Below are 56,082 nucleotides of genomic sequence, written 5' to 3' on the forward strand. Positions count from 1 at the left end.
AGGCGTAGGCGGTGTAATAGCCCAGCGTGCCGAGCGCGGCCAGCAGCGTGCCCCAGAACGCGCGGCGCCGTGCCAGTGCGCGGTTGGCCAGGAACAGCGCCACCGACAGGCGCCGGTAGCGCTCCACCAGGAAGCGGTGCAGGTTGTAGATCTTCACTTCCTTGGCCGTTTCCACGCTGGCACCCAACTGGCGCAGGTAGTCGAGCTGGCGGCGCTCGGGCGTCCACTGGAAGTTGAGGCTGTAGCCGGCCGCATTGAAGTGCGATTCGCCGATGAAGGCCGGCACCAGTGCCAGCGCCAGCAGCAGGATCAGCCACGGCGCATAGACCAGCAGGCCGATGGCGAGGCTGGCCACGGTGATCGCATCCTGCACCTGGCCGAACAGCTGGCTCATCAGGTTCATCCGGCCCATGGTCTGGCGCCGTGCACGGTCCAGCTTGTCCTGCAGGTCCGGGTCCTCGAAGTCCTCCAGATCCAGCGTCGCGGCGTGTTCCATCAGGCGGATGCTGGTGGCGTTGGCGAACAGTTCCGAGAGCAGCGCATCGGCATAGCTGACCAGCCGGCCGAGCAGGTCCGAGGCGATGGCCAGGCCGAATTCCAGCGCCAGCAGGCCCAGCAGTGGATTGAGCAGTCCGCTGGGCAGCGCCTCGCCCAGTGGCGGGAAGCCGGCACCGTGCTGGCTCAGGTGCAGGGCGCTGTCGATGATCAGCTTGCCGACGTACAGCATCGCCACCGGCAGCAGCGCGCGGATCAGGCGCAGCCCGAGGCTGGCCAGGGTGAGCGCGGGACTGGTCTTCCAGACCATGCTCAGGAACGGCGGCAGGTTGCGCATCGCCCTGAAGCGCTGGCGCAGGCTGGGTTTCTTCGCGGCGGCAGCGCCAGCGGTGGGGGTAGCAGGCATGCGCGTATTGTGCGCGCCTGATACGTGCAGAGGGGGTCAGTGCAGGCGTGTGGCCGGCACCGGGGTCAGATCCCTTTGCGCGGCAAAGGGCTCTGACCCCAGCGACCCACAGCGGGTCGGATCCCTTCGCGAAGCGAAGGGATCCGACTCTCCCGCATCCACGCGTAGCGTGGATCTACCGTGTCGACCAAGGTCGACACCTACCAGCAGCACCGATGAACTGTCGAAGGCGGGGTGGGTCAGGCCGGCAGCGGCGGCAGCAACCCCGCACCGAGGCGGTTCCAGGCATTGATCACCGCGATGCCCATGCTCAGGTCACTGATGCCCTTCTCATCGAAGTGCGGTGCCAGTGCATCGAACGCCGCCTGCGACGGTGCGCCGTCGGTCAGCCGGGTCAGCGCCTCGGCCCAGCCCAGTGCCGCGCCCTCTCGCGCATCGAAGAAGCGGCTTTCGTGCCAGGCCGGCAGGGTGTCCAGCTTGCGCGGCTCGATGCCGCCCTTGCGCAGGGCCGTGCCGTGCATGTCCATGCAGTAGCCGCAGCCGTTGAGCTGCGACACGCGCAGGAACACCAGTTCCATCAGGGTCGGATCGATCGAGCTGTCATGCACGGCCTGGCTGGCGGCCAGCAGGCCCTTGAAGGCCTGGGCGGCCAGGCGGGTGTAGGGAACTCGGGGCGAGGTGTGGTTGGACATCGTGGGCTCCAGGGCGGCCACGATGGCCGCCTTTCACTCCCAGGACGCCGCAGCACCATCGCGCGTGACAACCCTCGGCAGCTTTTCCGGATTCAGCACGCTGTAGACATTGGCGATGCGGCCGTCGACCACTTCGATGGTGGTGACCGAGTGCAGGCGCTCGCCGTGGAAACGCAGGATCGCCGGCTCGCCGTTGACATAGCCGAGCTGCGCCGGATGCGCCGCGCCGCGGCGGGCGATGGCCCAGAACAGGCGGCCGATGCGCTCGGCGCCCCGCAGCGGGCGGATCGCGGCGGTGACCACGCCGCCACCGTCGGAGACCAGCAGCGCGTTGGCGTGCAGCAGGGCCTGGATCGCGTCGCTGTCGCCGCGCTGCGAGGCATCCATGAAGCGCGCCAGCAGCTGCCGGTGCTGGCTGGCGTCGGCATTGAAGCGCGGCCGCCCGGCGTGCAGGCGCTGCCGGGCACGGTGTACCAACTGCCGGCAGTTGGCTTCGCTGTGGCCGATCAGGTCGGCGATTTCGCGGTAGTCGTGGTCGAAGGCCTCCTTCAGCAGGAACGCGGCGCGTTCCTCGGGGCCGAGCTGTTCGAGCAGGGTCAGGAAGGCGACCGAGACGTCGTCGGCCAGCGCATGCAGCTGCGCCGGGCCGGGTGCCGGATCGGGCTCCAGCGTGACCGCCAGCGGCTCGGCCAGCCACGGGCCGACGTAGTGCACGCGCTCGCGCTTGGCCGCGCGCAGCCGGTCCAGGCCGAGCCGGGTGGTGGTGGTGACCAGCCAGGCTTCGGGGTCGCGGACGGCCGCCGGGTCGGCGCCGGACCAGCGCAGCCAGGCATCCTGGACCACGTCTTCGGCGTCGGCGCGGCTGCCGAGCAGGCGATAGGCCAGGGCCATCAGGCGCGGGCGGTGGGTCTGGAAAGCGGTTTCGGCGTTCATGTGGGCAAGGACGCCGCAGTGGCGCGTGGCGTGACAGAGCTTCGGGGGAATCTTGCCGGCCAGCGGCCGGCACTACCACCCCGGGGCCGGGGGAGGGGGTAAAATGGGCGGATTACCCCCGCCAGCCTCGAGCAAGCGAGCAAGCCGTGACATCGATCAAGCAGGAAGACCTCATCCAGTCCATCGCCGACGCGCTGCAGTACATCTCGTACTACCACCCGGTCGACTACATCAAGAACCTCGCCGCTGCCTACGAGCGCGAGGAGTCGCCGGCCGCGAAGGAAGCGATGGCCCAGATCCTGATCAATTCGCGCATGTGCGCCGAGGGCCACCGCCCGATCTGCCAGGACACCGGCATCGTCACCGTGTTCCTGGAAATCGGCATGGACGTGCGCTGGGACGACGCCACCATGGGCGTGGAAGAGATGGCCAATGAGGGCGTCCGCCGTGCCTACATGCACCCGGACAACAAGCTGCGCGCTTCGGTGCTGGCTGATCCGGCCGGCAAGCGCATCAACACCAAGGACAACACCCCGGGCGTGGTCAACGTCAAGGTGGTGCCGGGCAACAAGGTCGACGTGATCGTCGCCGCCAAGGGCGGTGGTTCGGAAGCGAAGACCAAGTTCGCCATGCTCAACCCGTCCGACTCGATCGTCGACTGGGTGCTGAAGACCGTGCCGACCATGGGCGCCGGCTGGTGCCCGCCGGGCATGCTCGGCATCGGCATCGGTGGCACCGCCGAGAAGGCGATGCTGCTGGCCAAGGAAGCGCTGATGGAGCCGATCGACATCACCGAGCTGCAGGCCCGTGGTGCGTCCAACCGCATCGAAGAGCTGCGCCTGGAGCTGTACGAGAAGGTCAACGCGCTGGGCATCGGTGCGCAGGGCCTGGGTGGCCTGACCACCGTGCTCGACATCAAGATCAACGACTACCCGACCCACGCGGCCAACCTGCCGGTGGCGATGATCCCGAACTGCGCGGCCACCCGCCATGCGCACTTCACCCTCGATGGCAGCGGCCCGGTGATGCTGGACCCGCCGTCGCTGGAAGACTGGCCGAAGCTGACCTACGACGCGTCCAAGGGCACCCGCGTGGACCTGGACACGATCACGCCGGAAGACGTGGCCAGCTGGAAGCCGGGCCAGACCCTGCTGCTCAACGGCAAGCTGCTGACCGGCCGCGATGCCGCGCACAAGCGCATGGTCGACATGCTCAACAAGGGCGAGGAACTGCCGGTCGATCTGAAGGGCCGCTTCATCTACTACGTCGGCCCGGTCGATCCGGTGCGCGACGAAGTGGTGGGCCCGGCCGGCCCAACCACCGCCACCCGCATGGACAAGTTCACCGAGCAGGTGCTGGCACAGACCGGCCTGCTGGGCATGGTCGGCAAGGCCGAGCGCGGCCCGGCCGCGATCGAGGCGATCAAGAAGCACAAGTCGGCCTACCTGATGGCCGTTGGTGGTTCGGCCTACCTGGTGTCCAAGGCGATCAAGGCGGCCAAGGTGGTCGGTTTCGCCGACCTGGGCATGGAAGCGATCTACGAGTTCACCGTGCAGGACATGCCCGTGACCGTGGCCGTCGATTCCACCGGCGAATCGGTGCACAAGACCGGCCCGCGCGAATGGCAGGCCCGTATTGGCAAGATTCCGGTGGTGGTGGAGTAATCCTTCCACCCAGTGTTCAGACAACGGCGCCCGTGTGGCGCCGTTGTTGTGTGCAGCCTGCCTGCGCGTGGCCTGCTCTGCTAACGTACTGGCTGGCGTTCTGGAAGGGAGTCCATCGTGCTGCAGTGGCCGCGTGTTTTCGTGTTGCTGGTCGCTGCGCTGGCGTGCAGCGCCTGCGGGCCACGTTACTTCGTCGAGCCTCCCACCCACGAAGCGGGGAAGATCTGCGCGTCGGTCTGCGAGAGCCGGAAGGCAACGTGCGACTTCCACAACCGCGCCCTTGCCGAGTCGGATCAGCGCAGCTGCGAAAGCGAGAAGAGCCGGGTCATCAGCCGTTGCAGTGATATCGCCGATGACAAGCAGCGGCACAACTGCGAAGGGGGCAACGGTGCCGGCAACTACTGCGGTCCCCCGGTGCTTCCTTCATGCGGCGCTCCGTACGCCCAATGCCTGCTCTCCTGCGGCGGCACCGTGAATGACGTTCGCACCGACACCGGTGTTCCCGTGTACTGATCGGGGTGCGCGTCGGGCCTGCACGAGTAACCGTAGTCTGCTAGGGTCGGCACATCCCTGCACTGGATGTGCCCATGCGCCTGCATCGATCCGTCGCGACTGTGTTCCTGCTGGTCCTGGCCGGCTGCAGCACAACGTCCTCCTATGAAGGTGCGGATTTCTCCGCCTCCTCGCAGTGCCGCGTGCAATGCCAGGCCGATTATCGGAGCTGCATGGCGCGGGGGAGTATCGGCAGCAACGACTTCAGCTGCGAACAACAGATGGTGCCGGCGCCGGACAAACGCTGCAAGGACGTTGCCAATCCCGAACTACGCCGTTCCTGTGAACTGAAGACACACGACTGCGCGATACGCACGCCGATCATGTCCTGTAGCGAAGGCCGCGATACCTGCATGAGCCGCTGCGGCTGAGCAACGATTGCCCGTGCAGGGCATAATCGGCCGATTCATCCACCCGGGACTTGCGCATGAGCACCACGCTGTATGGTTCGACCAGCACCGCAGCCCTGGTGGTGCACTGGCTGCTGATCGAGCTGGGCATCGAGCATGAACTGGTGCTGCTGGATTTCGACGCACGCGAGCACAAGTCGGCGGCGTACCTGGCACTGAATCCGGCCGGCGTGGTGCCGACGTTGCTGATCGATGGCCTGGTATTGACCGAAGCGGCGGCCATTGCACTGTACCTGGCTGATCGCCATCCGGACGCCAACCTGCTGCCCGCGCTGGGCACACCGCAGCGCGCCGATGCCTACCGTTGGATGTTCTGGTGTGCCAATACGCTGCAGCCGGCCTATCGAGCATGGTTCTATCCACACGAAATGGCGGGCGAGGCGAATATCGAGGCCAGCCGCGGGATGGCACGGCAGCGCCTGGAAGCGGCTTGGCAGCATGTGGCCGCGCACCTGCATGCACATGGCCCCTACCTGCTGGGCGCCACGCCCTGCGTGGCCGATTACATGCTGGTGATGCTGATGCGCTGGTCGCGCAACATGCCGAGGCCCAGCGACACCTGGCCGGCGCTGAAGGCGCATGCCACGTCGATGAAGGCGCGCCCGGCGTTCGCCGAGGTGTATCGCCGCGAGGGCATCACCGACTGGCAGTAGCCCGTTCTGCAGCGCCGAGCCACGCTCGGCTGCATTCACGGGTGGCACGCGAGCAGCAGCCGGGCAGCAGCCGGGCAGGGCTCGGCTCTGGCAGTGCGGGTTACAAGGATCTCCAGCACCGTTTCCGGCGGCCGGCACAGCCGTGTGCCCTTGGGCGTGCGCACCACGGGGCGGTTGATCAGCCGCGGGTGTTCGGCCATCGCGGCCAGCAGCGTGGCCTCGTCCGCATCCTCCAGGCCAAGTTCGGTGAACTGCGCCTCCTTGTTGCGCACCAGCGCCCGCGCGTCCAGTCCGGATTCGGCCAGCACCTGGCGCAGCGTGGCCGCATCGGGTGGGTTGCCCAGGTATTCGATCACCTCCGGATCGAAGCCTGCATCGCGGATCAGCTTCAGTGCGCCGCGCGAGTTGCTGCAGGCCGGGTTGTGCCAGATCGTCACGTCCATCAGAACCACTCCAGCAGGGACACACCCACGCCCACGTAGGTGGCCTTGTGGTTGTAATCGATCAGGCTTTCGCCGTAGCCGTCGAAGACCTGCACATGGCCGCGCAGCAGGTTGCTGATCGGGAAGCCGTAATCCAGCTGCAGGGCGCCGTGCGAGCGGCTGCCGGTGCGCAGCGAATGGCGTGCCATCAACGAGACTTCGTGGCCGTTGCGGTTCCAGGTCAGGGTCGCGTCACCGCGGCCCATGTAATCCTCGATGTCCGGGTTGTTGTCATCGCTGCGGGTTTCCGGGATGCGGTACCAGGGGCGCAGCACCAGCGCCCAGTTCTCGCGGTCCAGGCCGATGTTGAGCATGACCCGGTTCCAGCTGCGCGACAGTGGGTCGGCCCGGCCATTGGACTGGTGGTTCAGCGCGATGCCGGTCATCCGCCCGCGCCAGCCACCGATCGAGTAGCCGTTGCGGAAGACCATCATCACTTCCGGTTCGTAATTGGTTTCGCGGAAGGGGCGCGAATCCTCGCTGTTGTAGGCCTGCCAGCGCGAGCTCTGGGTGTAGCCGGCCCAGATGTCGCCGTTGTCGCCGAACAGGTTCTCGGCGATCTTGGTCTTGAAACTGATCTGGAACTTCAGCTCGGCACTGTCCAGCACCTGCGGCGTGGTGACCGTGTTGGCCGGATTCGGCGAATGCGGTGTGGTGTTGCGGTCGCTGGTCCAGAACGCAGGCAGCAGGTACACCGGCTTGTAGGCGCGCAGCTGGAACGGGCCGAGCTTGGAGTCCTCGGCCAGTTCCCAGCGGCTGTCCAGCAGTGAGCCCCGGCCAGCGTTTGCCAGCGCGCTGTCGGGCTCTGCTGGGCGGAGCAGATCACTGACCCGCTCGCGCAGTTTCTCTTCGCCCTGGCTTACGCGTGCAGTCTGTCGTTCTTCGCGACGGGCCTGTGCTGCTGCCTCGGCGGCAGCGTCGGCCTCGGCGGTGGACTGCGCGGAGCGCCCGAACTGCCGGTCATAACAGGCCAGGCGGGCAGCGTCTGTGGTAATCGCCGCACATGCGGCCGGCGAGGCTTCGGCGCTGGGCGCGAACTCCTGCGCGGCCAGCGGCGCACTGGCCAGGGCCAGCGCCAGCGGCGCGAGACGGGGAAGCAGCGGGGGAGGGTCATTGCAGCAGGCCCTTAGGTGAATACGGAAATCGCACAGTGTGGCGGCTGCACCGGTTCACGGCCAGCCCCCACGGTTTATGCACGGGCACCGCGTGCGCGCGGCGTGAAGGCAGTGCGGGTTACAGGAACCAAGCGAAGGCGAACAGGCCGAGCATCGCGATCACCACGGCCAGTTTCAGCGCCAGGCCGAGCAGGATACCGAGCCAGGTGGCCAGGCCTACCTTGGTCGAGCGCCCCAGTTCGCGCGTGTGCCAGTACTCGCCGGCCAGGGCGCCGATCAGGGGGCCTGCAAAGAGGCCGATCGGCATGAAGAACAGGCCGACGATGCTGCCGACGAACGTACCCCACAGTGCCTTGCGGCTGGCACCGACCCGCTGCGCACCCACCACCGTGGCCAGCACGTCCACCAGCAGCGAGAGGACGGTCAGTACGCCCAGCGCGACCAGGGTCGGCCAGCCGACGTGGGTGAAGCCGTCCGCCCAGGCCGCCAGCAGCAGTCCGATGAACACCAGCGGGATGCCGGGCAGGGCCGGCAGGATGATTCCGGCGATGCCGACAAGGACAAAAATGACCGCTAGCAGATATAAGATGAATGAGAGGCCCATGCTGTACCGTATGGTCGCCGTTTTGGGGTTGACAGTGAAAGATTTTGCCAGTTGCTTTTTCGTTTTGGGCGGGTTAAGTTGCAGTCGCTGAGCTTGGCAAGGTCACCGTGGATCGTGGCCTGATGAAGCAAGATCTTCCCGATCCGCTGCATCGATGCACCTCGCTTCCCCCTTGCTTGTCAGCCGCCCACCAGGCGTTTCCAACAACAAGAGAGAGTCACCAGGGAGTTAGTGAGATGTCTGATCGCGAGACCGGTACCGTCAAGTGGTTCAACGATGCAAAGGGCTTCGGCTTCATCAGCCGTGAAAACGGCGAAGACGTGTTCGTGCACTTCCGTGCCATCCAGACCCAGGGCTTCAAGAGCCTGAAGGAAGGCCAGAAGGTCACCTTCACCGTCGTGCAGGGCCAGAAGGGCCTGCAGGCCGACGCCGTGCAGCCGACCTGATCGCGCTGCAAGCCGTCACATGAAAAAGGCCCGCGCAAGCGGGCCTTTTTCTTTGCCGCCGGCCCGGCGCAGGTCAGCGCAGGATGACCTTGCCGTTGACCACGCGCACGTAGGTGTTTTCGCGGATGCCACCGAGGTCGCGCTGATTGACCACGATGGTGCGGCCATCATCCATGCGCACGCTGATGTCGTAGGTATCGCTGGTCACGTTCTTCTGGATCTGGTTGCCGGCCAGCGCGCCGCCGACCGCGCCTGCGGCCGCAGCGATGTTCTTGTTGCCACGGCTGCCACCGGTGTGATCGGAGATCTCATGGCCGGCCACGGCACCGACGATGCCGCCGAGGATGGCGCCGGTCGCGCTGGGCGCGGTGCGGCCAGACGGCACGGTGTTGATGCGGGTGACGATGCCACAGTCGGCACAACGGCCCTGGTTGTAACCGCCGTTGTTGCCGTAGCCACCATTGTTGTAGCCGTTGTTGTAACCACCGCCACCGTAGCCGGGCGAGGTGGCACAGCCAGCCAGGGCGAGGGTAGCGATGGCGCTGGCGGCAATGAGCTGGATCTTCATGGAGCGTCTCCTGGCCGTGAAGGCGGGTGTGTTGGGTGGTACTGCGTCATGCAGCAGGGTGGACGAATCCTCTCCTTTCGAACGTGAACAAGGTGCCAACCAGGCGTGCCTTGCCCGGCTACAGGATGAATGCGCGTCAGCGGAAGTCCTGGTGGCAGGCGCGGCAGTCGGCCTGCACGGTTTCCACGACCTTGGCCAAGGCGGTGCAGTCACTGGGCGGAGCCGCCAATGCGGCGTTGAGGTTGCCGCGCAGCTGGCTGGCGTGCTGCTGGAACCGGCCGTTGTCCTTCAGCCCGGGAAAGGCCAGGTCGAGGTCGTTGGACAGAAGGCGCAGGGCCTGCAGCCGCGGCACGCTGTCGGCCAGACTGCAGCGGTTTTGCTGCTGGGCCTGCAGCAGCAGCTGCGACTGCCGTTGCATCACCTGCATCAGGCTGTCGGGGAACGGGTCGCGGCGGGACTGCAGGGCACGGCCGACCATCACCGTGGCGACCAGCCCGATCAGCAGGCCCAGGCCGAGCACGAACAGGTAACGGTAGGCAGTGGACGGGCGGCGGGGCGGGCTGGCGTTCATGGCGGGCTCTGCGGGCGTGCAACGGTGGGTTCGATGCCGGCGCGCTGTAGGCACTGGCGCCTGCACGTTAAAATAGCCGCATGAACGAACAGGTCAAACAACGCTTCGCCGGCATCGAACGGCTGTATGGCGTAGGTGCGCTCGAGCGCCTGCAGGGCAGCCGCGTGGCGGTGGTGGGCATGGGCGGGGTCGGCTCGTGGGTGGTGGAAGCGCTGGCGCGTTCGGCGGTCGGCCACCTGACCCTGATCGACGCCGATGACATCTGCGTGTCCAACACCAACCGGCAGCTGCCGGCGATGGAAGGCAACTACGGCCGCAACAAGGCCGAGGCGATGGCCGAGCGTTGCCGTGCGATCAACCCGGACATCGAGGTCGATGCCGTGCAGGCATTCCTGACCGTGTCGAACATGGCCGAGTTGCTGGACCATGGCTTCGACCTGGTGATCGATGCCTGCGACAGCTTCCGGGTGAAGGTCGAGACGATCGCCTGGTGCCGCCGCCGCAAGCTGCCGCTGCTGACCGTGGGGGCTGCCGGTGGTCGCACCGATCCGACCCTGGTGCGCATCCGCGATGTCTCGCGCACCGAGCACGACGCCATGCTGGCGCTGATCCGCAAGAAGCTGCGCAGCGAGTTCAACTTCCCTAGGAATGCCAAGCGCTACTTTGGCGTGCCGGCGGTGTATTCGCTGGAGAACGTGAAGTACCCGCAGGCCGATGGCAGTGTCTGCGGCATCCGGCCGAACCTGGGCGCCGATGCGGCATTGAAGCTCGATTGTGGTGCAGGCCTGGGGGCGGCGACCCACATCACCGGTGCGTTCGCCTTCGCGGCGGTCGGCAAGGCGCTTGAAATGCTGCTGGAGCCGAAGAAGGTGAAGGCCGAAGTGGTCGAGTCCAGCGAGGTGTGATGGATCGTGCCGGCCAGCGGCCGGCACTTACCCGTTACATTGCCGGCAGCGCGAACAGGCGCCGCGCATTCTCCGTCGTGGCCTGGGCCACCGCGTCCAGCTCCATCCCGCGCAGTGCGGCCACGTGGTGGGCGATGACTGCCAGTCGCGCTGGTTCGTTGCGCTGGCCGCGGATGCCGGCGTCAGGCTGGTCGGGCGCGTCGGTCTCCAGCAGCAGCTGTTCCAGCGGCATCCCGCGCACCAGGCGCTGCAGCCGTTGCGCGCGTTCGTAGGTCAGCGGACCGCCGAGACCGAGCAGGAAGCCTTGCCGATGCAGTTGCGCGGCCTGTTCCGGGCTGCCGGAAAAGCTGTGCACCACGCCGCGCAGGCCGCCGACGCGACGGATCGCGGCAATGACCGCATCCACCGCGCGTCGCGCATGCACGATCACCGGCAGCTCGAACTCGCGGGCCAGTTGCAGCTGGCCGATGAAGTACGCCAGTTGCGTCTCTGCATCCAGTCCCTCGACGAAGAAGTCCAGCCCGCATTCGCCGATCGCGCACGGGCGTTCGCGAACGATCCATTCGCGCAGCAGCGGCAGATGGTCGGGCCGGTGCTCGGCCAGGAACATCGGATGCAGGCCGTAGGCCGGGTACAGCCCCGGTGCCTGCCGGCAGACCTCGCGCAGCTTCGGCCAGCTGGCCGCGGTCACCGCCGGCACCACCTGCAGGCGCACGCCAGCGGCCTGCGCGCGCGCGATCACGGCGCTGCGGTCACTGTCGAACTCGCCGGCATCGAGGTGGCAGTGGCTGTCGACCAGCGGGCTCAACGCTGTTCCAGCGACGGCGCAACCGTGGCAGCGTGGCGGCTTTTCCAGTTGGCCAGCAGCAGGGTGCCGAAGCCGAGGACCAGCTCATCGACGAACGGGATCGGGTCCGGGATGAACAGCGTCAGCACGAACAGGCCCGCTGTAAGCTTGAACAGGGTGGGGTAGCGCAGCCGGCGGGCCCATTGCAGTACCGGCAGCAGCATCGGGTTGGCCATGGCGGAAATCCTCGTGGGGAATATGCAAACGCTACCACGGGCCCAGCATTTCCCGATGCTGAATGGGTTACAGGAATGAGCAGGAAATGTGGAGATTCCGTTCAGGCAGCGCATGCTGCAATCTGGGCCGAGAACGTTGCGGATGGTCCGCAAGGAGCAGGTCATGAAAAGCACAACTACAACTGTCCTGGTCGCAGCGGGCGCGCTGCTGGTCGGTGGCATCGCCACCGCCGCCTTCATGAAGAGTGGCGACAAATCGCCCGATTCCATCAGCGCCACCACCCCCAATGGCGAGTCGCGCCTGGTCGACGGCAGTGCCACCGACGATGGCGCACGTGGTGACAGGCTCGACCCGTCTGCGCCGCGTGGGCTGGAATACGCCGACGTGCTGAAGGTCGACCCGATCACCGAGAAGCAGAAGGCCTACGCCACCGTGATCGGCACCGATCCGGTGCGCGAGACTTCCACCACCCAGACCCCGCACGAGGTGTGCCAGGACGTGACCGTGCAGGAACGCCTGCCGGAGCGTGATGGCAACGTCGGTGGCACCGTGGTCGGCGCCGTGGTCGGCGGCCTGCTCGGCAACCAGGTCGGCGGTGGCAACGGCAAGAAGGCCGCGACCGCAGCCGGTGCCGTGGCCGGTGGCTTCATCGGCAACCAGATCGACAAGCGCCACGTGGGTGGCCGCGTGGTCAACCGCACCGAGCGCCAGTGCCACACCGAGACCGCCACTTCCGAGTCGAGCCGTGTTACCGGCTACAACGTGACCTACCGCAACGAGGACGGCACCACCGGCACCATGCGCATGGCCAGCAAGCCGGGCAACCGCATCGCCATGGGCACCAATGACGTGGTGAAGGGCTACAACGTGACCTACCGCTACGACGGCGCCGAGAAGACCGTGCGCATGGACAACAAGCCGGCCAGCGATCGCCTGCCGGTGGTCGATGGCCAGCTGGTCACGCAGACCGCTGCTGCCGGCGCCACTGCGGCCACGCGCCAGTAATCCAGAATACGTGCTGTACCCGACGGGCCGGCGCATGCCGGCCCGTTTCGTTGTGAGCGCGGGCATTCATCCGTGTCGAGGCGGAATCCACCATCATGGTGGCCCCTTCGACATGGAGTCGGCATGAGCATCTTCGACCTGCGCCTGGAAACCGAGCGCCTGATCCTGCGTCCGCTGCTGCGCGAGGACTACGAACCCTATCTGGCGTTCTGCGCCGACGAGGAAACGATGCGCACCCTCGGTGGCGTGCAGCCGCCTTCGGTAGCCTGGCGCGGCTTCTGCAGCCTGGCTGGCGCCTGGCAGCTGTTCGGCTTCTCGATGTTCAGCGTGATCGAAAAATCCAGCGGGGACTGGATCGGGCGGATGGGCCCCTGGCAACCGCAGGACTGGCCGGGTACCGAGGTCGGCTGGGGCATCCGCCGCGCCAGCTGGGGCCGGGGTTATGCGCCGGAAGCGGCGGTCGCGGCGATCGACTGGGCCTTCGACACGCTGGGTTGGCACGAGGTGATCCACACCATCGCCGAGAACAACGACAACTCGCGGGCGGTCGCGCGCAAGCTGGGCAGCACGTTGCTGCGGATGGGCGAACTGCCGCCGCCGTACAACGACAAACCGATGCAGATCTGGGGCCAGTCGCGCGAACAGTGGCGGCAGCGTGCACGCTGAATGTGGCCCGGTAGTGCCGGCCGCTGGCCGGCAACCTCGTTGCAGCAGGATTCGTGCGATTGCCGGCCAGCGGCCGGCACTACCGGGGTGCCATGCTGCATCCGCGCTTGGCATTCCCTGGCGCACTTGCCAGACTGCACGCAGCCGGCCGCCGGCCGGATCCGATGGAGCAGGCAATGGTGGAAGAGCGCGTCCCGCTGACGGTGCATGGCATGTCGGTCTCGGGCAATTGCCACAAGGTCCGGCTGCTGCTTGAGCAGCTCGGCAGCCGTTACCGCTGGGTGGAAGTGGACAGTGCCCATGGCCAGACCCACACGCCCGAATTCCTGGCGCTCAACCCGAATGCCAAGGTGCCGCTGATCGTCCGCGACGACGGCCGCGTGCTGACCGAGTCCAACGCGATCCTGTTCTGGCTGGCCGAAGGCACGCCCTACCTGCCCAGCGATGGCTGGGAGCGTGCGCAGGCGTTGAGCTGGATGTTCTTCGAGCAGTACACGCACGAGCCGTGCGTGGCGGTAGCGCGCTTCATCCGGGGCTGGACGGCGCCCGACTCGCCACGCCGTGTCGAACTGCCACGCCTGCACGAGCGTGCCGCCACCGCGTTGGCGGTGATGGAGCAGCACCTGCGCGAAGCGCAGTGGTTCACCGGCAGCGGATACGGCATTGCCGATATCGCCCTGTTTGCCTATACCGATGTGGCGGGCGAGGGCGGCATCAGCCTGGAGCCGTTCCCGGAAGTTCGCGCCTGGCTGCAGCGCGTGCGTGCGCAGCCGCGCTTCCTGCCGATGCCGGCGGTGACCGCCGAGGTGCGCTCGCGTTTCGAGGCGGCTTGATGCCCACAGGGTAGCGCCCGGTATTGCCGGGCGGAACGCAACAACGACACGGAGGGTGTTCGATGTTCGCTGTGGTTCCGGATCCGATTCCCGCGCGCATGCGGGGGCTCAACCGCGCCGAGGTGTGCGACGTCAATTTCCTTGAGGCGGTGCGCGGGTGGCGCGGGACGCCGCGCCCGCGACCCGCGGCAGATGCTCCGATCCTGCCCGGCAGTACGCTCACCGCTGCCGCCTTCGATGAACTGTTCGACTCGCAGCTGGCCAGCCGCCAGCTGGACCTGATGGCGCGCGTGCTGCGCGTGCAGAACAAGGTCTTCTACACCATTGGTTCGTCCGGTCATGAAGGCAACGCGCTGCTGGCGCGGGCCTGCCGGCACTCCGATCCTGCCTTCCTGCACTATCGTTCCGGCGCCTTCATGGCCGAGCGTTCGCGGCAGGTGCCGGGCATCGACCCGCTGCGCGATGCGGCACTGTCCTTCGCCGCCAGCGCGGATGATCCGGCCAGCGGTGGCCGCCACAAGGTGTGGGGCAGCAAGCCGCTGTGGGTGCTGCCACAGACCTCGACGATTGCGTCGCACCTGCCCAAAGCGCTGGGCACCGCACTGGCCATCGAGAGTGGCAAGCGGCTGGGGCAGGCGCTGCCCATTCCCACCGACAGCATCGTGCTGTGCTCGTTCGGCGATGCGTCGGCCAACCACGCCACCGCGCAGACCGCCTTCAATACCGCGATGTGGTCGGCCTACCAGAAACTACCGGCGCCGATCCTGTTCGTCTGCGAGGACAACGGCCTGGGCATCTCGGTGAAGACCCCCGATGGCTGGATCGCCGAGCGCTTCAGCCACCAGCCGGGGCTGGACTATTTCTTTGCCGATGGTCTCGACCTGGCCACCGGGCACGCCCAGGTGCAGGCGGCGGTGGAACACTGCCGGCGCACGCGGCGGCCGACCTTCCTGCATCTGCGCACCACGCGCCTGATGGGCCATGCCGGCACCGATTTTGAAGTGGAATGGCGCGCGCTGCCGGAACTGTGCGCGGCCGAGGCGCAGGATCCGCTGCTGCGCTCGGCGCAGATCGCGCTGGAATCAGGCTGGATGGATGCGGCCGCCATCGAAGTGGCCTACGAAACGATGCGCGCGCGCTGCATGGCCGCTGCCGCCGATGCCGAAGGCAGTGCGAAGCTGCAGTCGCTGCGGGAGGTGATGGCGCCGCTGGCACCGTACACCCCTGCAGCGGTGCAGGCCGAAGCGCAGCGCGAGGTCGCTGCCGAAGCACGCGAGGCACTCTATGGCGGTGCCGAGGCATTGCCGGAACGACAGGCGCCGCGGCATCTCGCGATCCAGATCAATCATGGTCTGCAGGAGCTGCTGGCCAAGTATCCGCAGAGCCTGCTGTTCGGCGAGGACGTGGCGCAGAAGGGCGGTGTCTACACCGTCACCAAGGATCTGCTGCGCCGCTTCGGGCCGCGCCGGGTGTTCAACACCCTGCTGGACGAGACCATGATCCTGGGCATGGCGCAAGGCCTGGCCAACATGGGCATGCTGCCGATCCCGGAAATCCAGTACCTGGCCTATCTGCACAACGCCATCGACCAGCTGCGTGGCGAAGCCTGTTCGCTGCAGTTCTTCTCCAACGACCAGTACCGCAACCCGATGCTGGTGCGGGTGGCCGGGCTGGGCTACCAGAAGGGTTTCGGCGGCCATTTCCACAACGACAACTCGGTCACCGCCCTGCGCGACATCCCCGGGCTGGTGGTCGGCTGCCCATCGCGCGGCGACGATGCGGTGATGATGCTGCGCACGCTGGCGGCGCTGGCCCGGGTGGATGGGCGCGTGGCCGTGTTCCTGGAGCCGATCGCGCTGTACATGAGCAAGGACCTGCATGAGCCGGGCGATGGCCAGTGGCTGTTCGACTACCCGGCCCAGGGCCAGGCACTCGTGCCGGGCGAAGGCCGTGTTTACGGGCCGGAGGCTGGCGACCTGGTGGTCTACACCTACGGCAATGGCGTGCCGATGGCGCTGCGCGCAGCGCGGGCCATCGAACAGCAGCTGGGCTGGCAGGTACGGGTGGTCGACCTGCGCTGGCTGGTGCCGCTGGATGCCGGCTTCATCGCCAGCCAGGCCGCCAGCGCACGGCGCGTGCTGGTGCTGGACGAGGGCCGCCACAGTGGAGGGGTGGGCGAGGGCGTGGTCACCGCACTGGTCGAGGCCGGTTTCGGCCACCTGCCGCTGCGCCGGGTCTGCGGCGCCGATACCTATACCCCGCTGGCAGGGGCAGCAATGTTCGGGCTTCCAAGCGACAATGCGGTGATTGGCGCCGCCCTTGAACTGGCGCAGGAACCTTGATGCATGTGTGGATTGGCGGGAATGTTGTTGCCGGCGCCGGTGGCGTCGGCCGAGGTGCTGCAGGCGCAGGTCCTGGCCATGGGCGAGGCACTGCACCACCGCGGGCCGGATGATGGCGGCAGCTGGGTCGATGCCGGGGCAGGCATCGCGCTGGCGCACCGTCGGCTGAGCATTCTCGATCTGTCGCCGCTGGGCCACCAGCCGATGGCCTCGTCCGATGGCCGCTACGTGATGGCCTACAACGGCGAGGTCTACAACTTCGCCGCCCTGCGTGCCGAACTGGAGCCGCTGGGGCATGCTTTCCGTGGCCATTCCGACACCGAAGTGCTGCTCGCGGCGATCCTGCAGTGGGGCATGGAAGACACCCTGCAGCGTTGCAACGGCATGTTCGCCATCGCGCTGTGGGATCGCCAGGCGCAGTGCCTGTGGCTGGCACGCGACCGCGTTGGCAAGAAGCCGTTGTACTACGGCTGGGCCGGGGACACCCTGGTGTTCGGCTCCGAACTGAAGGCGCTGTGGCAGCACCCGGCCTTCGACAACGACATCGACCGTGACGCACTGACCCTGCTGCTGCGGCTGGACTACATTCCAGCCCCGCACAGCATCCACCAGCGCTGCTACAAGCTGATGCCGGGCCGCGTGCTGCGCCTGGATGCCGAAGCCGTGGCGGCGGGCGCTTCGGCGCATCGCCCGGAACAGGCGCAGCGCCCCTACTGGGATGCACGTGCACGCATGCAGGCGGCGCTGGCTGCGCCGTTCCAGGGCCGCATCGAGGAGGCCGAGGAGCAGCTGGACGGGCTGCTGCGCGACGCAGTGGCGCTGCGCATGGTGGCCGACGTGCCGGTGGGCGTGTTCCTGTCCGGGGGTACCGATTCGTCGCTCGTGGCGGCGCTGATGCAGGCGCAGAGCGGGCAGCCGGTGCACAGTTTCAGCATCGGATTTACCGATTCGAGCCACGACGAGGCGCCGCTGGCCAAGGAACTGGCCGCGCACCTGGGCTGTGACCACACCGAACTCTACGTGAGTGGCGCCGATGCACTGGCGGTGGTGCCGCAGTTGCCGGCGATGTTTGACGAACCCTTCGCCGATGCCTCGCAGGTACCGACCGCGCTGGTCGCCCGGCTGGCGCGGCAGGGCGTGACCGTGGCGCTTTCCGGCGATGGTGGCGACGAACTGTTCTTCGGCTACACCCGCTATGTGCGCGCGCTGCGCAACTGGCAGATGCTGGGGCGCGTGCCTGGGCCGCTGCGGCGCTGGATGGGCGCGCGCTCCCAGCAGCAGGGCGAGGCCTCGCGTACCGGCGGCCTGGCCGCGCTGTTGGCCGAGTCCGGCGCGCGTGGCATCGGTGACGTGTACCGCAACCGCATCTCGCGCTGGCGCGACCCGACAACGGCAGTGCCGGGCGCGCAGGCTGCCGGCAGCTTCTATGATCTGGCCGATCCGTTGCACGGCGCCGGCACACCGGCCGACGCGATGATGCTGGCCGATTACCTGACCTACCTGCCGGATGATCTGCTGTGCAAGGTCGACCGGACCTCGATGGCGGTCAGCCTGGAAGCGCGCGCACCGTTGCTGGATTCACGCGTGGCCGAGTTCGCCTGGTCGCTGCCGCTGGGCTTCAAGCGCAGTGAGACCACCAGCAAGGTGCTGCTCAAGCGCGTGCTGGGCCGTTATGTGCCGCAGTCGATGGTGCACCGTCCCAAGCGCGGTTTCGGCGCACCGGTCAGTGACTGGCTGAAGGGCGACCTGCGGCCGTGGGCCGAAGACCTGTTGCAGCCGGCACGGCTGGAGCGGGAGGGCGTGCTGTCGGCGGCCGCCATACAGCCGCTGTGGCAGCAGTTCCTCGGCGGCCAGCGCAAGTGGCATACCCATCTGTGGAACGTGCTGATGTTCCAGGCCTGGCAGGCGCATTGGCGGCAGGTGCGTGCGGGCGTGACGGGCGGCTGATCTTCACCGGCCTGCAAGGGCCCGGCGACTAGGCTGGTGCTCCCGCACCGTGAGGAGTATGTCCCGATGTCCGTCCCCACCATCGCCGTGTTCGTTGGCAGCCTGCGCAAGGATTCCTGCAACCGCAAGCTGGCCCATGCGCTGGAGAAGCTCGCCGGTGATCGCGCGCGCTTCCAGTACGTGCAGATCGGCGATCTGCCGTTGTACGACCAGGATTTCGACGCCGATTATCCGCCGCAGGGCACCCGGCTGAAGGACCAGGTGCGCGCCGCCGACGCGGTGCTGTTCGTGACACCCGAGTACAACCGGTCGGTGCCCGGCGTGCTCAAGAACGCCATCGATATCGGATCGCGCCCGTATGGTGACAGTGCGTTTGCCGGCAAGCCGGCGGCGGTGATCGGCGCCTCCATCGGCCAGATCGGCACCGCCGTGGCCCAGCAGCATCTGCGCAACAGCCTGGCCTTCCTGGACATGCACGTGCTCGGCCAGCCAGAGGCATTCATTCATTTCAAGGACGGCCTGATCGATGCCGACGGCACGGTCCACAACGAGGGCACGCAGAAATTCCTGCAGGGCTATATGGACCGGTTCCTGGCGCTGATCGCGGTGCACGTCAAGGGCGATTGACGCCAGCGGTCGACACCCCCATCTGCGATAATGCGTGCTCGGGCGCCGCAACGGCGCCCGTCGCAGGCAGTGCGACGCTCCCACGCCAGTCTGGCCAGGTACCGGCGGATATCCCCGTTTTCCCACGGTTTATCCACAGGCTTGTCCATCGCCGCCGGGGGCGGCACATGCCTACACTCGTCTCGCCCACTTTTGCAGGAAACATCGCAGCATGTCCGCTCGCCCCGGCTTCCGTTCCAACCGCAGAGAGCGCGGTGATGGCTTCGATCGCGAACGCGACGAGTCGCGCATCGACCAGCTGCGGGTACCGCCGCATTCGGTGGAAGCCGAGCAGGCGGTGCTGGGTGGCCTGATGCTGGCCCCGGAGGCCTACGACCGGGTCAATGACCAGCTGACCGAAGGCGACTTCTACCGCCGCGACCACCAGATGATCTATCGCGCAATCCGTGAGCTGTCCGAGCGCGAGCGGCCGTTCGATGCGGTGACCTTGGGCGAGTGGTTCGAATCGCAGGGCAAGATGGAACTGGTGGGTGATGGCGCCTACCTGGTCGAGCTGGCCAGTACCACGCCGTCAGCCGCCAACATCGTGGCCTATGCCGAGATCGTGCGTGACAAGGCGGTGCTGCGGCAGCTGATCCAGGTCGGCACGGATATCGTCAACGACGGCTTCCAGCCCGAAGGGCGTGACAGCAGCGAGCTGCTGGCCTCGGCAGAAAAGAGCGTGTTCGCGATCGCCGAACAGGGCGCACGCGGCCGTACCGATTTCGTGGCGATGCCCGGTGCACTAAAGGATGCCTTCGAAGAGCTGCGCAGTCGTTTCGAGAACGGCGGCAACATTACCGGCCTGCCGACCGGTTATACCGATTTCGACGCAATGACCTCCGGCCTGCAGCCGACCGACCTGATCATCCTTGCCGCGCGCCCGGCCATGGGCAAGACCACCTTCGCACTGAACATCGCCGAGTACGCAGCGATCAAATCGAAGAAAGGCGTGGCCGTGTTCTCGATGGAAATGTCGGCCGCGCAGTTGGCGATGCGCCTGATTTCCTCCAATGGCCGCATCAACGCGCAGCGCCTGCGTACCGGCCAGCTGGAAGACGAGGACTGGAGCCGTGTCACCAGCGCGATCAAGATGCTGAAGGAAACCAAGATCTTCATCGACGACACGCCCGGCGTGTCGCCTGAAGTGCTGCGTTCCAAGTGCCGCCGCCTCAAGCGCGAGCATGACCTGGGCCTGGTGGTGATCGACTACCTGCAGCTGATGAGCGTGCCGGGCAACAGCGAGAACCGCGCGACTGAAATCTCGGAAATCTCGCGTTCGCTGAAGGGCCTGGCCAAGGAACTGAACGTTCCGGTGATCGCGTTGTCGCAGCTCAACCGCTCGCTGGAAACGCGTACCGACAAGCGCCCGGTGATGGCCGACCTTCGCGAATCGGGCGCAATCGAGCAGGACGCGGACATGATCGTCTTCATCTACCGCGACGATTACTACAACAAGGAAAATTCGCCAGACAAAGGCCTGGCCGAGATCATCATCGGCAAGCACCGTGGTGGCCCGACCGGTTCGTGCAAGCTGAAGTTCTTTGGCGAATACACCCGCTTCGACAACCTGGCCCACGATTCGGTCGGCTCGTTCGAGTAACGGTCGTGCCGGCCGTTGGCCGGCAACCGCCATCGGGCGCTGTAGAGCCCAAGGCAGCGGCAGGAGCCGCTGTCAGCGCCCCCGTGCAGCGCGGGTTCCATGCGGTCGCCACGAAGCGCAGCCGGGCATGGGCTCGGCGTTACACCGGCGCTGGGTCGGTTTCATCGCCCCCAGCCCGGTTTCGTCGCAAACCGTTTGCATGCGGCAAGGGCAGGGCGCCAACGTGTCGGCAGGCGGCAAGGTGCCGCCACAAGGAGACCGTGATGAAGACCCTGTTCGCGCTCGGTGTGTGGTGCCTGCTGTTCGTGCTGTGCTGGCCGCTGGCGGTCCTCGCCCTGATCGCGTGGCCGTTTGTCTGGTTGCTGAGCCTGCCGTTCCGCTTGGTCGGCATCACGTTCTCGGCGCTGTTCGCGTTCCTGCGCGCGCTGTTCATGCTGCCCGCGCGCCTGCTCGGCGGCGGCCCGGTGGCGGCATGAGGGCGGTGGTGCTGGTCGCGCTGGCATTGCTTGCGGGGCCGGCACCGGCCACACCGGTGTCACCGTCGTCCGCATGGCTGGAACGACAGCAGGCCGCCGCTGCCGATGAGGCATATGCTGCAGCGGCCAGAGCGGTCAAGCCCAGGGAGCGCTGCCGGGTGGTGAAGGAGTGGAAGGCGGGTGGAACCGTGGTCCAGCACCGCATCTGTGACGATCCGCCGAAGAAGCCGGCCGGAAAGGTGTAGCGCCGAGCCCAATGCTCGGCGGCCTGTGCAGGGCAGCCGAGCGTGGGGTCGGCACTACAGGGAAATGAGCAACAAAAAACCCCGCCGAAGCGGGGTTCCTTGCATCCGGCCATGCCGGCCAGCGGCCGGCACAACCCGCGAACGATCAGTTCGCCTTGTGGATGGCGCGCTTGCTGACCGCCATCGCCGCGTCGTGGATCACTTCCGACAGCGACGGGTGGGCGTGGCAGATGCGGGCCAGGTCGTCGGCCGAGCCGCTGAATTCCATGGTCAGCACGCCTTCGTGCACCAGCTCGGAGACGTTGGCGCCGACCAGGTGCATGCCGAGGATGCGATCGGTTTCGGCATGGGCCAGGATCTTCACGAAGCCCGCCGGCTCGATCATCGCCACGGCACGGCCGTTGGCGGCGAACGGGAAGCTGCCGGCCTTGTACGGAATGCCCTCGGCCTTCAGCTGGGCTTCGGTCTTGCCGACCCAGGCCAGTTCCGGCTCGGTGTAGATGACCCACGGGATGGTGTCGAAGTTGACGTGGCCCGGCAGGCCGGCGATCAGCTCAGCCACCGCGATGCCTTCCTCGAAGCCCTTGTGCGCCAGCATCGGGCCGCGCACGCAGTCGCCGACCGCCCACACGCCGTCGACGCCGGTGTGACAGTGCGCATCGACTTCAATCTGGCCGCGCTCGTTGACCTTGACGCCGGTGCCTTCGGCCAGCAGGCCCTTGGTGGCGGCGCGACGGCCCACGGCCACCAGCAGCTTGTCCACGGTCAGGGTCTTTTCGCCTTCGGCGTCGGTGTAGGTGACGATGACTTCCTTCTTCTTGCCCTTGCCGGTGATCTCGGTCTTGGAAACCTTGGCATTGAGCTTGATGTCCAGGCCCTGCTTCTTGAACTCCTTGGCAGCGGTCTTGGCCACTTCGGCGTCAGCAGCGGCCAGGAACTCCGGCATGGCTTCCAGGATGGTCACTTCAGCGCCCAGGCGCTTCCACACGCTGCCCAGTTCCAGGCCGATCACGCCGGCGCCGATCACCGCCAGGCGGTTCGGCACTTCGGTGAAGTCCAGGCCGCCGACGTTGTCGACGATGGTCTCGCCGTCGAACTTGGCGAACGGCAGCTCGATCGAATCCGAACCGGCCGCGATGATGACGTTGGTGCCCTTCAGCTCGACTTCCGAACCGTCGTGCTGCTTCACCTTGACCACGTTGCCCGGCTGCAGCTGGCCGAAGCCGTAATAGGCGGCGACCTTGTTGGCCTTGAACAGCATGCCGATGCCGCCGGTGAACTGCTTGACGATCTTGTCCTTGCGGCCAATCATCGCCTCGACGTCGATCTTGGCATCCTTGAAGCTGATGCCGTGGTCGCCAAAGATGTGGCCCATGTTCCAGAACTGGCGCGAGGAATCCAGCAGCGCCTTGGACGGGATGCAGCCCACGCGCAGGCAGGTGCCGCCGAGGGCCGGCTTGCCGTCCTTGCCCAGCGCAGCGTCGATGCAGGCGGTCTTCAGGCCCAGCTGGGCCGCGCGGATGGCAGCGTGGTAACCGGCCGGGCCGGCACCGATGACGACGACGTCGAATTGTTCAGCCATTGAATTATTCCTTGATGCATTACCAGAACCCCTCCGCGCAGGCGCGGAGGGGCGGGAGGTTTCTTACAGGCCGAACAGCATGCGGCCCGGGTTTTCCAGCTGGTTCTTGATGTCCACCAGGAACTGCACCGAGTCCTTGCCGTCGATGATGCGGTGGTCGTAGGACAGCGCCAGGTACATCATCGGCGCGATCACGACCTGGCCGTTCTGGGCGATCGGACGCTCCTTGATGGCGTGCATGCCCAGGATGGCGCTCTGCGGCGGGTTGATGATCGGGGTCGACAGCAGCGAACCGAAGGTGCCGCCGTTGGTCACGGTGAAGGTGCCGCCCTGCAGTTCTTCCAGGCCCAGCTTGCCGTCACGTGCCTTCTTGGCGTAGTCGGCGATGGTCTTCTCGATGTCGGCGAACGACATGCGCTCGACGTTGCGCAGGACCGGCGTGACCAGGCCCTTCTCGGTCGAGACGGCGATCGAGATGTCCGAGTAGCCGTGATAGATGATGTCGTCGCCGTCGATCGAGGCATTGACCAGCGGGAAGCGCTGCAGCGCGTTGGCAGCGGCCTTCACGAAGAAGCTCATGAAGCCCAGCTTGATGCCGTGGGCCTTGACGAACTCGTCCTGCAGTTCCTTGCGCGCGGCCGAAACCTTGGACAGGTCGACTTCGTTGAAGGTGGTCAGCATGGCGGTGGAGTTCTTCGACTCCATCAGGCGCTCGGCAATGCGCTTGCGGATGCGGGTCATCGGCACGCGCTCTTCCGGACGTGCGCCACCGGCCTTGCCGGCGCCGCCGTTGCGGGCGAAGTTGACGATGTCTTCCTTGGTCACCGCGCCACGACGGCCGGTGCCGTCGACGTCGGCCGGGTTCACGCCTTCGGTGATGGCGGTGAAGCGGGCGCCCGGCGGCAGCGCGTCGGCGGCCGACTTGGCAGCCGGGGCCGGCGCAGCGGCAGCGGCCGGAGCAGCGGCGGCCGGTGCGGCTTCAGCCTTCTTCTCTTCAGCGGCCGGGGCCGGAGCCGCAGCTACGGCGCCTTCTTCGATGATCGCCACCACCTGGCTGGAGGTCACGGTATCGCCTTCCTTGAACTTGATTTCCTTCAGCACGCCGTCAACCGGCGACGGCACTTCCAGGACAACCTTGTCGGTTTCCAGGTCAAGCAGGTTTTCGTCGCGCTTGACGGCGTCGCCCACCTTCTTGTGCCAGGTGGCGATGGTGCCGTCGGCGACGGATTCGGGCAGTACCGGGGCTTTGACTTCGGTGGCCATTGCGGGAGCTTCCTGGTTTGTCTTCTAAATAGGGGGGGAGTTATTCAGCGACCTGGTCGTTGAACGGGTTGACCAGTGCGTCGGCGATCAGCTGCTGCTGCTCGCGGACATGGTCAGCCATGTGACCGGCAGCCGGCGAGGCCGAACGTGCGCGACCGGCGTAGTGCAGGTTCTGGCCATCGGCCAGGCAGAACTGCAGGTGGTGGCGGATCTGGTACCACGCGCCCTGATTCTGCGGTTCTTCCTGCGTCCACACCACGTCGGTGGCCTTGCCGTACTTCTTCAGCTCGGCAGCCAGCAGCGCACGCGGGAACGGATACAGCTGCTCCACGCGGATGATCGCCACGTCGTCCTGGCCACGCTTGGTCTGGTCCTCCAGCAGGTCGTAGTAGACCTTGCCCGAGCACAGCACCACGCGCTTGACCTTCTTGGCGTCGGCATTGGCGTCGCCGATCAGGTGCTGGAACTCGCCGTTGGCCAGCTCGTCGAGGGTCGACACCGCCAGCTTGTGGCGCAGCAGCGACTTCGGCGACATCACCACCAGCGGCTTGCGGGTGGTCATGTGCAGCTGGCGACGCAGCATGTGGAAGGCCTGGGCCGGAGTCGACGGCACGACCACCAGCATGTTCTCCAGCGCGCACAGCTGCAGGAAGCGCTCCAGGCGCGCCGAGCTGTGCTCCGGGCCTTGCCCTTCATAGCCGTGCGGCAGCAGCAGGGTCAGGCCGGAAATGCGGCCCCACTTGGCTTCACCGGCGGCGATGAACTGGTCGATCACCACCTGGGCGCCGTTGGCGAAGTCGCCGAACTGGCCTTCCCAGATGCACAGCGTGTTCGGATCGGTGGTGGAGAAGCCGTATTCGTATGCCATCACCGCTTCTTCGCTCAGCAGCGAGTCGATGACGGTGGCCTTCTCCGGCGAATCCACCAGCTGCCGCAGCGGCATGTAGTAGTTGTCGGTCTTCTGGTCGTGCAGGATCGCGTGGCGGTGCGTGAACGTACCGCGGCCGACGTCCTGGCCGACCAGGCGCAGTGCATGGCCTTCGTCGAGCAGGGTGGCGTAGGCCAGGTTCTCGGCAAAGCCCCAGTCGCCCGGAATCTCGCCGGCGGCCATCTTGCGGCGGTCGTCGTAGACCTTGGCCACGCGCGAGTGCAGCTGCACTTCGTCCGGGATGGTGTTGATCAGCCTGGCCAGTTCGACCAGCTTGTTCTTCTCGACCTTGGTCGAGACCGGGTCGGACAGCTTGCCTTCCAGCAGCTTCGGCCAATCGACGAACAGCGGGCTGCTCGGCGGGGTCTTCTCGACCTTGGCCAGTTCGGTGGTCACTTCACCGGCGTCCAGCTTCTCGCGGTAGGCATCGACCATCGCCTTGCCGGCACCGGCGGCGATCACGCCTGCCTTCTCCAGCTGCTCGGCGTACATCTCGCGGGTGGTCGGGTGCTTGCGGATCACCTGGTACATCAGCGGCTGGGTGATTGCCGGTTCGTCGGCCTCGTTGTGGCCCCAACGGCGGTAGCACATCAGGTCGATGACCACGTCCTTGGCGAACTTCTGGCGGAACTCGAAGGCCAGCTGCGCGGCGAACACCACCGCTTCCGGATCATCGCCGTTCACGTGCAGTACCGGCGCGGCGATCATCTTCGCCACGTCGGTGGCATAGCGCGTGGAGCGCGTATCCAGCGGGTTGGAGGTGGTGAAGCCCACCTGGTTGTTGACCACGATGTGCACGGTGCCACCAACGGCGAAGCCGCGGGCCTGCGACATCTGGAACAGCTCCATGACCACGCCCTGGCCGGAGAAGGCCGCGTCGCCGTGGATCAGGATCGGCATCACCTGCTTGCGGGCGGTGTCCTTGCGGCGCTCCTGGCGCGAACGCACGGAACCGGCCACGACCGGGTCGGCGATTTCCAGGTGCGACGGGTTGAACGCCAGCGCCAGGTGCACCGGGCCGCCTTCAGTGGCGACGTCGGCGGAGAAGCCCATGTGGTACTTCACGTCGCCGGCCGAAGCGTGCTCGTCGTGCTCGAACTTGCCCTCGAACTCGTCGAACAGCTTGCGCGGGTTCTTGCCCAGGGTGTTGACCAGCACGTTCAGGCGGCCGCGGTGGGCCATGCCGATCACCACGTCCTTGACGCCATCCTTGCCGGCGCTGCGGATGATGGTGTCCATCATCGGGATCAGCGAGTCGCCGCCTTCCAGCGAGAAGCGCTTCTGGCCGACGTACTTGGTGTGCAGGTAGCGCTCCAGGCCTTCGGCCGCGGTCAGGCGCTCCAGGGTGCGGCGCTGGGTGTCAGCGTCCAGCTGGTAGTTGCCACCGGCCGCTTCCAGCTTCTTGTAGATCCACTGGCGCTGCTCGACCTCGGAGATGTGCATGAACTCCGCACCGATCGAGCCGGTGTAGGTCGCCTTCAGGCGTGCCAGCAGGTCGCGCAGCTTCATGCGCGGCTGGCCGCCGACGCCGCCGGTGCTGAACTCGCTGTTGAGGTCGGCATCGGACAGGCTGTGGAACGGCAGGCCCAGGTCCGGGGTGTTGACCGGTGCGGCCAGGCCCAGCGGGTCCAGGCGGGCGTCGAGGTGGCCGCGGGAGCGGTAGGCGGTGATCAGACGACCGACATTGCGCTCGCGCTCGTCGCCCGCACCGCTGCCGGTGCCAGCTTTCAGCGCATCCTTGGCCGCGTCCGCGATGTGGGAGATGACGGCCGAGTGCGGAATGTCACCTGCTTCACGGCCCTTGAAGCCATCGAAGTAGGTTTTCCATTTGGGATCGACACTATCCGGGGAGACCAGGTACTGCTCGTACAGGTCCTCGACATAGGAGGCGTTGCCGCCGGCGAGTTGCGAAGATTGCGCAAACTGCTTCAGTTGATTGTCCACGATGGAGGGTGTTGATTCGCTTTGTGGGGTATGGCTTCAGAAGGACCCGGCAGGAATGATGAATAGCCCTGCGCGGGCGCGTTCAAACAGCCAAATTGTACCCCCAACGGGCCACGAAGGGGCATTGCCGCAGGCAACCCGCGTCCTCGGGTGCCGGTTCCAGACAGGTTGGGTCGGCGGCGCCGGCTCAGATGCCGAGCGCGCGCAGTTCGCTGCAATCGCGCGAACGGTCCCAGACACGCAGCAATTGCTGCTCGAACGGCTGCGAACGTGCAGGCAGTGCGATGCCGGCCTCGCCATCGAGGCGATGGCCGATCAGACGAAAGTAGAAGTCGCCCGCATCGTTGAGCAGGCAGGCCGAGGCCAACGCACGGTCGACCGGATCGCTGACCTCGCGGAACCGGACCACGCTGGGCAGGCGCTGGGCCAGCGCCAGCAGTGGCGCGCCGGCAGCGGCGATCGCAGCGGCATCGTGCACGATCACCCGCAGCTGCTTGTCGTGGCGGGCAGTGACGAAGCGGCGCAGCGCGGCCTGCACCGTAGGCGTGTCGAGCAGGCCCGGGTCGAGCTGGCGGCTGTGCAGCCACAGCTGGCGACGGGCGCGGTGAATGACGGCGGTAGTGGCCGCCACGGCCTCGGCGCGGCTGTCGATGGCGCTGGCCGCGCCCAGCCGCCGCCGCATCTGCTGGTGGCCGATGCCGGCCTCCTCGAACACCTCGCCCTCGGGCAGGAAGCCCTGGCGGGCATAGAAGTCGCGGGTGGGCAGCTGGGCGTGCAGGTGCAGTTCGGCCAGGCCGAGCCGGCGCCCGGCCTCCACCAGTGCCTCCAGCAGGGCCTCACCGATCCCGTGGCTGCGATGGCTGGCCAGCACCGCCATGCGGCCGATGCGGCCATCGGGGGCCAGGCGGCCGGTGCCGACCGGCAGGCCTTCGGCGTCCAGCGCCAGCACATGGGCGCTGACCGGGTCCAGCGCGTCGCGCTCCAGTTCGGCGGCGATGCCCTGTTCCTGCACGAACACGCGTTGGCGCACGTCGTGGATGGCAACGTGGGCGTCGGCGTGGATTACCTGCTGGACCCGGATCATGACGGGACTCAGGCGCGACCGTCGTCGCTGTCTTCCTCGTCGTGATCCTCGAAGTTGACGATGACCTCGATGCCGTCGTCGTGCACGGTCACGGTGTGGACATCGTCGGACACCGCGTCGGCGTCGATCGCGTCGACACGGTCACGGCCTTCAACCACTTCGCCGAGCACCACGGCGTCTTCGCCGTCATCCTCATCTTCAGCGTCATACAGCTCGTTCGGATCGATCAGCTGGAACACGCCACCGGCCAACAGCTGCTGGACCACCGCGCGGCCCTTGTCGGACAGGCCGCGATAGGCGGCGGCATCGAGCTGTTCGGCGCCGGCCAGGCGCTGGGCGTCCTTCACCGGCAGCGCGAAGTCCTGGCCGCTGACGTACAGGCTGGCACCGCGCTTGGCGCGGCGCCAGGCCAGGCGTGCCCACGGGTGACGCTGCAGCAGCAGGCCCGAGGCCAGCGCCTGGACCACTTCCTCTGGTGCCGGTGCGGCCTGGTGGGCCATCACCTCGCCGGCGGCGCGGTAGGTGGTGATGAAGCGACCGAACCAGTCACCCAGCTTGTCCGGGTCGTTCATGCGGATGGCGTTGAGCGCGGTGATCACCCGCGCCATCGCCACCGTGTCGATTTCATTCGGGTCGGCCGGCACCTTGAGGTCGGCATCCTGATAGCGGATGTTCTCGTCGGCATCGGCGATCAGGGTGTCCAGATAGTCACTGATCAGCTCGGCCGAAGAGGGCGCACGCATGCCGAACGAGACGGTCAGGCAGGGGTCTTCGGCGACGCCATGGTGCGGCACGTTCGGCGGCAGGTACAGCATGTCGCCCGGCGCCAGCACCCAGTCGTGGGTGGGCTTGAACACCTTCAGCAGCTTCAGCTCCACGTCCGGGCGGAAGCCCAGCGGCGGCTGCCTGCCCTTGATCGATTCGCTGGCGTCGATCTGCCAGCGGCGGTGGCCGTGGGCCTGCAGCAGGAACACGTCGTACTGGTCGACATGGGCGCCGACCGAGCCGCCGGTGGCGGCGAAGCTGATCATCACGTCATCCATGCGCCAGCGCGGCAGGAAGCTGAAATGCTCGATCAGGGCGCGCACGTCCGGGTCCCACTTGTCCACGTCCTGCACCAGCAGGGTCCAGTCGTGGTCGGGCAGGGCGGGGAACACGTCTTCCTGGAACGGGCCGGTGCGCACGCGCCAGCCGTCCTGGGCCTTGTCGTGCTCGATCAGGCGCGCCAGCACACCTTCCTCGCAGGCCAGCCCGGCCAGGTCTTCCGGCTGCACCGGGGTCTGGAAGTTGGGGAAGGCGTTGCGGATCAGCAGCGGGCGCTTCTGCCAGAAGTCGCGCAGGAAGGTGGCCGGCGCCATGCCCAGCGGCTGGCCGGGGCGGGCGGTGACTTCGATGAGGGGAGCGGTGGACTTGCGGGCGGCCATGGGGAATTCCTTGCAGCGGAAAGCGGGAGGGGCGGCGTGGCGGCCGCCGAGGGGGACATTGTCCGCCGTTCGTGGGGATTGCGCACGTGCGCGGGATTGTCGCGGGGAATCCGGCCAACGGCGGAGCCCCTCGTGGCGGGGTGGTTGGTCGCGTAAAGCGCTGGCTTCATGGGCTGGGCCGGGCGGGGTGGGTTCGCGGGACACGCCGTGAACCCGTCCCTGGGGGCTCGATGGCGCCATCCATGGCGCCAACGGTCCCGCGAACCCAGCCCGCCCGGCCCCTGACAGTTTCCTGCGCGGCCCGCCACGGAATGGAAGAAGAAAAATCAAAGGCAACAGCGGGTCGCGCGCTGCGCTTGCTCATGCCCTTGTAGAGCCGAGCCCACGCTCGGCTTGCTTTTGCCCACGCCCAAAAGCAGCCGAGCACGGGCTCGGCTCTACAAAAGACCCTCAAACAAAGAGGGACGCGGCGAAGCCGCGTCCCTCTTTCAAATTCCGTCCCGACAACCCAATGCTCTTCGATCCGTCACCGGGAATCTGTCAGAGGTGGGGTGGGAGGGGCCAGCGGGAGCGTCGGCGCCATGGATGGCGCCATCGAGCCCCATGGATGGGTTCACGGCGTGTCCCGCTGGCCCCTCCCGCCCCACCCAGCTAGCAACAATCCAGAGCCGCTCTTGACGTTGCTATTGCCGTTGCCGTTGCCGTTGCCTGCCGCAGGCAGCGCCCGCGGCCGCCGCCGCAAGCAAACCCCTTAAATCTTCTTAGCCAGCGACTCGGCCAGGCCGGTGTAGCTGCCCGGGGTCATCTCCAGCAGGCGCTGCTTCGCATCCGCCGGCAGCTCCAGCCCCTGCACGAACGCCCGCATCGACTCAGCAGTGATGCCCTGGCCGCGGGTCAGCGCCTTCAGCTGCTCGTACGGATTCGGCAGGCCATGGCGGCGCATCACCGTCTGCACGGCTTCGGCCAGCACTTCCCAGGCCGCGTCCAGATCGGCATCCAGGCGCTGCGGGTTCACTTCCAGCTTGCCCAGGCCCTTGGCCAGCGAATCCAGCGCCACCTGGCTGTGGCCGAACGCGGTGCCCAGTGCGCGCAGCACGGTGGAATCGGTCAGGTCACGCTGCCAGCGGCTGATCGGCAGCTTGGCGCTGAAGTGCTCGAACAAGGCGTTGGCGATGCCGAAATTGCCTTCCGCATTCTCGAAGTCGATCGGGTTGACCTTGTGCGGCATCGTCGACGAGCCGACTTCGCCTTCCTTCAGGCGCTGCTTGAAATAGCCCAGCGAGATGTAGCCCCAGATGTCGCGGGCCAGATCGATCAGGATGATGTTGGCGCGGCGTGCGGCATCGCCGATCTCGGCCACGTTGTCGTGCGGCTCGATCTGCGTGGTGTACGGGTTGAATACCAGGCCCAGGCCGGTCACGAAGCGCTCGGCGAAGGCCGGCCAGTCCACGTCCGGGTAGCTGGCCACGTGGGCGTTGTAGTTGCCCACCGCACCGTTGATCTTGCCGGTCAGCTCGACCGCAGCGATCTGCCGGCGCTGGCGCTCCAGGCGGGCGACCACGTTGGCCAGTTCCTTACCCAGCGTGGTCGGCGAGGCGGTCTGGCCGTGGGTGCGCGACAGCATCGGCTGGCCGGCCTGGGCGTGGGCCAGGGTGCGCAGGGTGCTGGCGATGCCGTCCAGGGTCGGCAGCAGCACCTCGCGGCGGGCCTGTTCCAGCATCAGGCCGTAGCTGAGGTTGTTGATGTCTTCGCTGGTGCAGGCGAAATGCACGAATTCCAGCGCCGGCGCCAGCTCGGCGTCATCCTTCAGCTGTTCCTTGATGAAGTACTCCACCGCCTTGACGTCATGGTTGGTGGTGCGCTCGATCTCCTTCACGCGCGCGGCCTGGGCCGGGCTGAAGCGGGCGGCCAGGTCGCGCAGGCGGGCGACGGCGGCGTCGGAGAACGGCGCCAGTTCGACGATGCCCGGTTCGGCGGCCAGCGCCAGCAGCCATTCCACCTCGACCGTGATGCGGGCCTTGATCAGGCCGTATTCGGAGAAGATCGGGCGCAGCGCGTCGACCTTGCCGGCGTAGCGGCCATCGAGCGGGGACAGGGCGAGCAGGGCGGAATCGGACATGTCGGCAGGGCTGGGACGAGCGGCGGGGCCGATATTCTACGACGAGCCGGCGGGGCGTGCCCTGTAGAGCCGAGCCCACGCTCGGCTGCTTCGGAGAATCCGGCGCCCTGCGGGCAGACGAGCATGGGCTCGGCTCTACAACACGGCCGTGCGGACGGAACGTTCTGGCCCGTCCTCGTCATCCCACGCTGCGGGCAAGGGAGTATCGTTGGCGCAGCCGCCAGCCGGGGAAGCGACACCCTGCCAGCCGCCGCTTCCCTTTCCCCAACTGAAGTAGTGCGGAGTTGATGCAATGAGCAAAGCTGCAAGCAAGGGTTTCAGAATCGAACACGACAGCATGGGCGAGCTGCAGGTGCCTGCGGATGCCCTGTGGGGCGCGCAGACCCAGCGTGCCGTGCAGAACTTCCCGGTGTCGGGCCAGCGCATGCCGCGCGGTTTCATCCGCGCGCTGGGCCTGGTCAAGGGCGCGGCCGCGGGCGTCAACGCGGAGCTGGGACACCTGCCGAAGACCGTGGCCAAGGCCATCCAGACCGCTGCCGCCGAAGTGGCTGCCGGCAACTGGGACGCGCACTTCCCGATCGATGTCTACCAGACGGGTTCGGGCACGTCGTCGAACATGAATGCCAATGAGGTCATCGCCACCCTGGCCAACCGTGCCGGCAAGGCGGGCAAGACCACCGTGCATCCCAATGACCACGTCAACCAGGGGCAGAGCTCCAACGACGTGATCCCGACCGCGCTGCGCGTGTCGGCGGTGCTGGCGACGCACGAACAGCTGCTGCCGGCGCTGGTGCACCTGCGCAAGACCCTCGACAAGAAGGGCCGCAGCCTGCGCAAGGTGGTCAAGACCGGCCGTACCCACCTGATGGACGCGATGCCACTGACCTTCGAGCAGGAGTTCGGCGCATGGTCGGCGCAGCTGGCCTCGGCGCAGGAGCGCATCGAAGACAGCCTCAAGCGCGTGCGCCGCCTGCCGCTGGGTGGCACCGCCATCGGCACCGGCATCAACGCCGACCCGCGTTTTGGCGCGCAGGTAGCCAAGGCACTGAAGCAACAGACCGGTTTCAAGTTCGACAGCGCCGAGAACAAGTTCGAAGGCCTGGCCGCGCAGGACGATGCGGTGGAACTGTCGGGCCAGCTCAATGCGCTGGCGGTGGCGCTGATCAAGATCGCCAATGATCTTCGCTGGATGAACGCCGGTCCGCTGGCCGGGCTGGGCGAGATCGAACTGCCGGCACTGCAGCCGGGCAGCTCGATCATGCCGGGCAAGGTCAACCCGGTGATTCCGGAAGCAACCGTGATGGCGTGCGCGCAGGTGATTGGCCACCACACCGCGATCACCGTGGCCGGGCAGACCGGCAACTTCCAGCTCAACGTCACCCTGCCGCTGATCGCGGTGAACCTGCTGGATGGCATCGGCCTGCTGGCCAATGTGTCGCGGCTGCTGGCCGACAGCGCGATTGCCGGGCTGAAGGTGCGCGAAGACCGTGTTGCCGAGGCGCTGTCGCGCAATCCCATCCTGGTCACGGCGCTGAACCCGATCATCGGCTACGAGAAGGCAGCGGCCATTGCCAAGCGTGCCTACAAGGAACAGCGCCCGGTGCTGGACGTAGCGCTGGAAGACAGCGGCCTGCAGGAAGCGGAACTGCGCCGCCTGCTGGACCCCACCGCGCTGACTGCCGGTGGCATCCACGCGGGGGGCGGTGGCGGCGGCGGTTGATGCGCCGGTCGTAGGGCCGAGCCCATGCTCGGCTGCTTCCTGGACCTGAGCCGGGCATGGGCTCGGCTCTACAAGAGGAAACGCCGCCCACGGGGGCGGCGTTTTTTCAGCGACGGTCGGCGACGATGTTGCCGAAGGTGTCGGTGTAGTCCTTGAACTCGGGGATGCGCTGGACCAGGTCGGCCGGGATCACTTCCATGCCTTCCGGCGGCTGGATCTTCACCGGTTGCATGTTGGGATCGGCCGGGGCGGCGACCAGGGTGTTCTGGCGCAGTACCTGCAGCCTGCCGAACATCGTCTGCAGCATCTGCTTCTGCCCTTCGTCGAGCGGGATCTGGATCTCGTCCACCTTCATCGTGCCATCGCCGAGGATGATGATGTTCGGTGCCGGCGGGCGACGCACGGTCACCATCCCTTCGCTGACGGAAATCTTGGGCTTGCCGCGCTCGGCGCGGTGGTTGCGGTAATCCTTGTCACAGCCGACCAGGCCCAGGCAGAGCAGGGCGGCCAGCAGCAGGAACAACTTCTTCATGGCATTCGGTTCGGGGGCGTCCGGGGCCGACATTGTAAGCCGGTCGGCACGTTACGGCCGGCAGCGGGGCGCCGCTGCCGGCCGGGTGCGCTGATCTGTCACAGGCCTAGCGCTGGACCACGGTGTCCTTGCCGCAGTCGTCGACGTCACTCTGGTCCATCGTGGCGTACGGCTTGAACGCGGGCAGCGATGCGGCCAGCGCCTGCTGGCTGGCCAGCATCGCCGGCATGCGGTTGCAGATGCGCTTGGCCTGGGCTTCGATCTTCTCCGCCTCGGCATTGATCCGCTTCTCGATGCCCTCGCTGTCGCCGCTGAAGATGCCCTTCAGGGCCTCTCCGGCAGCACTGGCGCCGAGCTTGGCACCGGCCAGGCCGACATCCATGCCGTCCATTGCAATGGCAACGACGTGGCTGCGGTATTCCAGCAGCTGCCGGCGCTGGGCCTCATCGGCCGGCACTTCCTTGCCGCCGATCAGCAGCCGCCCGTCCGGCGTGATCTCCGCACGCGGCTGCTTGTCGGCGGAAATCTTGATGTTGCCCTGGGCGATGTCCTTGCGGGCATCGTCCATGGCCTCCTTGACCGTCTGGCCGACGCCGCTGGTCGCCTCGGCCACGCTTTTGCCGACGGTGGTATCAGGCGTGGAGGACGTGCCGCCGCAGGCGATCAGCGGCAGGCACAGCAGGGTGGCAGGCAGCACGCGCAGCAGATTCATGGCAGTGTCCTCGATCGGTCTGGTGGCGGTTACTTTTTGCGGGGCAGGGTGACGGTGCCGCTGACGTTGCGGTGGCCCACGTCGCCGCTGCCGCTGTGGTCGACGGTCAGGCTGCCGCGCACGCCATCGACCTGGATGTCACCCGAGCCGTGGCTGCGCACATGCACGCTGCCGCCGATGTCGGACAGGTCGACATCGCCGGAGCCGACCACGCCGACCTCGACGTTGCCCTGCACGCGCTTGAACCCGACGTCGCCGGACCCGACGGTGTCCAGCCGGGCGTTGCCGCGGACATCGCTGAGCTTCAGGTCACCCGAACCCACCGTGCCGGTGACCGCATCGCCGCCGATGTTGCGTGCCTTGACGTCGCCAGAGCCCAGCGACAGCAGGTTCAGCGAGCTGCCGCCTTCGATGTCCAGGTCACCCGAGCCCACCGCTGCGTGGATGCTGCCACGGGTGCCACGGATGATGGCATCACCGGAGCCGACATCCACGCTCAGCGACTGCGCGTTGTCCACGCTGGCATCGCCGGAACCGACCTTCAGCTGCAGGGGCAGGTTGTCCGGCACGCTGCCACGGATGTCCAGCCAGGCATAGCTGCTGCCCAGGCTGATGCCGCTGTCGCGGCCTTCGCGGCGCAGGCTGACCACCAGCTTGTCGCCTTCCTTCCGCTGATCCAGCACCAGCTGGTCCAACCATTCCTGGCTGGAGGCGCAGGCGCGACCATCCAGCTGGCCACCGCCCTTGCTGGCGACCACCTTCAGGTCATGCTGGTTCACCTCGAACACCACCGTCTTGGCGCCGGATGTCTCCAGCTTCAACGTACGGGCAGCGGTGAACTTGCAGTTAGGGGCATCGGCGGCCAGCGCCGACAGCGGCAACAGCAACAACGCAGAACAGGCGAGCAGGGAACGCATGGTGATGCCTCCAGGTGGATGGGATCAGATCTCGCCGGCGCGCTTGCGCAGGCGGATGGCAAGGATGATGAACACGGCACCGACAGCGGCACCGATCCACAGCTCCGGCATCGCCAGCGACTTCAGCTGCGAGGCAGGGGACATCAGGCTGACCACCGAGTCCAGATCGCGGCGCGGCCCTTCACCTGCGCCGAGGCGATACAGCAGGTCCATGCCGGGTACGCCGCCCAGCAGCAGGCGGCCGACGATGTTCTGCCAGAACCAGCCGGTGGTCAGACCGAACAGCGGCATGATCTTGGTGGTGCTGACGATGACGCCGGCAAACAGCGGCAGCATCACCGCCCACAGGAACGGCTTGCTCTTGGCCCAGGCCGAGCACAGCAGCAGCCAGCCCGCAGTGGGCAGGGCCCACAGCGCGTAGACCGGGATCCATGCCAGATGACCGGCAGCCAGGGTCAGCGGGCTGGCCGGGCCCCAGATCAGGGTCATCGGGCTGCCACCGTGCATCAGCGCGACGATGCTGATGACCAGCATGAAGCCGAGCATGGTGATGATGCCAGCGATCACCGCGATCAGCGGGGCCACGATCAGTGCACTGATCAGCTTGGACAGCACCGTCTGGGTGTCCGACAGCGGCAGCGACTTCCAGAACAGGATGCTGCGGTCGCGGCGGTCATCGTACAGGGCGCCCAGGCAGTAGAAGAACACCACGAAGGCCAGGACCAGGAATGGCCACGCCGAGCTGAGCACGAGGGTCAGGTCGAGGCCGTTACCGAGATCGGCCAGGTCCTTGGCACTGATGTCGCGGGTGAGCAGCGCCAGGTCCAGGCCATTGATGTTCACATCTTCGCCGTCGATGTGCAGGCCGCCGTCGCGCGCGGCACGATGCAGCGCGAACAGGCCGAACGCGATGCCGATGGTGCTCATCACCAGCGAGATCAGTCCGGCGATCAACGGTGCATAGAGGAAGCCGCCGCGGTTCTCCCAATACTCGCGCTTGAGCAGCCAGCGCAGGGTGCCGATCGGGCTGACGGGGTGGTTGACGGCGTTCATGCGTAGGTCCCCTTCATGATGGCGACGAACAGGTCGGCCAGGCCCGGGATGCGGGTCTCGCCGAGGGAGGAAAGCTGGGCGCGCGGCACGCCATCGAACAGCATCACCGTCTTGCCGAACGCCAGGCTGCGCTCGTCGATCGGCTTCAATGCGCGGGCGGTGGCCAGCTGTTCGGCATTGACCAGCAGCTCGGTATAGCGCTGGCCGACGTCGTCCATTTCAGCGTCGAGCACGATGCGGCCATCACGGATGAACATGACGTCGCTGAGGATATGCTCGATTTCCTCCACCTGGTGGGTAGTGACGATGATCGTCTTCTGTTCGTCGAAGTAGTCTTCCAGCAGGCGCTGGTAGAACTCCTTGCGGTACAGGATGTCCAGGCCCAGTGTCGGCTCGTCCAGCACCAGGATGCGGGCATCGATGGCCATCACCAGCGCCAGGTGCAGCTGCACGATCATGCCCTTGGACAGCTCCCGCACGCGCTGCTTCGGCTGCAGCTTGGTGTTGGCCAGGAAGCGCTCGCAACGGGCGCGGTCGAAGCGCGGGTGAACGCCAGCGACGAAGTCGATCGCTTCGCGGACCTTCAACCAGCGCGGCAGCACGGCGACATCAGCGATGAAGCAGATGTCATTCATCAGTTCGTCGCGGTGCAGTCGCGGGTCACGCCCGAGCACGCTCAGGTCCCCCTCCACCGAGGTCAGGCCAAGAATGGCCTTCAGCGCGGTGGTCTTGCCGGCGCCATTGGGCCCGATCAGGCCGACGATGCGCCCGCTTGGGATGCTGAAGCTGGCGTTGTCGAGGGCGACCGTGGTCTTGTAGGCCTTGCGCAGGCCTCGGGCGGTGATGACCGCTTCACTTGCAGTGCTCTTCATCAGACTTTCCCCTGGGGCAGCAATTCGTCGAGGCTCAGGCCCAGGCGCTGGATGCGCTCCAGGACCGCCGGCCATTCTTCGTTGAGGAAACGGTCGCGCTCGCTGCTTCGCAGCTGCGTAGCCGCCTGCTCGGTCATGAACATGCCCAGGCCGCGGCGCTTCTCCACCAGGCCTTCGTCAGCCAGTTCCTGGTAGGCGCGCGAAACGGTGATGGGGTTGAGTTGATAGTCGGCGGCCACCTGGCGCACCGAAGGCAGGGCATCGCCCGGCTTGAGGATTCCGTCGAGCATCATGGCGATCACGCGCTCCTTCAACTGACGGTAGATGGGAGCGCCGTCGCTCCACTGGATGTCGCTCATGTTCAGCTCCGTGGGATCAGCGGCTGGGCGAACGAGAAATACGGCATGGACAGCGCGCTGTGCAGCCGACGCGGGGAGGGGGGGAGGAGGGGGTGGCATTCCCTGCCGGGGAGAGCGTCGCGTCCTGCGCACTTTCGGCAGCGGCAGAAGCAGGGGCGGTGGGCGTGGCCCACCAGGCCAGCACGAGCAGGGTCGAAACAGCGACGGCCGCGTGTGCGGTGAGGTTGCGACGGATCCGGACGTTCATGGCTTCCCCCTGTCTCAGGTGACTGGTGTTGTATGCAACTATAACACCGGCACGCCGGGGTGCAAGCCCCCACATCACCCAACTGATGGCAGGGGCGGTCAAGAACGCGCCATATCCATCCAGGCAATTGATAATAAAGGAAAAATTGGTTGTGAAACCGGCTTCCCTGACCGCCTTCCATTCAGTCACATCAATCCTATGTCAATGACGACGCGCCGCGGCCGTTTCCCACAGGCTGTCGCCAAGCCCGGCAAAGCTGTGCCACGGCGGGGCCGACAGGTGCCACAGGGCCCGGTGCTATAGTTCGGCCGATTCCCGGCCGATGCTGGCCGGACCCTTGAAACGGCTATTGCGGAACGTTCCCATGCCCCTGTCGACCGCCTTCCCGCACCGCTTCCGCGGCCTGTCCCTGTTGACTCTGCTGGCCCTCGGCCTGGCAGCCTCGGCCAATGCGCTGGCCGCCGACCTGCTCGACGTCAGCTACCGGCCGCTGGCTGGCAAGCAGCAGGTCAACCTGCAGCAGCGCTACCACGGCCAGGTGCTGCTGGTGGTCAATACCGCCAGCAAGTGTGGCTATACCCCTCAGTACGAAGGCCTGGAGGCGCTGCACAGGCAGTACGCCGGCAAGGGCTTCGCGGTGCTCGGCTTCCCGTCCAACGATTTCAAGGGCCAGGAGCCCGGTGACGAGAAGCAGATCCAGGACTTCTGCACCCTGACCTACGGCGTCAGGTTCCCGATGTTCGAGAAAGTGCATGTGGTCGGTCAGCAGGCCACGCCGCTGTACCAGCGGCTGACCGCAGCGACCGGCGTTGCGCCGGCCTGGAACTTCCACAAGTACCTCGTGGGCCGCGATGGGAAGGTCATCGCCCAGTTCGCCAGCAAGGTGACGCCGGACGATCCGCAGCTGATCGCGGCCATCGACAAGGCGCTGGCAGCCGCCGCCACGCATTGATATCCGGCACGCATGCCTCGACATCGACGGCATGCGTGCGACAATGATCCTTTTCGCGCCGACGTCGGCGCCCAGACACTTCCAGGAATGCAGCGAATGAAGATGGGAATGCGCGGCGCCGCGGCGTCGGTTCTGATTCTGGCGATGGGCACTTCGGGTGTCGCTCTGTCGCAACAACCGGCTGCCCCCGCAGCCGCCAAGGAGACCGCAACCTTGAATTCCCCCAAGCAGAAGCTGGGCTACGCCATCGGCCTGGACGTGGCCAAGTCGTTCACTCCGATCGCCGATGAGATCGACGTGGCCGCGCTGCGCACCGCCGTGGAGCGTTCGTTCGAAGGCCTGCAGCCGCAGATCACCCAGGAACAGGCCAAGGCCACCGACGCGGCCCTGCGCCAGGTCGTGATGGCCCGCAGCGGCCAGCAGGTGCCGGGCGTGGCGCCGGGTTCGCAGCCGCCGAAGGTCGACCGCGTCAAGGTCTCGCAGATGATCGGTTCCTACTCGGTGGGCCCGTCGCTGGCGCAACTGAAGGATGACATCGACGTCGCCTCGCTGTTTGACGCGATCAGCACCGGCCTGAGCAAGGGACAGCCGAAGATGACGGAAGCTGACGCGACCGCCACCATTCAGGCCTTCATGGGCAGCAAGCAGGCCGAAATGCAGGCCAAGGCCGCCGCCGCTGCGCAGACCAACCGCGAGGAAGGCAATGCGTTCCTGGCCAAGAACAAGACCCAGCCGGGCGTGGTGACCACCGCGTCGGGCCTGCAGTACCAGGTGATCCGCCCGGGTAGCGGCGAGCGTCCGCTGCCGAGCAGCAAGGTGCGCGTGAACTACGAGGGCAAGCTGCTCAACGGCACCGTGTTCGACAGTTCCTACGGCCGCCAGCCGGCTGAGTTCGGCCTGGACCAGGTGATCAAGGGCTGGACCGAAGGCGTTGCGCTGATGCCGGTCGGTTCGAAGTACCGCTTCTGGATCCCGGGCGAACTCGCCTACGGTGAGAACGGCACTCCCGGCGGCCCGATCGGCCCGAACGCGACTTTGACGTTCGACGTCGAGCTGCTGGGCGTCCTGCCGTAAGTCATCGAGGAGCGAATACGGATATGCGCGTTGCGATTTTTGGTACGGGTTACGTTGGACTGGTGACCGGTACCTGCCTGGCCGATGTCGGTCATCAGGTGGTCTGCGTCGATATCGACCAGGCCAAGGTCGATGGCCTCAACCAGGGCATCATCCCGATCTATGAGCCGGGCCTGGAGCCGATGGTGAAGGCCAACCACGCCGCGTCGCGGCTGGCATTCACTACCGATGCCGCGTCGGCGATCGCGCATGGCCAGGTAGTGTTCATCGCCGTGGGTACCCCGCCGGACGAGGATGGCAGCGCCGATCTGCAGTACGTGCTGGCCGTTGCCCGTACCATCGGCCGGCACATGAGCGTGCCCACCGTGGTGGTCAACAAGTCGACGGTGCCGGTGGGTACCGCCGACAAGGTGCGCGCCGCCATTGCCGAAGAACTGGCCGCGCGTGGCGCGGACATCACCTTCGACGTGGTGTCCAATCCGGAATTCCTGAAGGAAGGCGACGCAGTCGCCGATTGCATGCGCCCGGACCGCATCATCATCGGTGCGACCAGCGATGAGTCGGTAGCGGTAATGCGCCGCCTGTACGCGCCGTTCAACCGCAACCACGACCGCGTGGTCGAGATGGACGTGCGTTCGGCCGAGCTGACCAAGTACGCCGCCAATGCGATGCTGGCAACCAAGATTTCATTCATGAACGAAATCGCCAACATTGCCGAACGCGTCGGTGCCGACGTCGAGCAGGTCCGCCAGGGCATCGGCTCGGACCCGCGCATTGGCTGGCACTTCATCTACCCGGGCGCCGGCTACGGCGGCTCGTGCTTCCCGAAGGACGTGCAGGCATTGGCCCGTACCGCCCAGCAGCATGGCCTGGAGCCGAAGCTGCTCAATGCAGTGGAAGCGGTCAACGATGCACAGAAGGGCCATCTGTTCGCCCTCATCCAGCGTCATTACGACAAGGGCGAGGACGAAGGGGTGCGCGGCAAGACCTTCGCCGTGTGGGGCCTGGCCTTCAAGCCGAACACTGATGACATGCGTGAAGCCTCCAGCCGTCGCCTGCTGGCGCAGCTGTGGGAAGGCGGTGCCACGGTGCGTGCCTACGATCCGGAAGCAATGCACGAATCGCAGCGCATCTTCGGCGAACGCGATGATCTGGTGTTCTGCAGCAATGCTGACGAAGCGCTGCAGGGCGCGGATGCCCTGGTCGTGGTGACCGAGTGGAAGCAGTTCCGCAGTCCCGATTTCCAGAAGCTGCGCGAGCAGCTGAAGGACGCGGTGGTGTTCGACGGCCGCAACCTCTATGAGCCGGCCGAAGTGGAAGCTGCCGGCCTGGCGTACTACGGCATCGGCCGGGGGCGTTCGCTGCATGTCTGATCTACCGACCGAACGCGAGCAGGCGCTGGAAGCGCGCCTGGTCGAGTTGGAGATGCGCGTGTCCTTCCAGGAACAGGCGCTGGCCGAGTTGAGCGATGCGCTGGCGGATGCCCGCATGCAGGGCATGCGCAATGCCGATGTGCTGCGCGTCCTGCTTGAGGACCTGGGCAAGGTCCGCAACGCACTGAATTCTTCCGATCCGGCGAGCGAACCGCCGCCGCCGCACTACTGATCCGAATCCTATGAGCGATACCCTCCGCGACCAGCTGATGGGCCTGGGCTTCAAGCCCGCGCCCAAGCCCGAGCGCAAGAATGATGGCCCCCGCCGTGACGGCCGCCCGCAGGGCAAGGGTGGCAACGGCAATGCAAAGCCGCTGGGCGCAGGCAAGGGCGAGCACAAGCCCGGCGAGCGTCGCGGGCATGGCCATGGTGGGGCGGGCAAGCCCGGTGGGCAGGCGCGTGGTGGCCAAGGGCAGCAGGGGCCGCGCAAGCCGCGCAGCGCCGAAGAGATGGACCTGGCCAAGGCCTATGCGATCCGTGCGCAGCGGGAGAAGGAAGAGCGCATCGAGGCCGAGCGCCTGAAGCAGGAAGAAGCACGCGTGCGCCGTGAGGCGAAGGCCAAGCTGGAAGCGCTGCTGCAGGGCAAAAGCCTCAATGCCGAGGAGGCGGACATTGCCCGCCACTTCCCGTACGGCGGCAAGATCAAGCGCATCTACGTGACCGCCGAACAGCTGACCGCGCTCAATGCCGGTGAACTGGGCGTTGTCCAGCTCAACGGCCGCTACCTGCTGGTGACCGCCGAGGTGCTGGCACAGTGCGAGGCAGTGTTCGCCCCGTCGGTGGCGCTGAAGGTCGATCCGAATGCGCCGGCCGAGGAAGATCCGTACGCGGACCCGCAGTACCAGGTGCCGGACGACCTGGTCTGGTAACTGCATCTGCCGCATGATGAAAACGCCGGGCCCTGCCCGGCGTTTTCGTTACCGGGCGCACGCAGTTCTGCGGCGCGCGCGTATCAGCGGCAGGCTCAGCGCGAAGAAGCAGAGCAGGGCGCCGATCAGGGCAAACCCGCTAGCCGCCAGGAATGCGGTGCGGCCATCGTCGATCTTCCACAGCTGGCCGGCAATAAGCGCGCCCAGCACCCCGCCGACACCCGACGAGAATCCATAGAGCAGTCCCTGGCCGTGGCCATTGAGACGACCGGGGAAGTAGGTCGCCAGCATCTGCATCGCCGCCGCAAAGAACGCGGCAAAGCCCAGCGCGTGCGCGGTCTGCGCCAGCAGCATTACCGGCAGGTTCTCCGGGAACAATGCGGTCACGGCCCAGCGCAGGCAGGAACTGACCAGTGCGATCAGCAGCATCCAGCTGGCGTCGTAGCGGCGGAAGAAGCGGCCGATGGTGAAGAACACGCCCACTTCGAAGACCACGCCGATGGTCCACAGCAGGCCCAGGGCGGAGGTACGGTAACCGTGATGGTCCATGTAGACCGAGAAGAACGTGTAGTACGGGCCGAACGACAGCTGCTCCATGAATGCGGCCAGGAAGAACGCCAGCACCGGCGGTCGGCGCACGATCTGCCAGAAGCCGCTGGCATCCCCCGCCGTCCTGCCGATGTCGCGCGCGTAGTGGTTGCTGAAGGCCGAGGCAACCAGCAGCACGAACAGGGGCAGCATCATCCAGGGCAACAATCCGGCGTGGCTGCCGGCGCCATCGCCTTCGATCAGCCAGCCGAACAGGGTGACCACGGCGATGAAACCGAGCGAACCCCAGACCCGGATCAGCCCGTAGCGATGGCTGTCGTTGCCCAGGTGGGTGAGGGTGATCGACTCGAACTGCGGCATCACCGCGTTGTAGAAGAAGCAGAACATGATCATCGCCGGGTACATCCACGGCTGCGGCAGGGGCAGCAGGAAGGCGGCGAAGCTGAGCAGGGTCAGCACGCAGCCGACGCGCAGTAGGCGGATCGGTCGCGGTGATGCGGCCGCCAGCGAGGTCCAGGCACTGGGTGCGATCACGCGGGTGGCGTACCACAGGCCCATCATCACGCTGATCGCGGTCACGCTCATCCCGCGCGCGGTCAGGAACAGGCTCCAGTACGGCGTGAACGCGCCGAGCGCCGCGTAGTAGAACAAGTAGAAACTTGAGAGGCGGGCAACGGGAACGGTCATCGTGGGAATAATGCACGGTAGCGCCGGGCCATGCCCGGCGGACGGGAGATGACGCCGGGCATGGCCCGGCGCTACCGCCTCATTCGGGGTCGTAGTCGAGATTGGACGCCAGCCAGCGTTCGGCCTGGGCGCGGTCCACGCCCTTGCGCCGGGCATAGTCGGTGACCTGTTCGCGGCTGAGCCGCCCGACAACGAAGTACTGGCTCTGCGGATGGCTGAAGTAGTAGCCGGAGACAGCGGCCGTGGGCAACATCGCGAAGCTCTCGGTCAGGTCCATGCCAGCGTTCTTCTCAGCCTGCAGCAGGTCGAACAGGCGGCGCTTCTCGCTGTGCTCGGGGCAGGCCGGGTAGCCCGGCGCCGGACGGATGCCGCGGTACTGCTCGTCGATCAAGGCTTCGTTGTCCAGCGTCTCGGCGCGGTCGTAGCCCCAGAATTCGGTACGCACGCGCTGGTGCAGACGCTCGGCCAGTGCTTCGGCGAAGCGGTCGGCGAGGGCCTTCAGCAGGATCGCGTTGTAGTCGTCATGCTCGGCCTCGAAGCGCGCGACGTGGGTGTCGATGCCGATACCGGCAGTGACCGCAAACGCGCCGATCCAGTCCTGCTTTCCGCTGTCGGCCGGTGCAATGAAATCGGCCAGGCAGAAATCCGGGCGTTCGGCTGGCTTGTCCACCTGCTGGCGCAGGAAGTGCAGGGTGGTTTCGCCCTGTGCGTGCTGCACGCGGACATCGTCGCCGATGCTGTTGGCCGGCCACAGGCCGAACACGGCCTTGGCCGTCAGCCACTTCTCGCCGACGATGCGCTCGAGCATCGCACGGGCATCCTTGTACAGCTCGCTGGCCTGGCTGCCGACGATCTCGTCGGTGAGGATCGCCGGGAACTTGCCGGCCAGCTCCCAGGCCTGGAAGAACGGCGTCCAGTCGATGTAGTCGACCAGTTCGGCCAGGGGATAGTCGTCGAACACGTGCAGGCCGGGCTGATTCGGTGCCGGTGGCGTGTAACTGTCCCAGCCGCCCTGGAATTTCTGCGCGCGCGCATGTTCCAGCGTGACCAGACGCTTGGCGTCGCCCCGGTTGCGGTGGCGCGCGCGGATTTCGGCATAGTCGGCTTCGTTGGCGGCAACGAAGGCCTCGCGCAGATCACGCGAGATCAGCGACTGCGCAACGCCAACCGCGCGCGATGCATCCTTCACCCATACCGTCGGCGCCTTGTAGTGCGGGTCGATCTTCAGCGCGGTGTGCGCACGCGAAGTGGTCGCACCCCCGATCAGCAGCGGCAGGTCGAAGCCCTGGCGCTCCATCTCGCGGGCAACGTGGCTCATCTCCTCCAGGGACGGGGTGATCAGCCCAGACAGGCCGATCAGGTCGGCGTTGTGCTCGCGGGCGGCATCGAGGATCTTCTGCGCCGGCACCATCACGCCGAGGTCGACCACGTCGAAGTTGTTGCAGGCCAGTACGACGCCGACGATGTTCTTGCCGATGTCATGCACATCGCCCTTCACCGTAGCCATGATGATCTTGCCGTTGCTCTTGGCGGTGTCACCGCTGCGCGCCTTTTCCGCTTCGATGTAGGGCAGCAGGTAGGCCACGGCCTTCTTCATCACGCGCGCGGATTTCACCACCTGTGGCAGGAACATCTTGCCGGCGCCGAACAGGTCGCCGACGATGTTCATGCCGTCCATCAGCGGGCCTTCGATCACATCCAGCGGGCGGCTGGAGGCCTGCCGGGCCAGTTCGGTGTCTTCCTCGACGAAGGCATCCAGGCCGTGTACCAGGGCATGCGCCAAACGCTGTGCCACCGGCTTTTCGCGCCAGGCCAGGTCTTCGGTCTTCGCCGCGCCCTTCCTGCCCTTGTAGCGCTCGGCGATCTCCAGCAGACGCTCGGTGGCATCGCTTCGGCGGTTGAGGATCACGTCCTCGACGCGCTCGCGCAGGTCCGGCTCCAGGTCGTCGTAGATCGGCATCGCGCCGGCGTTGACGATGCCCATGTCCATTCCGGCGGCGATCGCGTGGTACAGGAACACCGAGTGGATGGCCTGGCGTACCGTTTCGTTACCGCGGAAGGAGAACGAGACGTTGGAGACGCCGCCGGAGACGTGGCAGTGCGGCAGGGTCTGCTTGATGATGCGGGTGGCTTCAATGAAGTCCACTGCATAGTTGTCGTGCTCTTCGATGCCCGTAGCGACGGCGAAGATGTTCGGGTCGAAGATGATGTCCTGCGGCGGGAAACCGATCTCGTCGACCAGGATGCGGTAGGCACGGGTACAGATTTCGACCTTGCGCGCGCAGGTGTCGGCCTGCCCGTTTTCGTCGAACGCCATCACCACCGCAGCAGCACCGTAGCGCAGCACCTTGCGCGCGTGCTCGCGGAACAGCGCCTCGCCTTCCTTCAGCGAAATCGAGTTGACCACGCTCTTGCCCTGCAGGCATTTCAGGCCGGCCTCGATCACGCTCCACTTGGAGGAGTCGACCATCACCGGGATGCGCGCGATGTCCGGCTCGGACATGATCAGGTTCAGGTAGCGGGTCATCGCCGCTTCCGAGTCGATCAGGCCCTCGTCCATGTTCACATCGAGGATCTGCGCACCGCTGGCCACCTGCTGGCGGGCCACGTCCACCGCTTCTTCGTAGCGGCCTTCCTTGATGAGCTTGCGGAACTGCGCACTGCCGGTGACGTTGGTGCGTTCGCCGACGTTGATGAACAGCAGGTCCGGGGTGATGACCAGCGGTTCCAGGCCGGACAGGCGGGTGAGGGGCGTGCTGCTCATGCGGCGTGCTGCTCCCGTGCGCCCGGCAGGGCACGCGGTGCCAGCCCGGCCACGGCCTGGGCGATCGCGCGGATATGGTCGGGGGTGGAACCACAGCAGCCACCGACCAGGTTCAACAGGCCATCCTCGGCGAAGCCCCGCAGGGTGGTGGCCATCTCTTCAGGGGTTTCGTCGTACTCGCCGAACGCGTTGGGCAGGCCGGCGTTGGGGTGGGCGCTGACGTAACAGTCGGCGACCTGCGAGAGGGTTTCCACATGCGGGCGCATCGCATCGGCACCCAGCGCGCAGTTCAGGCCGATCGACAGCGGTCGCGCATGCGCCAGCGAGGCGTGGAAGGCTTCGGCAGTCTGTCCGGACAAGGTGCGCCCCGACGCGTCGGTGATGGTGCCGGAGATCATCACCGGCAACCGCGCGCCACGTGCATCAAAGGCCTCTTCCAGCGCATACAGCGCGGCCTTGGCATTGAGCGTATCGAAGATGGTCTCGACCATGAGCGTGTCGGCGCCGCCGTCGATCAGGCCTTCGATGGCTTCGCGATAGGTGTCGCGAAGCTCGTCGAAGCTGGTGTTGCGGAAGCCCGGATCGTTCACGTCGGGACTGATCGAGGCGGTGCGGCTGGTCGGGCCGATCACCCCGATCACGAAGCGCGGCTTGCCGGGCGTGGTCGCTTCCGCCGCGTCACAGCAGGCGCGCGCGACGGCCGCACCGGCTTTGTTCAGTTCGTACACCAGGTGCTCGAGGTGGTAGTCAGCTTGGCTGACCGAGGTGGCATTGAAGGTGTTGGTCTCGACCAGATCCGCGCCTGCCTCCAGGTAGGCGGTATGGATGTCGGCGACGATCTGCGGCCGGGTCAGCAGCAGCAGATCGTTGTTGCCCTTCAGATCATGGCCTTCGGGCACGCCGTGGTCACAGCCGGGGCCATGCGCATGGTCGTAGCCACCGGCGAAGCGCTCGCCACGGTAATCGTCTTCCTGCAGGCCATGGCGCTGGATCATCGTGCCCATCGCGCCGTCGATGATCAGGATCCGCTCGCGCAGGGCGTCGAGCAGCGTGTTGGCACGATCGGGATGCAACCAAGGCAGGGCAGGCATGGCGGTCTCGGGCTCAGGGCTTGTTGGCGATCAGCGAAATCACTTCAAAGTGCGGCGGGCGTTTCTCGCGGGTGACCGTCTCCAGGCTGGACACCTGCAGGCCGGCCTTGTCGACGAACCTGCGCAGCTCCTTGTCGCTGAAGCCGAGGTTGACATGGCCATAGGCCTCCACGGCGGCCTTGTGCTCGTGGCGCGCCAGGCTGCACAGCAGCAGCCGGCCACCGGGCCGCAGCACGCGCGCGGCTTCGGTCACCGCCTGCGCCGGCTTGCTGGCGTAGGTCAGCGCGTGCATCAGCACGACCAGATCGAAGCTGGCATCCTTGAACGGCAGTGCATGCATGTCGCCCTCGCGCACTTCCACATTGGGCAGCCGCCGCAGGCGCTCGCTGGCGGCGGCAACCACGCGCGCGCTGGTATCGATGCAGATGTAGCGCTTGGCATGTGGGGCTACCAGTTCGGCCAGCACGCCATCACCAGAGGCGATATCCAGCACGTCGCCGGTCTCCAGCAGCGGCAGCGCGGTGCGGGCCAGCGCCTCCCAGGTACGGCCCGGAGAGTAGTGGCGTTCCATGTCGCCGGCCACGCTGTCGGCCCAGTTCTGGTCCGAGGCGCGGTGCGCCAGCACGGCGGCGACGCGTTCGGCATCCTGGCGCAGCAGCGGGTCATCGCTTCCGTTGCTCAAGGCATGCCACAATGCACGCTGCGCCGGGTCCAGCTGGGCCTCGTCGAAGCGGTAGTAGGCCGACACGCCGGCACGGCGGTCGCGGACCAGGCCGGCTTCCTTCAGGCGTGCCAGGTGGGTGGACACGCGCGGCTGCGCCAGCCGGGTGATCGCCGACAGTTCGGCCACGGTCAGTTCCTCCTGCTCCAGCAGCGCCAGCAGGCGCACGCGAGTGGCATCGGCGAACACCTTCAGGCGGGTCGACCAGTCTTCCAGATCCATAAACATCTACCTATCGCGATATAGAGATATATTCGCTGAAGGGGCTGTCGCGGTCAAGTCGCCAGCGTACGGAAACTGCCGGGCCCCGGTACAATCGGAGCACCTGGGCGCGCCGTATGCGGCCCATAACTTCATGTACCCGGGAGGGTGTTGTGGATTTCAGCTTTACCGAAGAGCAGTTGATGCTGCAGGACGTGGCGCGGCGCATCGCGCAGGAAAAGATCGCCCCCAGTGCGGAGCATCATGACCGCACCGGCGAGTTCCCGCTGGACAACATCCGCCTGCTGGGCGAGAACGGCCTGATGGGCATTGAAGTGCCGACCGAATACGGCGGTGCGGGCATGGACCCGGTTGCGTGCGTGCTGGCGATGGTGGAGGTCGCCGCCGCCGACGCAGCCCATTCGACCATCATGTCGGTCAACAATTCGCTGTTCTGCAACGGCATCCTGACCCACGGTACCGAGCAGCAGAAGCAGACCTACGTACGTGCCATCGCCGAAGGCACGGCCATCGGCGCGTTCGCGCTGACCGAGCCGCAGTCCGGTTCCGATGCCACCGCCATGCGCTGCCGCGCGGTGAAGCAGGCCGACGGCACCTTCGTCATCAATGGCAAGAAGAGCTGGATCACCTCCGGTCCGGTGGCCAAGTACATCGTGCTGTTCGCGATGAGCGAGCCGGACAAGGCCGCGCGCGGCATCACCGCCTTCATCATCGATACCGACAAGGCCGGTTTCGGTCGTGGCAAGACCGAGCCCAAGCTGGGCATCCGCGCCTCGGCCACCTGCGAGATCGAGTTCAACGACTACGTGGCGCAGGCCGAAGACGTGCTGGGCCAGGAAGGCGAGGGATTCAAGATCGCCATGAGCGTGCTCGATGCCGGCCGCATCGGCATCGCTTCGCAGGCCATCGGCATCGCCCGTGCCGCCTATGAAGCGACTCTGGAATACGTGAAGGAGCGCAAGGCATTCGGCGCGGCCATCGGTACCTTCCAGATGACCCAGGCCAAGATTGCCGACATGAAGTGCAAGCTGGACGCAGCGCTGCTGCTGACCCTGCGCGCGGCGTGGGTGAAGGGCCAGGGCAAGCGCTTCAGCAATGAGGCTGCCATTGCCAAGCTGACCGCCTCTGAGGCGGCGATGTGGATTACCCACCAGGCGGTGCAGATCCACGGCGGCATGGGGTATTCCAAGGAAATGCCGCTGGAGCGCTACTTCCGTGATGCCAAGATCACCGAGATCTACGAAGGTACTTCGGAGATCCAGCGCCTGGTGATCGCCCGCAACGAGACCGGGCTGCGCTGATGGACACGACGGGGCGGCGATTGCCGCCCCGTTTCCTCTGCGCTGTCAACGTGGCAACCGGCAAACGATATCCTTTCCATTCCATTCACAGACGATCTGAAGGGATTCCCGTGGCATTCCCGGATGCATGGTCACGCCGTAGAGCCGGGCGGAGTCAACCCATCGTTCGAGCTCGCCGGCATCGTCAAAGCGATAGTTGCCGATGAAGCTCCGGGCCATCTCTGGATCGGTTGCCGCACCATCCGGAATCTTGTTGCCCTTGGCGTCACGGCTTTCACCTTGCACATAGCGGGCTTGATCAACCGCAGAAGGCGTGATGACCAGCGTGGTTTTTGAACCATCGCGCCATGTGATCCGATAGATGGCGCTGTCAATGCCGACGGTCTTGCTGACGAAGCTCAGGCCGATCGAGGAAAGGAATGTTGCCATGCCGTTCCAGGCGGCCGACGATGTTGTCGCCCCCGTGAAGGCCTTGCCGATGTCACCTTCCAGCCTTGATCGCTCAGTGGCCATCTGAACGACATCGTAGGCGTTGAGGTTCTTGTGCTCTTCCGGGAAGCTTATACCGTTGGCGTATTGCGGGTCATCAGGATGAACCTCGTACTGGACTCCTCTTCCGGCCCGCTGCCGCGGCGCGAACTGTACGGTTGGCACGTTGTTGTCGAGCATGCCCATGATCCGATTGAAGGATGCGTTGATTGGCCCCGGAATCTGCGCCCTTGTTGCGCGATAGCGCCGTAGCTCGCGATCGTATTCCACATCGAAACCATGGATCCGGCGCTGCTGGAAGTCGGCGACGATGGTCGGCCCCGTACCCGAGGAAAGCGCCAATGCGCGCGGGTCACGACAGTTGTCGCAGACGAGGACGCCTGCCGCGTGGCTGTCCTGGATGCTGCTGGCCGCGAAGAGCGCGCCAAACAGCAGGGCAGGGCAGCTGAAGAATCGTAGTGGTGCTCTTTCCATGATCAGTCTCCTGGAGGGCTTCGGATCGATTGCCGTGGAGGCATCTGGATAGCAACGATCCGGGCGTGCCGCACTTCTGCGCGCCCAGGAATCCAAAGCGGGGGCCTTATGCGAAACCGGTAGACGCCTTGAGCGCCTCGTTGTCGGCGCAGCAGTGGAAGGGACTTTTCAGTACAGGCCGTATGCGACCGGTCTCCGGGCAGGCGACATGCCAACGATCCATTGGCATTCCCGCTCCTTGGTCGCAGAATGCTCCACCGTTCATGGACGCCACCACATGCTCATCTATCGAGGCGCAGGGCTGCTGACCCTGCTCACACCGATCGCTGCCGTGCTGCTCATCCTCATCCTGTTCCCGGATCCAGCGGTGGGTCGCGGCAATACTTCACTCGGCCAGGTCCTGCTGGCGTTCGGCCTTGGCTCGGCAATCAACACGGTGCTGGGTTTCGTGCTCAATCGAAAGCCGCGTGCACCTGGGCAGCATGCTCCGCATCACTTTTTCTTCCTGCCGATGCAATGGCCTGCGCTGGCGATTGTGGCGGCATGCGTGGTGATCGCAGTGTTGCGCTGAGACGTTGCCCGGACAGCGCCCACCAAGGTTGGCGACTACCGGGTATGCCGTTGCCCCGGTAGATGCCAACCTGGGGCGGCATGGATCCAGAAGCGGCAGCAAAAAAGGCCCCGGATCGCTCCGGGGCCTTTCTCGTTTCAGCGCACCGCCGGATCAACGATCCGGACGGTGTGCTGCATCCGCGTCGCGCTGGCGCTCCATGAACTCCTTGGACGGTTCATCCAGCTTGTCGCCCAGCATGCGGCGCACGACCACGAAGAACACCGGGATCATCAACAGGCCGAGCAGGGTGGCGAACAGCATGCCGCCGATCACGCCGGTACCGATGGCATGGCGGGAGTTGGCGCCTGCGCCGGTGGAGATCGCCATCGGGATCACGCCCATGATGAACGCGAACGAGGTCATCAGGATCGGGCGGAAACGCAGGCGCGCCGCTTCGATGGTGGCATCACGCAGGTTCTTGCCTGCTGCGCGCTGCTCCACCGCGAACTCCACGATCAGGATGGCGTTCTTCGCCGCCAGGCCGATCACGGTGATCAGGCCGATCTTGAAGAACAGATCGTTGGGCAGGCCGCGCAGCATCGACAGGCCGAGGGCACCCAGCACGCCCAGCGGCACCACCAACAGCACCGCCACCGGGATCGACCAGCTTTCATACAGGGCGGCCAGGCACAGGAACACCACCACGATCGACAGTACCAGCAGCAGGGTCGCCGCGTTGCCGGCCAGGATTTCCTGGTAGGACATGCCGGACCAGTCGTAGCCGAAGCCGGCCGGGAGGTCGTCGTTGACGATGCTCTCCATGGTCTGCATCGCTTCGCCCGAGCTGGTGCCCGGGGCCTGCGAGCCGACGATGTTGATCGCCGAATAGCCGTTGTAGCGGCTCAGCGACGGCGGTGCCGACACCCATTCGGACTTGACCACCGTGTTCAACGGGATCATCGCGTTGGTGCCATCGGCGTTCTGGGTCAGGCTGGACGGGCTGTAGAAGCTCTTCAGCGATTCCTGGCCAGTGCGGTACGGACCATCGGCCTGCATGGTCACGCGCTTGATGCGGCCTTCGTAGAAGAAGTCGTTGACGTACACCGGGGCCAGCATCAGCTGGATGGTGCTGTACACGTCCGACACTGACATGCCCATCGACTGTGCCTGCACACGGTCCACGTGCAGCTGCAGCTGAGGGGCGTTCTCCAGCCCGTTCGGACGCACGCCAACGAGTGCTTCAGGCTTCTGCGCGGCCTGGCCCAGCAGGATGTTGCGCGCCTGTGTCAACTGTTCGTAGCCGGCACCACTGCGGTCCTGCAGCCACATGTCAAAGCCACCGAACTGGCCCAGGCCCTGCACGGTGGGCAGGTTGACCACGAAGATCTGCGCTTCCTTGATGCCGTAGAACGCGCCGTTCATGTTCTGGATGAACTCGGGCGCGGTGAACTTGCGTTCCTCCCACGGCTTCAGGCGGATGAAGCCCATGCCCACGTTCTCGCCGGAACCGACGAAGCTGAAGCCGGCCACCTGCAGCATGCCTTCATAGCCATCCTGCTTTTCCAGGATGCCACGCATCTGCGCGAACACTTCGTTGGTCTGGCCCTTGGTCGAGCCCGGCGGCAGCTGCACGATCGCCAGCGCATAGCCCTGGTCTTCTTCCGGCAGGAAGCTGCCCGGCATGCGGGTGAACAGGAATCCACACAGCGCGGTGAGCACCACGAACAGGATCATCCAGCGCGGCGCATGGCGCACCGCAGAGGTGATGTGGCCCACATAGGTGTGGCTGATCTTGTCGTAGTACTTGTTGAAGGTGCGGTAGACGATGTTCGGGTTGTCGTTGTGCGTCGGCTTGAGGAAGGTCGCGCACAGCGCCGGCGTGAAGCCCAGGGCCAGGAACGCCGAGAATGCCATCGAGATGGCGATGGTCAGCGCGAACTGCTTGTAGATCTCACCGGCGGCACCGCCCTGCAGGGCGGAGGGGATGAACACCGCGGCCAGCACGACGGTGATCGCCACCACCGCACCGGTGATCTGGGTCATCGCTTTCTGCGTGGCCGGCTTGGGCGCCAGGCCCTCCTCGGTCATGATGCGTTCGACGTTCTCGATCACCACGATCGCGTCGTCGACCACGATTCCGATCGCCAGCACCATCGCAAACAGCGTCAGCTGGTTGATCGTGAAGCCGATCATCCACATGCCCAGGAAGGTACCGAGCAGGGCGACCGGGATCACCAGGGTCGGGATCAGGGTGGCGCGGAAGTTCTGCAGGAAGATCAGCATCACCAGGAACACCAGCAAGACCGCTTCAAACAGAGTCTTGACCACTTCCTGGATCGAGATCTTGACGAAGGTGGTGCTGTCGTACGGCGAGAACCAGGTCACCCCGGACGGGAAGCTGGGCTGCAGCTCGTCCATCTTGGCGCGCACCGCTTCGGCCACGTTCAGGGCATTGGCGCCCGGCAGCAGCTGGATGGCGAAGGCGCCGGTCGGCTTGCCGTTGTACTGGGTGTCGAAGCCGTAGTTGTTGGCACCGAAGGCGACGCGGGCGATGTCCTTCAGCAGCACGCGCGAACCGTCAGCGTTGGCGCGCAGGATGATGTTCTCGAATTCCTGCGGCGAGCTGAAGCGGCCTTCGGCCGAGACCGTGGCGGTGAAGTGCTGGCCTTCCGGCGACGGGTCCGAACCCAGCGCACCGGCGGCGAACTGCACGTTCTGCGCACGTACCGCGGCCAGTACCTGGCTGGCCGACAGGCCGTAGCCCTGCATCTTTTCCGGGTTCAGCCAGATGTTCATGGCGTACTCGGAACCGAACTGCTGGGTGCTGCCGACGCCGGGGATGCGCGAGACCTGGTCGAGCACGCGCGAACCGACGATGTCGTTCAGGGCGTCACGGTTGATGGTCGGGGTATCGGACTGCAGCGCCACCACCATCAGGAAGCCGGCGTTGGCCTTGGCCACCACCACGCCCTGCTGGGTCACTTCCGAGGGCAGGCGTGGCGTGGCCAGCGAGACCTTGTTCTGCACCTGCACCTGGGCGATGTCCGGATCGGTACCGGTCTCGAAGGTCAGGGTGATCTGTGCACGGCCGTTGGAGGCGGACGAGGAGCTGAAGTACAGCAGGTGATCGATGCCGGTCAGCTGCTGCTCGATCACCTGGGTGACCGACTTTTCCGTGGTATCGGCGCTGGCGCCCGGGTAGGTCGCCGAGACGGTGACCTGCGGCGGGGCGATGTTGGGATAGGACTCCACGCCCAGGTTGAGGATCGCGATCACGCCGCTGAGCGAGATCAGGATCGCAACCACCCAGGCGAAGACTGGATGTTCGATGAAAAATTTAGGCATGACGGAAGGTTCCCGTTACTGCTTGTTCGAATCGGTGGCGGCCGGCTTGGCCGCATCGGCCTGCTCGGGCTTGGCAGCGTCGGCCGGTGCCTTGCCTGCGGCCGGTGCCGCGCCCGCCGGAGCGGCCCCGCCTGCGGCAGGCTTGCCGTTGGCGTCCTGCCCCGGGGTCCACGGCTTGGCCACCGCCGGTGCACCTTCCTTGACCTTCTGCACGCCGGCCACGATCACCTTGTCACCGGCGGCCAGGCCGTCGCTGACCAGCCAGTTGCCGTTCTGCGCGCCATCGGTCTTCACGTTCTTGCGCACGACCTTGCCGTCGGCGCCGACCACCATCACGTAGCCGCCGGTGGTATCGCGCAGCAGGGCCTGCTGCGGTACCAGGTAGGCGTTGTTGCGCTCGCCCAGGTTGGCCTGGAAGCTGACGAAGGCACCTGGCAGCAGGATCTGCTGCGGGTTCGGCAGCACAGCGCGCAATGACACTGCACCGGTGGCCGGGTCGACCGTAGTGGAGGAGAAGTCCAGCGTGCCCGGCTCGCTGTAGGTGCTGCCATCGGCCAGCTTCACTGCCACCGTCGCCTTGCCGTCGCCGGACAGCGCCAGCGCGCCCTTGGCCTGCTGCGCGCGCAGCTGGGTCAATTCGTCCACGCTCAGCGAGAAGTTCACGTACAGCGGGTCGAGCTGATCGACGGTGGTCAGCAGGGTCACATCGCCCTGGCCGACCAGCGCGCCCTCGGTGACCTGCTGCTTGTTGGCCACGCCACTGATCGGCGCGGTCACTTCGGCGTAACCCAGGTTGATCCGCGAGGAGGTCACGGCGGCTTCGGCCTGCTTGACCGCGGCCAGCGCGGTGCGCTCGGCCGATTCGGCGTTGTCCAGGTCGGACTTGGAGACGAACTGCTGCGGGGCCAGCGAGCGTGCGCGGTCGGCGGCGACCTTGGCGTTGGCGTAGGTCGCGCGGGCCGAGGCCAGCTGGGCCTCGGAGGCGTTGAGCGAGGCACGCAGCGGCGCCGGGTCGATCAGGAACAGGGTCTGGCCCTGCTTGACCTGCGAGCCTTCCTGGTAGACGCGCTTGAGTAGCACGCCGGGCACGCGTGCGCGGACGTCGGCACTGCGGAACGGCGACAGGCGGCCGACCAGCTCGCGCTGCAGCGGCAGGGTCTGCGGCCTGGCGTCGATCACGCCCACCTCCGGCGGCGGGGGCGTCTGCTGTTCCGGCTTCTTGCAGGCAGCCAGCGCGACAGCAACGGCGCACGTCAAGGCAAGGGTGCGGAGTGGGGCGGTCATCAGGAAGAACTCCGGGGTTGGTTTGTAGACGGGGCCGGCGACGGCTGAGGCGCGAAGGCGCGCAGGAAGCTGTCGACGGAGAACTCTGCCCAGCGCCGACGCAAGAGCGCGTCATCACGGTGGGGGGTATGGAAGCGCTGTTTGTCGAAATCCTGACCGGCGATCATGCTCAGCAGCAGCTCGGCCATGAAGTGCGGGTCGTCATGCCGGAGCTG

At 66.3% G+C, this 56,082-nt stretch carries 52 protein-coding genes and 1 pseudogene (2 of these 53 only partly in view); 23 read left to right on the plus strand and 30 right to left on the minus strand.

The annotated features are described in order from the left end of the window. From BN1263_RS11360 to BN1263_RS11370, 3 genes are all read right to left on the minus strand, one after another. Positions 1–901, minus strand: the beginning of a protein-coding gene (locus BN1263_RS11360) for an ABC transporter ATP-binding protein (RefSeq protein ID WP_058981226.1). It extends 971 nt beyond the left edge of the window; the window shows 901 of its 1,872 coding nt (coding positions 1–901); its start codon is at positions 899–901; its stop codon lies beyond the left edge, outside the window. Positions 902–1,140: 239 nt separating this feature from the next. After that, positions 1,141–1,593: a carboxymuconolactone decarboxylase family protein gene (locus BN1263_RS11365; protein WP_058981228.1), complete on the minus strand. Its 453-nt coding sequence runs from the start codon at positions 1,591–1,593 to the stop codon at positions 1,141–1,143. 33 nt (positions 1,594–1,626) lie between these two features. Next, positions 1,627–2,526: an RNA polymerase sigma-70 factor gene (locus tag BN1263_RS11370; RefSeq protein ID WP_058981230.1), complete on the minus strand. Its 900-nt coding sequence runs from the start codon at positions 2,524–2,526 to the stop codon at positions 1,627–1,629. Positions 2,527–2,672: 146 nt separating this feature from the next. Between BN1263_RS11370 and BN1263_RS11375 the strand changes: the two genes are divergently transcribed. The 4 genes from BN1263_RS11375 (at position 2,673) to BN1263_RS11390 (ending at position 5,805) form a co-directional block, all read left to right on the plus strand. Further along, complete coding sequence (locus BN1263_RS11375) at positions 2,673–4,190, plus strand: fumarate hydratase (protein ID WP_058981232.1); 1,518 nt, start codon at positions 2,673–2,675, stop codon at positions 4,188–4,190. A 117-nt stretch (positions 4,191–4,307) separates the two neighbouring features. Continuing rightward, positions 4,308–4,703, plus strand: a complete 396-nt coding sequence (locus BN1263_RS11380; RefSeq protein ID WP_058981234.1) for a hypothetical protein — start codon at positions 4,308–4,310, stop codon at positions 4,701–4,703. Between the two features lie 74 nt (positions 4,704–4,777). Then, positions 4,778–5,113, plus strand: a complete 336-nt coding sequence (locus BN1263_RS11385; RefSeq protein ID WP_019660430.1) for a hypothetical protein — start codon at positions 4,778–4,780, stop codon at positions 5,111–5,113. Positions 5,114–5,169: 56 nt separating this feature from the next. Beyond that, positions 5,170–5,805 (plus strand): glutathione S-transferase family protein, encoded by a 636-nt coding sequence (locus BN1263_RS11390; RefSeq protein ID WP_058981236.1) that lies wholly within the window; start codon positions 5,170–5,172, stop codon positions 5,803–5,805. A gap of 104 nt (positions 5,806–5,909) precedes the next feature. Here BN1263_RS11390 and arsC read toward each other — a convergent pair. The 3 genes and pseudogenes from arsC to BN1263_RS11405 form a co-directional block, all read right to left on the minus strand. Beyond that, positions 5,910–6,248 (minus strand): annotated as a pseudogene (gene arsC / locus BN1263_RS11395) (arsenate reductase (glutaredoxin)); the annotation flags it as partial. Then, positions 6,248–7,387: a phospholipase A gene (locus BN1263_RS11400; RefSeq protein ID WP_144435346.1), complete on the minus strand. Its 1,140-nt coding sequence runs from the start codon at positions 7,385–7,387 to the stop codon at positions 6,248–6,250. The pseudogene arsC and the gene BN1263_RS11400, both read right to left, overlap by 1 nt. Before the next feature lie 133 nt (positions 7,388–7,520). Continuing rightward, the gene (locus BN1263_RS11405) at positions 7,521–8,006 is read right to left on the minus strand and encodes a DUF456 domain-containing protein (protein ID WP_033835435.1); all 486 of its coding nucleotides are present in this window, start codon (positions 8,004–8,006) and stop codon (positions 7,521–7,523) included. Between the two features lie 236 nt (positions 8,007–8,242). Here BN1263_RS11405 and BN1263_RS11410 point away from each other — a divergent pair, with 236 nt between their 5' ends. Then, a complete protein-coding gene (locus tag BN1263_RS11410; protein WP_005410290.1) occupies positions 8,243–8,452 on the plus strand; it encodes a cold-shock protein in 210 nt (69 codons plus the stop codon). 73 nt (positions 8,453–8,525) lie between these two features. Here BN1263_RS11410 and BN1263_RS11415 read toward each other — a convergent pair whose 3' ends face one another. Both BN1263_RS11415 and BN1263_RS11420 read right to left on the minus strand, forming a co-directional pair. Continuing rightward, positions 8,526–9,020, minus strand: a complete 495-nt coding sequence (locus BN1263_RS11415; protein ID WP_005410289.1) for a glycine zipper 2TM domain-containing protein — start codon at positions 9,018–9,020, stop codon at positions 8,526–8,528. Positions 9,021–9,156: 136 nt separating this feature from the next. Beyond that, positions 9,157–9,591 carry a cytochrome c gene (locus BN1263_RS11420; RefSeq protein ID WP_058981240.1) on the minus strand — a complete coding sequence of 145 codons (435 nt, stop codon included), beginning with the start codon at positions 9,589–9,591 and terminating at the stop codon, positions 9,157–9,159. 80 nt (positions 9,592–9,671) lie between these two features. Here BN1263_RS11420 and BN1263_RS11425 point away from each other — a divergent pair, with 80 nt between their 5' ends. Next, on the plus strand, positions 9,672–10,496 hold the full coding sequence (locus BN1263_RS11425; RefSeq protein ID WP_058981242.1) for a tRNA threonylcarbamoyladenosine dehydratase: 825 nt from the start codon (positions 9,672–9,674) through the stop codon (positions 10,494–10,496). A 34-nt stretch (positions 10,497–10,530) separates the two neighbouring features. On the opposite strand, the gene BN1263_RS11430 is transcribed toward BN1263_RS11425, so the two are convergent. Beyond that, entirely contained in the window at positions 10,531–11,304 is a 774-nt protein-coding gene (locus tag BN1263_RS11430; protein WP_058981244.1) for a TatD family hydrolase, read from the minus strand. Continuing rightward, the gene (locus BN1263_RS11435; protein WP_019660422.1) at positions 11,301–11,519 is read right to left on the minus strand and encodes a DUF6116 family protein; all 219 of its coding nucleotides are present in this window, start codon (positions 11,517–11,519) and stop codon (positions 11,301–11,303) included. Before BN1263_RS11435 ends, BN1263_RS11430 begins: the two co-directional genes overlap by 4 nt. A gap of 163 nt (positions 11,520–11,682) precedes the next feature. On the opposite strand from BN1263_RS11435, the gene BN1263_RS11440 reads away from it, so the two are divergent. From BN1263_RS11440 to BN1263_RS11480, 9 genes are all read left to right on the plus strand, one after another. Further along, on the plus strand, positions 11,683–12,525 hold the full coding sequence (locus BN1263_RS11440; RefSeq protein WP_026347069.1) for a glycine zipper 2TM domain-containing protein: 843 nt from the start codon (positions 11,683–11,685) through the stop codon (positions 12,523–12,525). Between the two features lie 123 nt (positions 12,526–12,648). Continuing rightward, a complete protein-coding gene (locus BN1263_RS11445) occupies positions 12,649–13,191 on the plus strand; it encodes a GNAT family N-acetyltransferase (RefSeq protein ID WP_005410283.1) in 543 nt (180 codons plus the stop codon). Positions 13,192–13,367: 176 nt separating this feature from the next. Beyond that, positions 13,368–14,024, plus strand: coding sequence for a glutathione S-transferase family protein (locus BN1263_RS11450; protein ID WP_058981434.1), 657 nt, complete (start codon positions 13,368–13,370; stop codon positions 14,022–14,024). A gap of 62 nt (positions 14,025–14,086) precedes the next feature. Beyond that, a complete protein-coding gene (locus BN1263_RS11455; protein ID WP_058981246.1) occupies positions 14,087–16,366 on the plus strand; it encodes a transketolase C-terminal domain-containing protein in 2,280 nt (759 codons plus the stop codon). Between the two features lie 3 nt (positions 16,367–16,369). Beyond that, the gene (gene asnB, locus BN1263_RS11460) at positions 16,370–18,313 is read left to right on the plus strand and encodes an asparagine synthase (glutamine-hydrolyzing) (protein WP_058981248.1); all 1,944 of its coding nucleotides are present in this window, start codon (positions 16,370–16,372) and stop codon (positions 18,311–18,313) included. A 66-nt stretch (positions 18,314–18,379) separates the two neighbouring features. Then, positions 18,380–18,940, plus strand: coding sequence for an NADPH-dependent FMN reductase (locus BN1263_RS11465; protein WP_021203035.1), 561 nt, complete (start codon positions 18,380–18,382; stop codon positions 18,938–18,940). A gap of 211 nt (positions 18,941–19,151) precedes the next feature. Continuing rightward, positions 19,152–20,582, plus strand: coding sequence for a replicative DNA helicase (locus tag BN1263_RS11470; protein ID WP_021203036.1), 1,431 nt, complete (start codon positions 19,152–19,154; stop codon positions 20,580–20,582). Between the two features lie 263 nt (positions 20,583–20,845). After that, complete coding sequence (locus tag BN1263_RS11475) at positions 20,846–21,058, plus strand: hypothetical protein (protein ID WP_019660414.1); 213 nt, start codon at positions 20,846–20,848, stop codon at positions 21,056–21,058. Continuing rightward, a complete protein-coding gene (locus BN1263_RS11480; RefSeq protein ID WP_058981250.1) occupies positions 21,055–21,303 on the plus strand; it encodes a hypothetical protein in 249 nt (82 codons plus the stop codon). The genes BN1263_RS11475 and BN1263_RS11480 overlap by 4 nt, the downstream gene beginning before the upstream one ends. Positions 21,304–21,448: 145 nt before the next feature. On the opposite strand, the gene lpdA is transcribed toward BN1263_RS11480, so the two are convergent. The 6 genes from lpdA to purB all read right to left on the minus strand — a co-directional run bounded on the left by lpdA (position 21,449) and on the right by purB (position 31,647). Continuing rightward, entirely contained in the window at positions 21,449–22,885 is a 1,437-nt protein-coding gene (gene lpdA, locus BN1263_RS11485; RefSeq protein WP_019660412.1) for a dihydrolipoyl dehydrogenase, read from the minus strand. Positions 22,886–22,948: 63 nt separating this feature from the next. Beyond that, entirely contained in the window at positions 22,949–24,148 is a 1,200-nt protein-coding gene (sucB, locus tag BN1263_RS11490; RefSeq protein WP_019660411.1) for a dihydrolipoyllysine-residue succinyltransferase, read from the minus strand. Between the two features lie 40 nt (positions 24,149–24,188). Next, on the minus strand, positions 24,189–27,020 hold the full coding sequence (locus tag BN1263_RS11495) for a 2-oxoglutarate dehydrogenase E1 component (RefSeq protein ID WP_019660410.1): 2,832 nt from the start codon (positions 27,018–27,020) through the stop codon (positions 24,189–24,191). Between the two features lie 187 nt (positions 27,021–27,207). Continuing rightward, positions 27,208–28,104 carry a GNAT family N-acetyltransferase gene (locus BN1263_RS11500; protein WP_058981251.1) on the minus strand — a complete coding sequence of 299 codons (897 nt, stop codon included), beginning with the start codon at positions 28,102–28,104 and terminating at the stop codon, positions 27,208–27,210. Between the two features lie 8 nt (positions 28,105–28,112). After that, positions 28,113–29,528, minus strand: a complete 1,416-nt coding sequence (locus BN1263_RS11505; RefSeq protein ID WP_058981254.1) for a ribosomal protein uL16 3-hydroxylase — start codon at positions 29,526–29,528, stop codon at positions 28,113–28,115. Positions 29,529–30,279: 751 nt separating this feature from the next. Next, positions 30,280–31,647: an adenylosuccinate lyase gene (gene purB, locus BN1263_RS11510; protein ID WP_019660407.1), complete on the minus strand. Its 1,368-nt coding sequence runs from the start codon at positions 31,645–31,647 to the stop codon at positions 30,280–30,282. Between the two features lie 292 nt (positions 31,648–31,939). Here purB and BN1263_RS11515 point away from each other — a divergent pair, with 292 nt between their 5' ends. Next, on the plus strand, positions 31,940–33,367 hold the full coding sequence (locus BN1263_RS11515) for a class II fumarate hydratase (RefSeq protein ID WP_058981255.1): 1,428 nt from the start codon (positions 31,940–31,942) through the stop codon (positions 33,365–33,367). A gap of 106 nt (positions 33,368–33,473) precedes the next feature. On the opposite strand, the gene BN1263_RS11520 is transcribed toward BN1263_RS11515, so the two are convergent. From BN1263_RS11520 to BN1263_RS11545, 6 genes are all read right to left on the minus strand, one after another. After that, entirely contained in the window at positions 33,474–33,899 is a 426-nt protein-coding gene (locus BN1263_RS11520; RefSeq protein WP_032953534.1) for a hypothetical protein, read from the minus strand. Positions 33,900–34,005: 106 nt separating this feature from the next. After that, positions 34,006–34,611 carry a YggN family protein gene (locus BN1263_RS11525; RefSeq protein ID WP_058981257.1) on the minus strand — a complete coding sequence of 202 codons (606 nt, stop codon included), beginning with the start codon at positions 34,609–34,611 and terminating at the stop codon, positions 34,006–34,008. Between the two features lie 29 nt (positions 34,612–34,640). Next, positions 34,641–35,528: a DUF4097 family beta strand repeat-containing protein gene (locus BN1263_RS11530; RefSeq protein WP_058981259.1), complete on the minus strand. Its 888-nt coding sequence runs from the start codon at positions 35,526–35,528 to the stop codon at positions 34,641–34,643. Between the two features lie 24 nt (positions 35,529–35,552). After that, entirely contained in the window at positions 35,553–36,581 is a 1,029-nt protein-coding gene (locus tag BN1263_RS11535; RefSeq protein ID WP_058981261.1) for an ABC-2 transporter permease, read from the minus strand. Continuing rightward, a complete protein-coding gene (locus BN1263_RS11540; protein WP_058981263.1) occupies positions 36,578–37,453 on the minus strand; it encodes an ABC transporter ATP-binding protein in 876 nt (291 codons plus the stop codon). Before BN1263_RS11540 ends, BN1263_RS11535 begins: the two co-directional genes overlap by 4 nt. Further along, entirely contained in the window at positions 37,453–37,812 is a 360-nt protein-coding gene (locus BN1263_RS11545) for a GntR family transcriptional regulator (protein ID WP_006453095.1), read from the minus strand. The genes BN1263_RS11540 and BN1263_RS11545 overlap by 1 nt, the downstream gene beginning before the upstream one ends. Before the next feature lie 611 nt (positions 37,813–38,423). Between BN1263_RS11545 and BN1263_RS11550 the strand changes: the two genes are divergently transcribed. The 5 genes from BN1263_RS11550 to BN1263_RS11570 all read left to right on the plus strand — a co-directional run bounded on the left by BN1263_RS11550 (position 38,424) and on the right by BN1263_RS11570 (position 42,387). Then, positions 38,424–39,011, plus strand: a complete 588-nt coding sequence (locus tag BN1263_RS11550; RefSeq protein WP_058981265.1) for a glutathione peroxidase — start codon at positions 38,424–38,426, stop codon at positions 39,009–39,011. A gap of 96 nt (positions 39,012–39,107) precedes the next feature. After that, positions 39,108–40,085 carry an FKBP-type peptidyl-prolyl cis-trans isomerase gene (locus BN1263_RS11555; RefSeq protein WP_019660399.1) on the plus strand — a complete coding sequence of 326 codons (978 nt, stop codon included), beginning with the start codon at positions 39,108–39,110 and terminating at the stop codon, positions 40,083–40,085. Between the two features lie 23 nt (positions 40,086–40,108). Then, complete coding sequence (locus BN1263_RS11560; RefSeq protein WP_058981267.1) at positions 40,109–41,458, plus strand: UDP-glucose dehydrogenase family protein; 1,350 nt, start codon at positions 40,109–40,111, stop codon at positions 41,456–41,458. Next, positions 41,451–41,690, plus strand: a complete 240-nt coding sequence (locus tag BN1263_RS11565; RefSeq protein ID WP_019660397.1) for a SlyX family protein — start codon at positions 41,451–41,453, stop codon at positions 41,688–41,690. Before BN1263_RS11560 ends, BN1263_RS11565 begins: the two co-directional genes overlap by 8 nt. A 10-nt stretch (positions 41,691–41,700) precedes the next feature. Next, positions 41,701–42,387: a DUF2058 domain-containing protein gene (locus BN1263_RS11570; RefSeq protein WP_058981269.1), complete on the plus strand. Its 687-nt coding sequence runs from the start codon at positions 41,701–41,703 to the stop codon at positions 42,385–42,387. A gap of 48 nt (positions 42,388–42,435) precedes the next feature. On the opposite strand, the gene BN1263_RS11575 is transcribed toward BN1263_RS11570, so the two are convergent. From BN1263_RS11575 to BN1263_RS11590, 4 genes are all read right to left on the minus strand, one after another. Continuing rightward, positions 42,436–43,623, minus strand: a complete 1,188-nt coding sequence (locus BN1263_RS11575; protein WP_058981271.1) for an MFS transporter — start codon at positions 43,621–43,623, stop codon at positions 42,436–42,438. A 79-nt stretch (positions 43,624–43,702) separates the two neighbouring features. After that, entirely contained in the window at positions 43,703–46,387 is a 2,685-nt protein-coding gene (metH, locus tag BN1263_RS11580) for a methionine synthase (protein WP_058981273.1), read from the minus strand. Continuing rightward, positions 46,384–47,478, minus strand: a complete 1,095-nt coding sequence (locus BN1263_RS11585; protein ID WP_058981275.1) for a homocysteine S-methyltransferase family protein — start codon at positions 47,476–47,478, stop codon at positions 46,384–46,386. Before BN1263_RS11585 ends, metH begins: the two co-directional genes overlap by 4 nt. A gap of 13 nt (positions 47,479–47,491) precedes the next feature. After that, positions 47,492–48,421 carry an ArsR/SmtB family transcription factor gene (locus tag BN1263_RS11590; RefSeq protein WP_019660391.1) on the minus strand — a complete coding sequence of 310 codons (930 nt, stop codon included), beginning with the start codon at positions 48,419–48,421 and terminating at the stop codon, positions 47,492–47,494. 152 nt (positions 48,422–48,573) lie between these two features. Here BN1263_RS11590 and BN1263_RS11595 point away from each other — a divergent pair, with 152 nt between their 5' ends. Beyond that, entirely contained in the window at positions 48,574–49,722 is a 1,149-nt protein-coding gene (locus BN1263_RS11595; protein ID WP_058981277.1) for an acyl-CoA dehydrogenase family protein, read from the plus strand. Positions 49,723–49,767: 45 nt separating this feature from the next. Here BN1263_RS11595 and BN1263_RS11600 read toward each other — a convergent pair whose 3' ends face one another. Next, complete coding sequence (locus BN1263_RS11600; protein WP_058981279.1) at positions 49,768–50,685, minus strand: hypothetical protein; 918 nt, start codon at positions 50,683–50,685, stop codon at positions 49,768–49,770. A 208-nt stretch (positions 50,686–50,893) separates the two neighbouring features. On the opposite strand from BN1263_RS11600, the gene BN1263_RS11605 reads away from it, so the two are divergent. Beyond that, the gene (locus tag BN1263_RS11605; protein WP_260832942.1) at positions 50,894–51,256 is read left to right on the plus strand and encodes a hypothetical protein; all 363 of its coding nucleotides are present in this window, start codon (positions 50,894–50,896) and stop codon (positions 51,254–51,256) included. A 153-nt stretch (positions 51,257–51,409) separates the two neighbouring features. Here BN1263_RS11605 and BN1263_RS11610 read toward each other — a convergent pair whose 3' ends face one another. The 3 genes in view from BN1263_RS11610 to BN1263_RS11620 are tightly spaced (at most 15 nt apart) and all read right to left on the minus strand, a layout consistent with a single transcriptional unit that may run on beyond the window. Continuing rightward, the gene (locus tag BN1263_RS11610; protein WP_058981283.1) at positions 51,410–54,583 is read right to left on the minus strand and encodes a multidrug efflux RND transporter permease subunit; all 3,174 of its coding nucleotides are present in this window, start codon (positions 54,581–54,583) and stop codon (positions 51,410–51,412) included. Between the two features lie 15 nt (positions 54,584–54,598). Then, on the minus strand, positions 54,599–55,867 hold the full coding sequence (locus BN1263_RS11615) for an efflux RND transporter periplasmic adaptor subunit (RefSeq protein ID WP_058981285.1): 1,269 nt from the start codon (positions 55,865–55,867) through the stop codon (positions 54,599–54,601). Further along, positions 55,867–56,082, minus strand: partial view of a TetR/AcrR family transcriptional regulator gene (locus tag BN1263_RS11620; protein WP_058981287.1) — the final stretch only. It continues 441 nt past the right edge of the window; only the last 216 of its 657 coding nucleotides appear in the window; the start codon falls outside the window, past its right edge — the gene reads right to left on this strand; it ends in the stop codon at positions 55,867–55,869. The genes BN1263_RS11615 and BN1263_RS11620 overlap by 1 nt, the downstream gene beginning before the upstream one ends.

It is taken from the genome of Stenotrophomonas thermophila (genome assembly GCF_001499715.1).
GTDB lineage: Bacteria > Pseudomonadota > Gammaproteobacteria > Xanthomonadales > Xanthomonadaceae > Stenotrophomonas > Stenotrophomonas hibiscicola.

Bases quoted from the DNA above. Each gene is read 5' to 3' on its own strand.
- BN1263_RS11365 (WP_058981228.1), bottom strand. From the start codon at position 1,593: ATGTCCAACCACACCTCGCCCCGAGTTCCCTACACCCGCCTGGCCGCC.
- BN1263_RS11370 (WP_058981230.1), bottom strand. From the start codon at position 2,526: ATGAACGCCGAAACCGCTTTCCAGACCCACCGCCCGCGCCTGATGGCC.
- BN1263_RS11385 (WP_019660430.1), top strand. From the start codon at position 4,778: ATGCGCCTGCATCGATCCGTCGCGACTGTGTTCCTGCTGGTCCTGGCC.
- BN1263_RS11390 (WP_058981236.1), top strand. From the start codon at position 5,170: ATGAGCACCACGCTGTATGGTTCGACCAGCACCGCAGCCCTGGTGGTG.
- BN1263_RS11405 (WP_033835435.1), bottom strand. From the start codon at position 8,006: ATGGGCCTCTCATTCATCTTATATCTGCTAGCGGTCATTTTTGTCCTT.
- BN1263_RS11410 (WP_005410290.1), top strand. From the start codon at position 8,243: ATGTCTGATCGCGAGACCGGTACCGTCAAGTGGTTCAACGATGCAAAG.
- BN1263_RS11415 (WP_005410289.1), bottom strand. From the start codon at position 9,020: ATGAAGATCCAGCTCATTGCCGCCAGCGCCATCGCTACCCTCGCCCTG.
- BN1263_RS11420 (WP_058981240.1), bottom strand. From the start codon at position 9,591: ATGAACGCCAGCCCGCCCCGCCGCCCGTCCACTGCCTACCGTTACCTG.
- BN1263_RS11425 (WP_058981242.1), top strand. From the start codon at position 9,672: ATGAACGAACAGGTCAAACAACGCTTCGCCGGCATCGAACGGCTGTAT.
- BN1263_RS11435 (WP_019660422.1), bottom strand. From the start codon at position 11,519: ATGGCCAACCCGATGCTGCTGCCGGTACTGCAATGGGCCCGCCGGCTG.
- BN1263_RS11440 (WP_026347069.1), top strand. From the start codon at position 11,683: ATGAAAAGCACAACTACAACTGTCCTGGTCGCAGCGGGCGCGCTGCTG.
- BN1263_RS11445 (WP_005410283.1), top strand. From the start codon at position 12,649: ATGAGCATCTTCGACCTGCGCCTGGAAACCGAGCGCCTGATCCTGCGT.
- BN1263_RS11450 (WP_058981434.1), top strand. From the start codon at position 13,368: ATGGTGGAAGAGCGCGTCCCGCTGACGGTGCATGGCATGTCGGTCTCG.
- BN1263_RS11455 (WP_058981246.1), top strand. From the start codon at position 14,087: ATGTTCGCTGTGGTTCCGGATCCGATTCCCGCGCGCATGCGGGGGCTC.
- asnB (WP_058981248.1), top strand. From the start codon at position 16,370: ATGTGTGGATTGGCGGGAATGTTGTTGCCGGCGCCGGTGGCGTCGGCC.
- BN1263_RS11465 (WP_021203035.1), top strand. From the start codon at position 18,380: ATGTCCGTCCCCACCATCGCCGTGTTCGTTGGCAGCCTGCGCAAGGAT.
- BN1263_RS11470 (WP_021203036.1), top strand. From the start codon at position 19,152: ATGTCCGCTCGCCCCGGCTTCCGTTCCAACCGCAGAGAGCGCGGTGAT.
- BN1263_RS11475 (WP_019660414.1), top strand. From the start codon at position 20,846: ATGAAGACCCTGTTCGCGCTCGGTGTGTGGTGCCTGCTGTTCGTGCTG.
- BN1263_RS11480 (WP_058981250.1), top strand. From the start codon at position 21,055: ATGAGGGCGGTGGTGCTGGTCGCGCTGGCATTGCTTGCGGGGCCGGCA.
- lpdA (WP_019660412.1), bottom strand. From the start codon at position 22,885: ATGGCTGAACAATTCGACGTCGTCGTCATCGGTGCCGGCCCGGCCGGT.
- sucB (WP_019660411.1), bottom strand. From the start codon at position 24,148: ATGGCCACCGAAGTCAAAGCCCCGGTACTGCCCGAATCCGTCGCCGAC.
- BN1263_RS11500 (WP_058981251.1), bottom strand. From the start codon at position 28,104: ATGATCCGGGTCCAGCAGGTAATCCACGCCGACGCCCACGTTGCCATC.
- BN1263_RS11505 (WP_058981254.1), bottom strand. From the start codon at position 29,528: ATGGCCGCCCGCAAGTCCACCGCTCCCCTCATCGAAGTCACCGCCCGC.
- purB (WP_019660407.1), bottom strand. From the start codon at position 31,647: ATGTCCGATTCCGCCCTGCTCGCCCTGTCCCCGCTCGATGGCCGCTAC.
- BN1263_RS11515 (WP_058981255.1), top strand. From the start codon at position 31,940: ATGAGCAAAGCTGCAAGCAAGGGTTTCAGAATCGAACACGACAGCATG.
- BN1263_RS11520 (WP_032953534.1), bottom strand. From the start codon at position 33,899: ATGAAGAAGTTGTTCCTGCTGCTGGCCGCCCTGCTCTGCCTGGGCCTG.
- BN1263_RS11525 (WP_058981257.1), bottom strand. From the start codon at position 34,611: ATGAATCTGCTGCGCGTGCTGCCTGCCACCCTGCTGTGCCTGCCGCTG.
- BN1263_RS11530 (WP_058981259.1), bottom strand. From the start codon at position 35,528: ATGCGTTCCCTGCTCGCCTGTTCTGCGTTGTTGCTGTTGCCGCTGTCG.
- BN1263_RS11535 (WP_058981261.1), bottom strand. From the start codon at position 36,581: ATGAACGCCGTCAACCACCCCGTCAGCCCGATCGGCACCCTGCGCTGG.
- BN1263_RS11540 (WP_058981263.1), bottom strand. From the start codon at position 37,453: ATGAAGAGCACTGCAAGTGAAGCGGTCATCACCGCCCGAGGCCTGCGC.
- BN1263_RS11545 (WP_006453095.1), bottom strand. From the start codon at position 37,812: ATGAGCGACATCCAGTGGAGCGACGGCGCTCCCATCTACCGTCAGTTG.
- BN1263_RS11550 (WP_058981265.1), top strand. From the start codon at position 38,424: ATGCCCCTGTCGACCGCCTTCCCGCACCGCTTCCGCGGCCTGTCCCTG.
- BN1263_RS11555 (WP_019660399.1), top strand. From the start codon at position 39,108: ATGAAGATGGGAATGCGCGGCGCCGCGGCGTCGGTTCTGATTCTGGCG.
- BN1263_RS11560 (WP_058981267.1), top strand. From the start codon at position 40,109: ATGCGCGTTGCGATTTTTGGTACGGGTTACGTTGGACTGGTGACCGGT.
- BN1263_RS11565 (WP_019660397.1), top strand. From the start codon at position 41,451: ATGTCTGATCTACCGACCGAACGCGAGCAGGCGCTGGAAGCGCGCCTG.
- BN1263_RS11570 (WP_058981269.1), top strand. From the start codon at position 41,701: ATGAGCGATACCCTCCGCGACCAGCTGATGGGCCTGGGCTTCAAGCCC.
- BN1263_RS11575 (WP_058981271.1), bottom strand. From the start codon at position 43,623: ATGACCGTTCCCGTTGCCCGCCTCTCAAGTTTCTACTTGTTCTACTAC.
- metH (WP_058981273.1), bottom strand. From the start codon at position 46,387: ATGAGCAGCACGCCCCTCACCCGCCTGTCCGGCCTGGAACCGCTGGTC.
- BN1263_RS11585 (WP_058981275.1), bottom strand. From the start codon at position 47,478: ATGCCTGCCCTGCCTTGGTTGCATCCCGATCGTGCCAACACGCTGCTC.
- BN1263_RS11590 (WP_019660391.1), bottom strand. From the start codon at position 48,421: ATGGATCTGGAAGACTGGTCGACCCGCCTGAAGGTGTTCGCCGATGCC.
- BN1263_RS11600 (WP_058981279.1), bottom strand. From the start codon at position 50,685: ATGGAAAGAGCACCACTACGATTCTTCAGCTGCCCTGCCCTGCTGTTT.
- BN1263_RS11605 (WP_260832942.1), top strand. From the start codon at position 50,894: ATGCCAACGATCCATTGGCATTCCCGCTCCTTGGTCGCAGAATGCTCC.
- BN1263_RS11610 (WP_058981283.1), bottom strand. From the start codon at position 54,583: ATGCCTAAATTTTTCATCGAACATCCAGTCTTCGCCTGGGTGGTTGCG.
- BN1263_RS11615 (WP_058981285.1), bottom strand. From the start codon at position 55,867: ATGACCGCCCCACTCCGCACCCTTGCCTTGACGTGCGCCGTTGCTGTC.